53 protein-coding genes, 2 pseudogenes and 1 riboswitch (1 of these 56 running past the window's edge) are annotated in these 56858 nt (G+C 62.3%); of the genes and pseudogenes, 28 read left to right on the top strand and 27 right to left on the bottom strand.

Going from position 1 to position 56858, the window contains the following annotated elements; translation table 11 throughout:
- The 5 genes and pseudogenes from AAEZ08_RS20445 to AAEZ08_RS20425 all read right to left on the bottom strand — a co-directional run.
- Window positions 1–799, bottom strand: a pseudogene (locus AAEZ08_RS20445) (ISL3 family transposase) (its annotated part extends 12 nt beyond the left edge of the window); the annotation flags it as partial.
- Window positions 800–927: 128 nt separating this feature from the next.
- Window positions 928–1449, bottom strand: a complete 522-nt coding sequence (gene lspA, locus AAEZ08_RS20440) for a signal peptidase II (RefSeq protein WP_008930575.1) — start codon at window positions 1447–1449, stop codon at window positions 928–930.
- Window positions 1450–1502: 53 nt separating this feature from the next.
- Complete coding sequence (lnt, locus tag AAEZ08_RS20435; RefSeq protein ID WP_500125032.1) at window positions 1503–2942, bottom strand: apolipoprotein N-acyltransferase; 1440 nt, start codon at window positions 2940–2942, stop codon at window positions 1503–1505.
- 294 nt (window positions 2943–3236) lie between these two features.
- Entirely contained in the window at window positions 3237–3998 is a 762-nt protein-coding gene (locus AAEZ08_RS20430) for a ZIP family metal transporter (protein WP_009686175.1), read from the bottom strand.
- Window positions 3999–4140: 142 nt separating this feature from the next.
- Window positions 4141–5037 (bottom strand): cation efflux transmembrane domain-containing protein, encoded by an 897-nt coding sequence (locus tag AAEZ08_RS20425; protein ID WP_008928737.1) that lies wholly within the window; start codon window positions 5035–5037, stop codon window positions 4141–4143.
- 98 nt (window positions 5038–5135) lie between these two features.
- Here AAEZ08_RS20425 and cadR point away from each other — a divergent pair, with 98 nt between their 5' ends.
- The 3 genes from cadR to AAEZ08_RS20410 all read left to right on the top strand — a co-directional run bounded on the left by cadR (window position 5136) and on the right by AAEZ08_RS20410 (window position 9189).
- Window positions 5136–5570: a Cd(II)/Pb(II)-responsive transcriptional regulator gene (gene cadR, locus AAEZ08_RS20420; protein WP_008175821.1), complete on the top strand. Its 435-nt coding sequence runs from the start codon at window positions 5136–5138 to the stop codon at window positions 5568–5570.
- Window positions 5571–5789: 219 nt separating this feature from the next.
- Window positions 5790–7793: a DNA methyltransferase gene (locus AAEZ08_RS20415; RefSeq protein WP_500125035.1), complete on the top strand. Its 2004-nt coding sequence runs from the start codon at window positions 5790–5792 to the stop codon at window positions 7791–7793.
- A gap of 55 nt (window positions 7794–7848) precedes the next feature.
- The gene (locus AAEZ08_RS20410; protein WP_019183731.1) at window positions 7849–9189 is read left to right on the top strand and encodes an ISL3-like element ISStma11 family transposase; all 1341 of its coding nucleotides are present in this window, start codon (window positions 7849–7851) and stop codon (window positions 9187–9189) included.
- Window positions 9190–9271: 82 nt separating this feature from the next.
- Here the strand turns inward: AAEZ08_RS20410 and merA are convergent, their stop codons facing one another.
- From merA to merT, 3 genes are read right to left on the bottom strand one after another with little or no spacing between them, the layout of a single operon-like run.
- Window positions 9272–10966, bottom strand: coding sequence for a mercury(II) reductase (gene merA / locus AAEZ08_RS20405; protein WP_012480191.1), 1695 nt, complete (start codon window positions 10964–10966; stop codon window positions 9272–9274).
- 10 nt (window positions 10967–10976) lie between these two features.
- Window positions 10977–11255 (bottom strand): mercury resistance system periplasmic binding protein MerP, encoded by a 279-nt coding sequence (merP, locus tag AAEZ08_RS20400; RefSeq protein ID WP_012480190.1) that lies wholly within the window; start codon window positions 11253–11255, stop codon window positions 10977–10979.
- Window positions 11256–11267: 12 nt separating this feature from the next.
- On the bottom strand, window positions 11268–11618 hold the full coding sequence (gene merT, locus AAEZ08_RS20395; protein ID WP_019183730.1) for a mercuric ion transporter MerT: 351 nt from the start codon (window positions 11616–11618) through the stop codon (window positions 11268–11270).
- Between the two features lie 74 nt (window positions 11619–11692).
- Here merT and merR point away from each other — a divergent pair, with 74 nt between their 5' ends.
- Both merR and AAEZ08_RS20385 read left to right on the top strand, forming a co-directional pair.
- Window positions 11693–12100 (top strand): mercury resistance transcriptional regulator MerR, encoded by a 408-nt coding sequence (gene merR / locus AAEZ08_RS20390; protein ID WP_012480188.1) that lies wholly within the window; start codon window positions 11693–11695, stop codon window positions 12098–12100.
- A gap of 226 nt (window positions 12101–12326) precedes the next feature.
- A complete protein-coding gene (locus AAEZ08_RS20385; protein ID WP_500125031.1) occupies window positions 12327–13319 on the top strand; it encodes a type IIL restriction-modification enzyme MmeI in 993 nt (330 codons plus the stop codon).
- A 705-nt stretch (window positions 13320–14024) separates the two neighbouring features.
- On the opposite strand, the gene AAEZ08_RS20380 is transcribed toward AAEZ08_RS20385, so the two are convergent.
- Complete coding sequence (locus AAEZ08_RS20380; protein ID WP_312722402.1) at window positions 14025–14525, bottom strand: hypothetical protein; 501 nt, start codon at window positions 14523–14525, stop codon at window positions 14025–14027.
- Between the two features lie 820 nt (window positions 14526–15345).
- Window positions 15346–16461: a helix-turn-helix domain-containing protein gene (locus AAEZ08_RS20375; RefSeq protein WP_312722403.1), complete on the bottom strand. Its 1116-nt coding sequence runs from the start codon at window positions 16459–16461 to the stop codon at window positions 15346–15348.
- Between the two features lie 1209 nt (window positions 16462–17670).
- On the opposite strand from AAEZ08_RS20375, the gene AAEZ08_RS20370 reads away from it, so the two are divergent.
- From AAEZ08_RS20370 to AAEZ08_RS20300, 15 genes are all read left to right on the top strand, one after another.
- Window positions 17671–18450, top strand: coding sequence for a substrate-binding periplasmic protein (locus AAEZ08_RS20370; protein ID WP_003281427.1), 780 nt, complete (start codon window positions 17671–17673; stop codon window positions 18448–18450).
- Between the two features lie 333 nt (window positions 18451–18783).
- The gene (locus tag AAEZ08_RS20365; RefSeq protein ID WP_102820020.1) at window positions 18784–19260 is read left to right on the top strand and encodes a thermonuclease family protein; all 477 of its coding nucleotides are present in this window, start codon (window positions 18784–18786) and stop codon (window positions 19258–19260) included.
- A gap of 160 nt (window positions 19261–19420) precedes the next feature.
- Window positions 19421–21553, top strand: a complete 2133-nt coding sequence (locus tag AAEZ08_RS20360) for a TonB-dependent receptor (RefSeq protein WP_500125030.1) — start codon at window positions 19421–19423, stop codon at window positions 21551–21553.
- A gap of 15 nt (window positions 21554–21568) precedes the next feature.
- A complete protein-coding gene (locus AAEZ08_RS20355; RefSeq protein ID WP_152987374.1) occupies window positions 21569–21877 on the top strand; it encodes a hypothetical protein in 309 nt (102 codons plus the stop codon).
- Window positions 21877–23400, top strand: coding sequence for a PepSY-associated TM helix domain-containing protein (locus AAEZ08_RS20350; protein ID WP_058065367.1), 1524 nt, complete (start codon window positions 21877–21879; stop codon window positions 23398–23400). The genes AAEZ08_RS20355 and AAEZ08_RS20350 overlap by 1 nt, the downstream gene beginning before the upstream one ends.
- The gene (locus AAEZ08_RS20345) at window positions 23393–23695 is read left to right on the top strand and encodes a DUF3325 family protein (protein WP_058065368.1); all 303 of its coding nucleotides are present in this window, start codon (window positions 23393–23395) and stop codon (window positions 23693–23695) included. The genes AAEZ08_RS20350 and AAEZ08_RS20345 overlap by 8 nt, the downstream gene beginning before the upstream one ends.
- 103 nt (window positions 23696–23798) lie before the next feature.
- Complete coding sequence (locus AAEZ08_RS20340; protein WP_058065369.1) at window positions 23799–24575, top strand: substrate-binding periplasmic protein; 777 nt, start codon at window positions 23799–23801, stop codon at window positions 24573–24575.
- 154 nt (window positions 24576–24729) lie between these two features.
- A complete protein-coding gene (locus AAEZ08_RS20335; RefSeq protein WP_058065370.1) occupies window positions 24730–26787 on the top strand; it encodes a BCCT family transporter in 2058 nt (685 codons plus the stop codon).
- 286 nt (window positions 26788–27073) lie between these two features.
- The gene (locus tag AAEZ08_RS20330) at window positions 27074–27847 is read left to right on the top strand and encodes an ABC transporter ATP-binding protein (RefSeq protein ID WP_003281313.1); all 774 of its coding nucleotides are present in this window, start codon (window positions 27074–27076) and stop codon (window positions 27845–27847) included.
- Window positions 27848–27861: 14 nt separating this feature from the next.
- Window positions 27862–28617, top strand: coding sequence for an ABC transporter substrate-binding protein (locus AAEZ08_RS20325; protein WP_058065371.1), 756 nt, complete (start codon window positions 27862–27864; stop codon window positions 28615–28617).
- A gap of 64 nt (window positions 28618–28681) precedes the next feature.
- Window positions 28682–29377, top strand: a complete 696-nt coding sequence (locus tag AAEZ08_RS20320; protein ID WP_427702270.1) for an ABC transporter permease — start codon at window positions 28682–28684, stop codon at window positions 29375–29377.
- Window positions 29374–30063 (top strand): ABC transporter permease, encoded by a 690-nt coding sequence (locus AAEZ08_RS20315; protein ID WP_058065372.1) that lies wholly within the window; start codon window positions 29374–29376, stop codon window positions 30061–30063. Before AAEZ08_RS20320 ends, AAEZ08_RS20315 begins: the two co-directional genes overlap by 4 nt.
- A gap of 140 nt (window positions 30064–30203) precedes the next feature.
- The gene (locus AAEZ08_RS20310) at window positions 30204–31115 is read left to right on the top strand and encodes a D-hexose-6-phosphate mutarotase (RefSeq protein WP_500125029.1); all 912 of its coding nucleotides are present in this window, start codon (window positions 30204–30206) and stop codon (window positions 31113–31115) included.
- A 116-nt stretch (window positions 31116–31231) separates the two neighbouring features.
- A complete protein-coding gene (locus tag AAEZ08_RS20305; RefSeq protein WP_500125028.1) occupies window positions 31232–31438 on the top strand; it encodes a hypothetical protein in 207 nt (68 codons plus the stop codon).
- 79 nt (window positions 31439–31517) lie between these two features.
- Window positions 31518–32435: a LysR family transcriptional regulator gene (locus AAEZ08_RS20300; protein ID WP_500125027.1), complete on the top strand. Its 918-nt coding sequence runs from the start codon at window positions 31518–31520 to the stop codon at window positions 32433–32435.
- Window positions 32436–32534: 99 nt separating this feature from the next.
- Here the strand turns inward: AAEZ08_RS20300 and AAEZ08_RS20295 are convergent, their stop codons facing one another.
- From AAEZ08_RS20295 to AAEZ08_RS20245, 11 genes are all read right to left on the bottom strand, one after another.
- Window positions 32535–33794, bottom strand: coding sequence for a D-amino acid dehydrogenase (locus AAEZ08_RS20295; protein ID WP_500125026.1), 1260 nt, complete (start codon window positions 33792–33794; stop codon window positions 32535–32537).
- Between the two features lie 159 nt (window positions 33795–33953).
- Window positions 33954–34041: riboswitch (glycine riboswitch) on the bottom strand.
- Between the two features lie 190 nt (window positions 34042–34231).
- Window positions 34232–34996 (bottom strand): malonate transporter subunit MadM, encoded by a 765-nt coding sequence (gene madM / locus AAEZ08_RS20290; RefSeq protein WP_058065382.1) that lies wholly within the window; start codon window positions 34994–34996, stop codon window positions 34232–34234.
- 5 nt (window positions 34997–35001) lie between these two features.
- Complete coding sequence (madL, locus tag AAEZ08_RS20285) at window positions 35002–35424, bottom strand: malonate transporter subunit MadL (protein ID WP_102826838.1); 423 nt, start codon at window positions 35422–35424, stop codon at window positions 35002–35004.
- A 124-nt stretch (window positions 35425–35548) separates the two neighbouring features.
- Window positions 35549–36475 carry a malonate decarboxylase subunit epsilon gene (gene mdcH, locus AAEZ08_RS20280; protein WP_500125025.1) on the bottom strand — a complete coding sequence of 309 codons (927 nt, stop codon included), beginning with the start codon at window positions 36473–36475 and terminating at the stop codon, window positions 35549–35551.
- Window positions 36472–37089 carry a malonate decarboxylase holo-ACP synthase gene (locus tag AAEZ08_RS20275; protein WP_500125024.1) on the bottom strand — a complete coding sequence of 206 codons (618 nt, stop codon included), beginning with the start codon at window positions 37087–37089 and terminating at the stop codon, window positions 36472–36474. The genes mdcH and AAEZ08_RS20275 overlap by 4 nt, the downstream gene beginning before the upstream one ends.
- 71 nt (window positions 37090–37160) lie before the next feature.
- The gene (mdcE, locus tag AAEZ08_RS20270; protein ID WP_500125023.1) at window positions 37161–37946 is read right to left on the bottom strand and encodes a biotin-independent malonate decarboxylase subunit gamma; all 786 of its coding nucleotides are present in this window, start codon (window positions 37944–37946) and stop codon (window positions 37161–37163) included.
- A complete protein-coding gene (locus AAEZ08_RS20265; protein ID WP_049324722.1) occupies window positions 37943–38809 on the bottom strand; it encodes a biotin-independent malonate decarboxylase subunit beta in 867 nt (288 codons plus the stop codon). The genes mdcE and AAEZ08_RS20265 overlap by 4 nt, the downstream gene beginning before the upstream one ends.
- On the bottom strand, window positions 38802–39101 hold the full coding sequence (locus AAEZ08_RS20260; protein ID WP_003281886.1) for a malonate decarboxylase subunit delta: 300 nt from the start codon (window positions 39099–39101) through the stop codon (window positions 38802–38804). The genes AAEZ08_RS20265 and AAEZ08_RS20260 overlap by 8 nt, the downstream gene beginning before the upstream one ends.
- 2 nt (window positions 39102–39103) lie before the next feature.
- The gene (locus tag AAEZ08_RS20255) at window positions 39104–39976 is read right to left on the bottom strand and encodes a triphosphoribosyl-dephospho-CoA synthase (RefSeq protein WP_058065388.1); all 873 of its coding nucleotides are present in this window, start codon (window positions 39974–39976) and stop codon (window positions 39104–39106) included.
- The gene (gene mdcA / locus AAEZ08_RS20250) at window positions 39976–41643 is read right to left on the bottom strand and encodes a malonate decarboxylase subunit alpha (protein WP_058065389.1); all 1668 of its coding nucleotides are present in this window, start codon (window positions 41641–41643) and stop codon (window positions 39976–39978) included. The genes AAEZ08_RS20255 and mdcA overlap by 1 nt, the downstream gene beginning before the upstream one ends.
- Window positions 41644–41815: 172 nt before the next feature.
- Window positions 41816–42580, bottom strand: a complete 765-nt coding sequence (locus AAEZ08_RS20245) for an SDR family oxidoreductase (protein WP_427703591.1) — start codon at window positions 42578–42580, stop codon at window positions 41816–41818.
- Window positions 42581–42802: 222 nt separating this feature from the next.
- On the opposite strand from AAEZ08_RS20245, the gene phnN reads away from it, so the two are divergent.
- The gene (gene phnN / locus AAEZ08_RS20240) at window positions 42803–43357 is read left to right on the top strand and encodes a phosphonate metabolism protein/1,5-bisphosphokinase (PRPP-forming) PhnN (RefSeq protein WP_003281875.1); all 555 of its coding nucleotides are present in this window, start codon (window positions 42803–42805) and stop codon (window positions 43355–43357) included.
- 200 nt (window positions 43358–43557) lie between these two features.
- On the opposite strand, the gene AAEZ08_RS20235 is transcribed toward phnN, so the two are convergent.
- Window positions 43558–43800 (bottom strand): hypothetical protein, encoded by a 243-nt coding sequence (locus tag AAEZ08_RS20235; RefSeq protein WP_126190375.1) that lies wholly within the window; start codon window positions 43798–43800, stop codon window positions 43558–43560.
- Window positions 43801–43830: 30 nt separating this feature from the next.
- Window positions 43831–44301 carry a hypothetical protein gene (locus tag AAEZ08_RS20230; protein WP_003281872.1) on the bottom strand — a complete coding sequence of 157 codons (471 nt, stop codon included), beginning with the start codon at window positions 44299–44301 and terminating at the stop codon, window positions 43831–43833.
- Between the two features lie 356 nt (window positions 44302–44657).
- Between AAEZ08_RS20230 and AAEZ08_RS20225 the strand changes: the two genes are divergently transcribed.
- From AAEZ08_RS20225 to AAEZ08_RS20215, 3 genes are all read left to right on the top strand, one after another.
- Window positions 44658–45611, top strand: a complete 954-nt coding sequence (locus tag AAEZ08_RS20225; RefSeq protein ID WP_013984467.1) for a TAXI family TRAP transporter solute-binding subunit — start codon at window positions 44658–44660, stop codon at window positions 45609–45611.
- 136 nt (window positions 45612–45747) lie between these two features.
- Window positions 45748–47772 (top strand): TRAP transporter permease, encoded by a 2025-nt coding sequence (locus AAEZ08_RS20220; RefSeq protein ID WP_500125022.1) that lies wholly within the window; start codon window positions 45748–45750, stop codon window positions 47770–47772.
- Complete coding sequence (locus AAEZ08_RS20215) at window positions 47769–48176, top strand: DUF1850 domain-containing protein (protein WP_003281867.1); 408 nt, start codon at window positions 47769–47771, stop codon at window positions 48174–48176. The genes AAEZ08_RS20220 and AAEZ08_RS20215 overlap by 4 nt, the downstream gene beginning before the upstream one ends.
- A gap of 932 nt (window positions 48177–49108) precedes the next feature.
- Here the strand turns inward: AAEZ08_RS20215 and AAEZ08_RS20210 are convergent.
- The 3 genes from AAEZ08_RS20210 to AAEZ08_RS20200 form a co-directional block, all read right to left on the bottom strand.
- Window positions 49109–49831, bottom strand: coding sequence for a ferritin-like domain-containing protein (locus tag AAEZ08_RS20210; RefSeq protein WP_500125021.1), 723 nt, complete (start codon window positions 49829–49831; stop codon window positions 49109–49111).
- A gap of 10 nt (window positions 49832–49841) precedes the next feature.
- Complete coding sequence (locus AAEZ08_RS20205; protein WP_500125020.1) at window positions 49842–51011, bottom strand: hypothetical protein; 1170 nt, start codon at window positions 51009–51011, stop codon at window positions 49842–49844.
- A 217-nt stretch (window positions 51012–51228) separates the two neighbouring features.
- Window positions 51229–52287 (bottom strand): aminopeptidase, encoded by a 1059-nt coding sequence (locus AAEZ08_RS20200; protein ID WP_500125019.1) that lies wholly within the window; start codon window positions 52285–52287, stop codon window positions 51229–51231.
- A gap of 142 nt (window positions 52288–52429) precedes the next feature.
- Here AAEZ08_RS20200 and AAEZ08_RS20195 point away from each other — a divergent pair, with 142 nt between their 5' ends.
- The 4 genes and pseudogenes from AAEZ08_RS20195 (at window position 52430) to AAEZ08_RS20180 (ending at window position 55880) form a co-directional block, all read left to right on the top strand.
- The gene (locus AAEZ08_RS20195; protein WP_003284404.1) at window positions 52430–52855 is read left to right on the top strand and encodes a PA0061/PA0062 family lipoprotein; all 426 of its coding nucleotides are present in this window, start codon (window positions 52430–52432) and stop codon (window positions 52853–52855) included.
- A 94-nt stretch (window positions 52856–52949) separates the two neighbouring features.
- On the top strand, window positions 52950–53363 hold the full coding sequence (locus AAEZ08_RS20190; RefSeq protein ID WP_106156786.1) for a PA0061/PA0062 family lipoprotein: 414 nt from the start codon (window positions 52950–52952) through the stop codon (window positions 53361–53363).
- Between the two features lie 30 nt (window positions 53364–53393).
- Window positions 53394–54392, top strand: a complete 999-nt coding sequence (locus AAEZ08_RS20185) for an LLM class flavin-dependent oxidoreductase (RefSeq protein WP_500125018.1) — start codon at window positions 53394–53396, stop codon at window positions 54390–54392.
- A gap of 125 nt (window positions 54393–54517) precedes the next feature.
- A pseudogene (locus AAEZ08_RS20180) lies at window positions 54518–55880 on the top strand (cation:proton antiporter).
- 57 nt (window positions 55881–55937) lie between these two features.
- Here AAEZ08_RS20180 and AAEZ08_RS20175 read toward each other — a convergent pair.
- Window positions 55938–56153 carry a dodecin gene (locus AAEZ08_RS20175; protein WP_003284400.1) on the bottom strand — a complete coding sequence of 72 codons (216 nt, stop codon included), beginning with the start codon at window positions 56151–56153 and terminating at the stop codon, window positions 55938–55940.
- Window positions 56154–56858: the final 705 nt, after the last annotated feature.

Below are 56858 nucleotides of genomic sequence, written 5' to 3'. Positions count from 1 at the left end.
GAAGGTTGATAGATCGACACCGAAGTTCTTCTCAGGCTCGGGGAGTCCCATGTTGTAGGTCATGGTGGCTCTGCCCAGAAACGGGGATTCCTTGACTTGTGGCGCCTTCTTCTTGTGCTTGGTGGTATAGAGCATCCGGGCTCGCATTACCTCGAACGAATAGCCCCGGCCATCACGGTTTTTGTCCTTGGCTAGGCGGTTTATCGACTACGTGAAAGCGTTGGTGATCGGGATGTCGGTCTCAAAGTAGGTCAGCATCTCTTCACGCCAGCCACTGACGGCGCTGACGAGATCCTTCCAAACCTCCTTCTGCCCCTGAGGGATGTTGTCAATCCAGGTGGCGAGAGCCTGTTCGGCACCACGCCGATTGGTACAGTCCCAGATATGGTAGAAGCGCTCCTTGTGCTCGTAAGCCGCCAAGAGCTGGGGGGAATGCTCCTGTCCAGGTCTCCATGATGAGCCGTTCGCGGTCTGAAACGTCGTGAGCGCGCTTCAGCAGGATTTTCCGGTCACCTTTGAGGGTCCGGCGCTGATTGGGCTTCAACTCCTTCCTTAGGCCTTTGCGGATCTTCTCTAAGGCCTCGTTGGCCATGCGCACGACGTGGAACTTATCGACCACGATACGGGCCTGTGGCAGCACCGTCTGGAAGGCGCGGCGGTAGGGCTTCCACATGTCCATGCTGACGATCTCGACCTGGTGGCGGTTGGCCATGCTCATGAGGCGTCTTGTCACCCTCTCTTGCTGACGACCGGGTAGCAGGTCCAGCAGGGTGCGCTCTTCCAGATTGGTTAGGATGCAGCAGAGCCCTTGGCAGCAGTCGTGCATCAGGAACGTACAGCTGGCTCATGAAGGCGTGCCGCCTTATCAAGGCCCAGGACGCGCCTATTCCGGAAGTCAAGCATGCGATAGCGAAGACGCTAGGCGATTCAGCGGCGGCGGCTGCCTGGTTGATGTCGTATTTCCGCCCAAATAAAGAGGGCGACACCGAGGAAGATCCATACGTCCGCTAGGTTGAACGATGGCCAGTGCCACTGGGCATAGTGAAAATCGAGAAAATCCTCTACGTAGCCTAACCGCAAGCGATCTGCGACATTGCCCAACGCGCCGCCGAGGATCGCACTGAGGGCGAGCCGATAACTCAGTACGCGTGGTGAACGCCAAAGCCAGTACACCAGTAATATCGAGATAACCAGGGCCAGTCCGATGAAAAGCGGCTGCTGCCAACCGCCGACATCCGCGAGAAAGCTGAAGGCCGCCCCCGTATTGTGGCGGTGGACCCAATTGAAGAAGGGTGCGGCAGGCACGCTTTCACCATGCGCTAGCATGGTGCTGGCAAGGTACTTGCTCGCCTGATCGACAAACAGTAACAGGAGCGAGAGCCACAGCCAGCGCATCGCCTTTCCCGGCTCGTGGGCTTTCTCTGCGAGCCGACTGCCATAAGTAGACATATCCCCTTCCTCCTGACCCAATCTAGAATTTGCTCGCTGCTAAATAACAAGCGTCATGTACCCAACCGATGATGCCGACGAATTCGACGGAGCAGGAGCAGGCCGAGTCCGAGTGCGGTCAGGCCAAGGACAGGCCAATCCCGCCAGCGCACATAAGGGGGCGCGCCAGTTCGCGGTGTCACTTCGGCGCTGAGGGTGGCCACTTCGAACTGCGGAGCACGCTTGAGCACTTTGCCCTCATGATTGATGGCTGCTGTGATACCGGTGTTCGTGGCTCGAAGAAGGTCACGTCCGGTTTCGATGGCACGCATGCGTGCCATCTGGAAATGCTGGAGGGGGCCGAGCGAGCTGCCGAACCAGGCATCGTTGCTGACATTCACCAGTAACTGCGCTTCGGGCAGAAGCTCAGTGACTTCGGCACCAAAGACCGCCTCGTAGCAGATGAGTGCCCCTACGGGCACCCCTGCTGCATTCAGGACGTGCGCTTCCCGTCCCGGTGTGAAGTCGGACATGGGCGCCCCGAGCACGTCGAGGGCCGACCCCAAAAGATCCCGAAACGGAACATATTCACCGAAGGGCACCAGGTGGCGTTTGTAGTAGAAGCCTGAGGGATCGGAGAGGCTTACCACGGCGTTGTAGGTACGGCCCTCCGCCTCGCGTACCGGGACGCCAATCATTAACGATGTGCCTGCCTGATCGGCTAACGCCTCAAGCTCAGCAAGATATGCTTTGGCCTGGTCATGCCACATCGGGATTGCCGCTTCTGGCCAGATCACGATATCGGCTCCGAGATGCTGCGCGGTAAGCGCCTGATAGCGCTCAAGTGTGATGTCCCGGTATCTCGGGTCCCATTTCTTGTCTTGCGCGATGTTTCCTTGCAAGAGGACGACATCGATCGGGTCAGCGGCTGGCTGCGTCCATTCACGATCCAGCAGTTGCAAGCCGGCGAGGGTAGCGACTAACACGGCACCGACTACCGCAGCACGGCGCAGGCTTGGCCCCTGGACAACCCAGGCAAGCCCGCCAGCGAGAAGTGCCACCAGTAAACTCACGCCAAGCACGCCAAAGACGGGAGCGATAGTGGCAAGTGTGGTGTCGGTCTGGCTGTAGCCAATGAAGAGCCAGGGAAAGCCGGTCAAGAACCAGGTGCGCATCCATTCACTCAGCACCCATGCCGCAGGTAGCCCTAGCCAGAGTGCCATTGCATCCATCTCAGGGCGCAGGCAGCGCACGAGGTACGCGACGCCCCATGGAAAGAGGGCGAGCAGCGAGGCAAAGGCCGCCGTGACTAACACCGCCACCACGGGGCCATTGCCGTACTGGCTAATGCTGATAAAGACCCAGGAGACACCCACGCCGAAGTAGCCAAGGCCAAAGAGGTAGGCCGACCACAGCGCCTGACGCCTTGAAGACTGCGCGGTCAGGACAAAAAATGTTGCCAGAGCGATCACCGCAAGCCATGCCCAGCCCACAGGGGCAAAGGCAAGCGGCATGGCGCCTCCAGCAAGTAGAGCCATCCCCCCTGTCAGAAGCGGCTTATAGCGCACGCCCGTGTATAGGCTAGAGGGTAGCGCGCACTTATCACCCAATGCTCTCTCGCCTCCGAATCCAGGATCAACCCTGTGGCTCATGCTTTCTTGCTCCGCTTAATCAAGCTGCGTCAATTCATTCGGCCGGCTGGCCAGGGTGGCAAAGTGAATGTTTCTGGACTCGACTAGGTGCGCCGTAAGCTGGGAGCTGCTTCGTATTCGGCCAGCACGACAGTGGCTGTGTTGGGGAGCAGTACGTTAGCTTTGCGATACCACCCCTTCCAAGCCCGCTGATACCAGAACGAACAGGACGAAGCCGCCTATGAAAGCCAGCGGTGAGATGTGCGTATCGTCACCGCTCTCGTGAGCCTCGGAGACCATATCTTCGATGGCAGCGACCGTGAGAAGGCCTGCCGTGAACGTCAGTGCCGCTAGCTTAAATGCCTCCGGCTGGTTCCTGAGTACGAAGTAAGCAAAGACGGCTGCCGAGAGCACAGGAATCGCGAAGGAAGCAGAGAGCAGTATCCGCTTGCTACGAGGGATTCCTTTATCTTTCATGGTGGCGATCGTCGCAAAGCCCTCAGGAACATCGGCGAGAACCTGACCCGCCGCCAGGATTATCGCGACCGACGGTGAGACCGCCGACCCCGCCCCGATCAGGAGGCCATCGCTGAACAGGTCGATGGATACGGCGATATAGATCATCCAGACACTCGTCTGACCGCCTTCTCCCTGCTGGCCTTGTCGCTTCTGGAGACTCTCAACGAGCTTCTCGATACCTACGTAAGCAATGCCGCCCAGCGCGAAAGCGAGGGCGATTACCCAGGCTGAGAGGTTCTCTAGCACGCGCGGCATGATTTCAACCGCCACCACCGCAATGACGAGGCCGGCAGCGCCGTGAAGGGCGTAATTGAGACGGCGCCCGGTAGTTCGGGAGGCCTCCGCAGCGAGCCCACCACTAAAATTGCCTAAGGCGGGCAACAGCGCCAGGCCGAGTACCAGCCAGATACTATCCATCATCTTCCTTCCTTGGTTGATTCCTAGATACGCTACCTTGCTGGCTCCGAGCCTTCGCGCTATATGCTGTCGTTCAGGCCTAGCGCGCTTGTACAGCCACTTCGATCAAGTGTCCCAGGCATCGATAGCTGCGTACCGTGCAGCCTCACCCCTTGAGCGCCAGGATGCGCCGAGCGCCGTTGAGGACGATCAGGCCCACGATGGTACCGATAATCAGGTCAGGGTAGCTGGACCCCGTCCAGGCGACCAAGGCACCGGCGGCGATGACGCCCATGTTGATCACCACATCATTGGCCGAGAATATCCAGCTTGCCTTCATATGCGCGCCGCCTTCGCGGTGCTTGGATATCAACAGCAGGCAACCGGTATTGGCGATCAACGCGACGAAGGCGATCGCCATCATCATCAGCGATTCAGGCTCACTACCGAAAACAAAGCGTCGCACCACCTCGACGAGTACGCCGATAGCCAAAATCAGTTGCAGTACCCCTGCCAGATGCGCGGCACGTACCTGCATTTTCGCACTGCGCCCTACGGCATAGAGAGCCAGGCCATAGACGGCTGCATCGGCAAACATATCCAGGGAATCAGCGATCAGGCCGGTAGACTGGGCGATCAGGCCAGCAGTCATTTCCACCACGAACATGATCGCATTGATACCGAGCAACACGCGCAGAGTGCCTGACTCCTGCGTAGCAGAGACTGCCGAGCTCTCAGCGGCCTTGATCGTCTCTGGGTCGGCAATGACGGTTTCCTGAAGAGAGGCGCCTAGCCCCAAGGTCGCCAGTTTCGCGGTAATGGGCTCAGCCTCGCCGTCATGCACGACCTCCAATCGGCGGTTCGACAAGTCGAAGGACAGCGTTCGAATCTCATCAAAGCCGTTCAGCGCCAAGCGGATCATCCGTTCTTCTGAGGGACAATCCATCTTCGGCACAGCATACACGCTGACCCATTCCCCTGACGCTTCGGAGGAGACCGGCATATCGGTATCCGCTGCAGGCGTTGCATCGCAGCTACATGGGCCACCACAGGCTTTACTCACGATACGGCTCCAGTTAACCAACATAGATTGCTAGTATTAAAAACTATATAGCTACTATAAGGTCAATGGGACAGATGATCCGTTGAGGAGTAAGCCTGATGCGCATTGGTCAGTTAGCCCAGATAGCGGGTATCGACACGCAGACGATCCGCTTCTATGAGCAGCAGGGCCTGTTGCCGCCGCCAGAACGGCAGGAGAATGGTTACCGTGTCTATACCGAGAAGCATGGCGAGTGGCTTGCCTTTATCCGCCGCTGCCGAATTCTGGACCTGTCACTGACAGAGATTCGCGAGCTACAGAGCTATCAGGACGACCCTCGCCAGCCTTGTACCGCCGTCAACGCCATGCTCGATGACCACATCTCTCATGTGCGGTCGCAGATAACTGCTCTGCAAGCGCTTGAGCAACAACTCGTTTCACTGAGGGCGAGTTGCAACGAGGGTCGGGAGATCAATGCCTGCGGCATCCTGACGGGGATCAGCGAGGAGAGCAAACAACAGCTGTATAGGGCTAGCTCAGGCCGTAAGGACTGAGCAGAGACATGCCGGACCTTGCAGTGACATTGTGAATGCATGGTGTGTTGATCGCGAAGCCTCACTGCGTATCTCGGCATGCGAACCTGGGCGTTGCTGCAAACTTGCAGGGGCCGTGAAGAAGAGTCGTCATCAACCAGGTAATCCGCTGAGCTGATGGTTGGTTCCGTCATCATGATATGAGCCAATCAACCAAAAAATCCGGATACCCAGAAGTTTATCGCCACCTGGAAAAACAACTCCCTATCAGAAAAGGGTGGCGCGCAGCCCCATTTTGAAGACCTTTGCCGGTTGCTCAGCGTTGATCCACCGCGTCAGCAAGGTGACTACTGCTATGAGCAGGGACTCCAGAAAACGCTTGGCGGTGCGGGCTTTGCCGACGTGTGGAAGCGCGGCTGCTTTGCTTGGGAGAACAAGGGACCGGACAAGGATCTAGGCCCGGCGCTCATGCAGCTGAAGAACTATGCCGGCGCCCTCGACAACCCGCCCGTGCTGGTCGTCTGCAACCGCGAGCGCATCGAGATCCACCCCTGCTTCACCGGCTACCCAAGCACGCCGCGCATCATCCAGCTGGATGACATCGGTCAGCTAGAAAATCTGCAAGCCCTGCGCTGGCTGTTCTCGCCCGAGGACATCCACAAGCTGCGCCCGCTCAAGTCCAACGCTGCCATCACCGCTGAGGCCGCCGGCGAGTTCGCCAAAGTCGCCATGGCCATGCGTGGGCGTGGCCTGGATAGCCAGCAGGTCGCCCACTTCTTGATTCAATGCATTTTCTGCATGTACGCCGAGGACGAAGGGCTGCTGCATGAGGGCATCAGCGACGATCCGCAAATCTTCACCGCCATCCTGAAAAGCGCCCGGGATGACGCCGAACGGGCCACCAAGCGCATCGCTAACCTCTTCACTGCCATGCGGAACGGCGGCGCCTACGGCAATGACGACATCGCCTGGTTCAACGGCGGGCTGTTCACGATTATCGACGTGCCCCCGCTGGTGGCCGACGACCTTGCAGCCCTGCGCGATGCAGCGCAGAAGCTAGATTGGCGGGCCATCGACCCAACCATATTCGGCACACTATTCGAACGCGGCCTCGACCCAAGCGCCCGCGCCCCGCTTGGTGCGCATTACACCGACGTCGAAACCATCGCCAAGCTGATTCGCCCACTTATCGTTGAACCGCTGGCCGCCGAGTGGGAAGCAGCCAAGTCGCTACTTATCAAGGCTCAGGGCAAGGGGCCGCGCTCCGCCCCTCACAAGGCCGCCATGACGGCATTCCAAGGCTACTTGGAGCGTCTGAAGAGCTTCCGCGTGCTTGATCCCGCCTGCGGCTCCGGCAATTTCCTTTATCTGTCCATGCATGCGCTCAAAGATCTTGAGCATGCCGCCCAGGTAGATGCCGAACTGCTCGGATTCGGCCGGCAGATCGGCATCGAGACTGGCCCTGCCAACATTCTTGGTTTGGAAATCAACGAGTACGCCGCTGAACTGGCACGCGTCACCGTATGGATCGGCGATATCCAGTGGAGCCAGCGCAACGGCCAGTCGATCGCGCGCAACCCCATTCTGCGCACCCTCGACGGCATCCAGCACCGTGACGCTCTGATGAATGCGGATGGTAGCGAAACGGAGTGGCCGACCGCCGATGTGATCGTCGGTAATCCGCCCTTCCTGGGTGACAAGAAGATGCGCGGAGAGCTGGGCGCCGAGTACACCGAACGCCTGCGCAAGCTGTACGCCGGCAAGGTGCCAGGCGGTGCCGATCTGGTCTGCTACTGGTTCCACAAGGCTCGCGAACAGATCCTGTGCGGCCAGGCGCAGCGCTCCGGGCTGGTCTCCACCAACAGCATCCGTGGCGGCGCCAACCGCAAGGTGCTGGATGCAATTGCCGAGCATCTGGTCATCTTCAACGCCTGGGGCGACGAGGATTGGATCAACGACGGTGCGGCGGTGCGCGTTTCGCTCGTGGCCTTCGCTGCTACCGTGCCGGAAGGCGGGGCGTGGCTGAATGGACATCAGGTCGGGCGAATCAACCCGGATCTCACGGCCACCGCAACCACAGAAAACAGCCTCGACCTCACCAAGGCAGCGAGGCTATTGCTGAACGCCGGCTGCGCTTTCATCGGCGGGATGAAAAAGGGTATCCGGAATCTGGTGTGGGTTCTGGCTCCTTGGGTCTTTGTAGCTATCACTTTCAAAGAATGGATTTTGGTGTTGGACGGCTGAGCGGATGTGCTAGAGTAAAAGTCGGATTTCAGTGTGGGTTCGCCCAAGGTGCTGAGTGACGGACTTTCTCCAGCTGCGAAGCCTGAAGACGCTTGAAATCCTGACCAGCGAGGACAGTTACGTCGTCAAGGCCGAAGGCGTCAATCAGTGGGTGACCTGCCCGCTGTGCAAGACCGGACGCCTGCATGGTCACGGCTCACAGGAACAGTCGTTTCAGGACACACCGACGCACGGCAAACCCGTCGTGATCTTCATCCAGCGCCGTCGCTATCGCTGTACAAGCTGCACCAAGACCTTGTTTGAGCCTGTGGCGGACCTTGATGGAAAACGCCAAGCCACGGCGCGTCTGGTGCGTTATATCCGCGACCAGTCCTTCTCCAAGACCTTTGCGGCCCTTGCCCGGGAAGTAGCCGTGGACGAAAAGACGGTCCGCCACGTCTTCGACGATTTCATCGAGGAGGTCGAGGCCAAGACCCAGTTCCGGACGCCGCGGGTGCTGGGTATCGACGAGCTCAAGATCATCGGCCAGTACCGGGCCATGATCACCAACGTCGAGCGCAAGACCGTGTTCGATATCCGCCCCAGCCGGGCCAAAGCCGAGTTGATGCCCTATTTCCGCGACCTGCGGGACAAGGACTCGGTCGAGTGGGTGGCGATGGACATGTACCACGTTTATCGGCAGGTGGTGCGCGCCACGCTGCCACAGGCCCGGATCGTGGTCGATCGATTCCATATCCAGCGCATGGCGAACGACGCGCTGGAGAAGCTGCGCAAGCGCATTCGCAAGGATTTGTCCACCCGGCAGCGCCTCAAACTCAAGGACGAGCGGTTCCTGCTGCTCAAGCGGCAGCACGACCTGACAGGGAGAGATATGGACCGGATGCGGGAATGGTTCCAACAGTTCCCGCTCCTAAGCGAAGCCCACGCGCTCAAGGAAGGATTTCTGTCGATCTGGGATCAGAAGACCCGCCCAGCAGCAGAAGCCGCCTGCGCGAAGTGGCAGGCCAATATTCCGACCGAATTGGCGGCCACGTTCAAGGACCTGACCACCGCCGTGCACAACTGGCACGACGAAATCTTCGCCTACTTCGAGCAGCCGATTACCAATGCCTATACTGAGTCAGTCAACCGAGTGGCCAAAGACATGAACCGCATGGGCAGGGGTTACAGCTTCGAGGTGCTTCGGGCGCGCATGCTCTACGACAAGAAGGCGCGCAAGGATGGCTCGGTTATCGAAACCGTGTTGGTCGATGACGACGACCCAATGACCACGGACTTCGTGTTCCAGCGGATGACCACGGCGGCAACGCGCAAGAAGAAGATCACGCGCGTGGTCGAGTACGGCCCCTATCTCCCGACGCTGGCGCGGCTACTCGAAGAGGGGTATTTCGAATAGTCCTCAGCCCATTGTGCAAGAGGCGGCGCTTCAGCCTGAATTTGTGATTCAGCCGATGAAGCATAGGTAAGAGGCCCAGCCACTACCCCGCGCAACAGGACAGTTGCTTTACGTCCTTGGTGAAGGTTTGTGCCGCGAGTTTCAGCCCCTCGACCATCGTCAGGTAGGGGAATAACTGGTCGGCCAACTCTCGCACCGTCATGCGGTTGCGAATCGCCAGTACTGCGGTTTGGATCAGCTCGCCTGCTTCCGGGGCTACCGCTTGCACGCCGATCAGTCGTCCCGAACCGGCCTCCGAAACCAGCTTGATGAAACCGCGCGTGTCGAAGTTGACCAGCGCCCGGGGCACGTTGTCGAGCGTCAGCGTGCGGCTGTCGGTCTCGATACCGTCGTGGTGCGCTTCGGCTTCGCTGTAGCCCACGGTGGCGACCTGCGGGTCGGTGAACACCACCGCCGGCATCGCCGTCAGATCCAGCGTCGCGTTGCCACCCGTCATGTTGATTGCAGCGCGGGTGCCGGCCGCCGCCGCGACGTAGACGAACTGCGGCTGGTCAGTGCAGTCGCCGGCGGCATAGATGTGCGGCACGGTAGTGCGCATCGCGTGGTCGATGGTGATGGCGCCTTGCGCATTGACCACCACACCGGCCGCGTCGAGGTTGAGCGTGCGGGTGTTTGGGGTGCGGCCGGTGGCGAACAACAGCCGGTCGGCATGCAGTTCGCCGCGTTCGGTGGTGAGCACGAATTCCCCATCCTCATAGGCGACCTGGCTGGCCTGGGTGTGGTCCAGCACTTCGATGCCTTCGGCGCGGAACACGGCCGTGATGGCCTCGCCAATGGCGGGGTCTTCGCGAAAGAACAGTGTGCTGCGCGCCAGCATGGTCACCTTGCTGCCCAGCCGGGCAAAGGCCTGCGCGAGTTCGACGGCCACCACCGACGAGCCGATCACGGCCAGCCGATCGGGGATCGTGTCGCTGGCCAGCGCTTCGGTCGACGTCCAGAAGGGCGTGTCTTTCAAGCCCGGGATCGGTGGAATCGCCGGACTGGCCCCGGTGGCGATGAGGCAGCGGTCGAAACTCACCTCGCGCATCCCGTCGTCAGCGGTTGCCACGGTCAGCGTGTGCGCATCCTTGAATCGGGCATCGCCGCGCAGCACGGTGATGGTCGGGGTGCTCGTCAGGATGCCTTCGTACTTGGCGTGGCGCAGTTCATCGACGCGCCCCTGCTGCTGAGCCAGCAAGCGCTTACGCAGAATCTTCGGCGAGGCGGCGGCAATGCCGTCATCGAACGGACTCTCGCGACGCAGATGCGCAATGTGGGCAGCGCGGATCATGATCTTGGACGGCACACATCCGACGTTGACGCAGGTGCCGCCGAGAGTGCTGCGCTCGATCAGCGTCACACGCGCCCCTTGCTCGACGGCCTTCAACGCCGCCGCCATCGCCGCGCCGCCGCTGCCGATCACGGCCACGTGCAGTGCAGCCTCATCGTCCTCGCGCTTTGGTTCGCCGCCCAGCCGCTCTTGTGCATTGTTCAGCAGGTCGCTGGGTTGCCCCGGCGCATCGGCAAGCTGCGCTCGGTAACCGAGTGCGGATACCGCCGCGACCAGCGAGGTCACGTCCGCGGCGGTACCTACGCTGGCCTCAATCTCGGCCCGGCGCTGTGGGTAGGACACTGAGGCCGAACGCACGCCGGGCACCTTTTCCAAGGTCTGCTTGACGTGCTCGGCGCACGACCCGCAGGTCATGCCATCGATGTGCAGCGTGATCGCCTCGGTCATGAGCGTGTGCTCACTTCTTGACGGTAGACGGGTAGCCGGCGTTCTCGGTGGCTTTGGTCAACGCGGCCGGAGTGGTCTTGGCATCGTCGTAGGTTACCACCGCCTCCTTGGGCTCCCAGGTCACCTTGGCCTCGATGACGCCTTCGACCTTGGTCAGCGCCTTCTTGACCGTGATCGGACAGGTGGCGCAGGTCATGCTCGGCACCGACAGCGTGACGGTTTTGGTGGCGGCCCAGGCGGGAGCGCTGAGGGCAACGGTCAGAGCGAGCAATGCGACGAGTTTCTTCATGGCAATCTCCTTTCAGTAGAACAGGGGCATGAGGTAGGGGAACACGAGCGCGATCAGCACCAGGGCGGTGACGATCCAGAAGATCACCTTGTAGGCCGTCCGCACCTGGGGCACGGCGCATGCGTCGTCCGGCGCGCAGGCGCGAGCCGGCCGGAAGATGCGACGCCACGCGAAGAACAGCGCCACGAGCGCCACGCCAATGAAGATCGGCCGGTACGGTTCCAGCGCGGTCAAGTTGCCGATCCAGGCGCCGGAGAAACCCAGCGTGATCAGCACCAGCGGACCGAGGCAGCAGGTCGAGGCGAGGATGGCGGCGAGGCCACCGGCGGCCAGTGCACCGCGGCCGTTGCTGGGGTCTGCCATGTGAGGGATCTCCTTCCGAGACGTTGCGTGATGCGCTAAGGTTACTTCCGTAGTCAAGTACGGAGTCAAGCGCGATGGTGAACGATCCGCAAACACTGACCATCGGGGCTTTCGCCAAGGCCGCTGGGGTCAACGTGGAGACCATCCGGTTCTATCAGCGCAAGGGGTTATTGCCAGAACCAGGTCGGCCCGTCGGCAGTATTCGCCGCTACGGATCGGCGGACGTGGCGCGGGTGCGTTTCGTGAAATCCGCCCAGCGGCTGGGGTTCAACCTGGACGAAGTCGGCCAACTCCTACAGCTTGAGGACGGCACTCACTGCAGCGAAGCCGCCGAGCTGGCTGCGCTCCAGCTCACCGACGTGCGCACCAAGATGGCGGACCTGACGCGAATCGAAGCGGTGCTGTCACGGTTGGTCAACGAGTGCCATGCGCAGCGAGGCACTGTGTCGTGCCCGCTGATCGATTCTCTACACGGGAGCTAGGCGCGTGGCTTAACCCGGTTTTCCGTTCCACTGCGCCTCAAACCCCAGTTCGAGCCGGGGGCAAGGTGACCTGCCACTGATTGTTTCCTTGCACCGACATGCGCCAGACAAAGCCCACACTGAAGGCTAAAAGCGCGTAAGCCTTGCGATACCAGAAACCTACCGAACGAGAGCTGTCAGACAAGAAGGGCTAGTGCGGTCTTCCCACACTAAAATCCGGATACCCATGAAAAAACGCCAGTTCGATGTCGCTGGGGATCTGGCTCGCTCTTGGCTGCCTCTGCCGAACCCGAATGGTAAATCGAATTCGCATGTGCTGTTCCCCTGGGTAAATGGCCTGGACATTACTCGCCGGCCTTCCGATACCTGGATTGTCGACTTCGGTCTGGACATGCCGGAGGACGATGCATCGCTCTTTGAGCTACCTTTCGCCCATGTACTCGCAGCAGTCAAACCGGCACGGGATCAGGTCAGCAATGCGAATGAGCGCAGGAAGTGGTGGCTGCATGCTCGGCCCGCGCCCGATTTACGCTCAGCTGTGGCTGGGCTGCCGCGCTTTATTGCAACACCGCGCGTCGCCAAGCATCGGTTGTTCGTATGGATCAAACCGCCAGTCATCTGCGACGGGCAGTTGGTCATCAGTGCCCGTGCCGACGACACCACCTTCGGCATCCTGCATTCGCGCTTCCACGAGCTATGGTCGCTGCGCCTTGGCACAGCTTTGGAAGATCGCCCTCGCTATACCCCCAGCAGCACCTTCGAGACCTTCCCCTTCCCGGAGGGGCTGACGCTAACTGACACCAAGGGTCAGCCAGTAGCTGAGGGTGACCTGCTGTTTCCGCCGGTCACTGCCGAACATTTGCCGGCAGCGGTGAAGATCGCCAGCGCCGCCCAACGCTTGGTCACCCTGCGCGACAACTGGCTGAATCCAGCCGAGTGGGTTGAGCGTGTGCCGGAAGTGGCCGAAGGCTACCCGGAGCGCATCGTCGCCAAGCCCGAGCACGCCGCCGAGTTGAAGAAGCGCACCCTGACCAACCTCTACAACGCCCGCCCGGCCTGGCTCGACAACGCCCACAAGGCGCTCGACAAGGCCGTCGCAGAAGCCTACGGCTGGGGTGATTACGATACCGATATGAGTGACGACGAAGTGCTACGGCGGCTGCTCGCGCTGAACGTCGAACGCAGCGTGGCAATCAGCAAGGGAGACGTGGCGAGGTAACTTCCCAAGCGGAACCGGCGCTGGCCCGCCGGTTCGCAGCCTACGACCTGCCGAACATGCGACGCAGCCATGACCAGATGGTCCTTTGCTCCCTTTTCCTTTCGGAGAAGGGTTTCCGCCTAGTGATCATGGTAGTGAGGTGATAGTCGTACAACGAAGGATCGACCGGTTCCGCCTCGTGACCGTCTTTATCTTTTTTCAAAACTCGTCTCCCGAAAATTGCGTGTATCGCGCTACTCGCTTATGAGCGAAGCCGGCCGAGCGCATTGTCGCCTAGTAACGGAGCGCTCGATTCCCCGGTGCCGTGAGCTGGTGCGCAAAGAGCGGTACGCAACGTGGTACGCACGGAAACGATAAGTTTTTTTTGCGCACCATTCCTACCTTCGCTTCTGGAGCAATGCCGTGCCCGCCGGCATCAACAGGCATAGTTCAGCAAACTCAAAACTGGTTCAAGGGCAGCGCTCTGATTGGACATATGCCGGTATCCACGCATTGGTATCCATGAAAACGCCGCATGCTGAGCAGCTTTCAAAAAATGCGCTGCACCGCGAACAATGGGTAACCGGAGCGATATACGGAACCAGTCATAGGTGAATCGATAGTGCAATGACCCGCAGAGGAGAAAAGGAGTCCTAGCGGAACGGCTGCGGCATGCACTCATCGCCACGACAATGACGCTGACTCAGATCGGTTCTCGCTGACCTATTATGCTGCACGTTTAACCCCTCTATTCGCGCCGGAAAAGGTATTTGCAGGCGAGAAGAAACCAGACCCATCGTCGACTGCAAATATGAACGAGTGCTCCCTAAGGGCGCTAAGAAGCGGCAGTAGCTCCCAAGGCGCTGGCGGAGTCGAGATCATTATCGAGATCACCTGGTCGTCCATCTCACAGTGGCTGACTCGTTGCCACTGTGCTCCGGCAAGCTTTGCTTTTAGAGCTGCCCAAGGATCTGCCCGAAATGGCCTATTTAAAAGGCAATCGCGCCCAAGCACGAAGGCGATCAGGAAGGCAGGCCTTACTGCGAGGTCCTCCTCAATTTCCTCGGGCGACCGGAATGCTGGGCGGGTTTCATATAACGATTGGCTGACGTTCACGACTTCTTTGTAGGCCTCAATACCCAAAGTCAGTGCTGCAGTCCCTTCGGCGGACGCACCGGCAATAGCCATGGCCAACATTGCCGCCTTGAAAATTGATGCAGCCCCCATCGTGATGCCTCGCTAGAAAGAATGTTGGATCGCATATAGAACGCATGCGGACTTACCGGCAGGCTACCGCGCCCAGATCGTATGCGATTGCTTTATCGATCAAACAGCTCGAGATTCCAATGATCGACATCGGCCGCCGTCAAAATGGCATCACTCTCAGCGGTATGACGGGCTCACCGGAGAGCGTGATGACTGCAACAGAATGAGTTGGATTACTTCAGCGCGCATTTAAATCAATAGATGATCGTCTCGGTCAGGTTGTCCTGCTAAGCAGGTGTCGCGAGCACTGGATTCAGGCTGAAATAAGCCTTTACGCCTAGTATTACAAGCGTATCGAGATCTGGACTGACCATGGCTATGGACAGCGCAGAAAAGGCCGATCTGTACTCGGAAACAGTCGACGGTAAGCCAGTGATGGTCGAGGTGAAGTGCTTAAGCGACTGGCGCAGCAGGCTTAATGCTTAGATGGCGAGCGGTCCGTGCACAGCGGCATAGAGCGGCTTCAAGAATTGACTGCCCCTGCCAGGGTCTTCGTGCTGGGTGATCCAGCAGGAAATGTCGAGAACCGGACTCGGGTCGGTCAACTCCTCAGGAAAAAGGACTGGGCACCCAGCAGCATTGACCTTTCGCTGGATCAGCAGGGTTGTAATCTGAACGCGGCGCGGGGCGATCGCCCGGCGCCTGCACAGCGTGCATGTTGATGATGGGCCATAACCTTGCATATTTAACTGCAAAGCTGAGAGCTTCGATCGCCCAGCAGCAGCGAGAGGCGTGGTAATGATGAAAAGCCGCACTAAGTGCGGGGCCTTGGATGAATCGGTCAGCTCTGATCTGCGTCAGCAAATCTAAAGCTTGCTTTTAAGTCATTCATCCACGAGACATCAATCAGGCCGTCATGCTGGAGTCGGCCTACAACAATACCAGGATGGATATCGATCCGGCGCGCAAAGTCGCGCACGGCATCTTTGGTTTTCAGGCTACCCAGTGCGGCCGCGTACTGATCTGGCACCAAAAAGTTACCGGCCCAATCGTTCGCCTCTATTTCCTTTGGATCCCTGCTGCCCTGCTTGCTTGGATCGTCCAAGTACACTGATTTCTTCTCGTCCGCATGGAGGAGAATATGTGCCGACTCATGAAAGAGGGTGAACCAGAACTTATCGTTGGTCTTGCCGTAGAGCGACATTTGGATCAACGGACGATGCGCGTTGAGCCATCTAGCGACACCGCTCACATGAGCTCGCGGGATTGCTGGAACCAGAACAAACGCCACCCCCGCCTCAGCGAACAGCCGCCGAATTCTGGGTTCGAAGTCAGCCGGAGAGGCCGTTGTAAGACCCCGAATTTCAGTAAGCGCACGTTCAAACTTTTCTTTGTTGTACTTTGGCCCGGAAAACTGTTCGGCTTCGATCTCGCCCATCCGCAGCCAGCTTGAGATCGCGGCGACGTCGCTTTGATCTTCTCTACTTCGCCTGAAAGACACTTGCATGCCGGAGTAATGGCTCTCCCACTCATCCGGTGACGCTACACCGAAAAACTTTAGACACTGCTCGACCAGGCCGGGCTTATTCTTTTGTACGACCCGGCACTTCTCAAGAGCTCCGGAAGCCATCAGGTCTTTAATGGGCAGGCAGTCTAGCCAAGTCGTCCATTCCGCTAGCTTTTCTTTCGCTTGGGCGCGAGCTAGCTGCTCCCTATATAAAGCTTCTCGTGAAATCCAAAATGCAGAGGTTCCGCCCAATACGCGCTCCAGCTTTAGAGCGACCTCCTGGCTTAGGCTCGCCTTTCCTTTAATCAGCTGGTTAACGTGCTTTGCTGATACCCCAAGCCGCGTTGCGAGTTCGTCCTGGGTCCAATCCTTTTCTTCAAGTAGGTCGAGAATGGTATCGCCAGGCGGGGATACCCAATCTGGCCTAAACGAAACAGCCAAATCATTCATGGTAATCTCCGATAAATACAATTATGACTCGATGTACTTTTGACCAATCCAGCGATTTATCATCGCGCAATGGATACGGATCGTAGTCTGGCTCAAATGCGATTCTGCAGCCGCCAGACAAGCTCACAGAGTATTGATTTTTCCTGTCGCCTTTTAGCGGGTGAGGGTTCCCGAACGGGAGATCAAAAACCGTACTCGCTGCCCACAAATCCGAAAGGCGAGCTCTTAGTTTTCGAGCAGAGTCAGCTCCTAGCCTTCTCTCAGCAACACGTGGCTTTTCGCACATTTCGCGAAGCTTACGGTCCTTGAAATCAAGCTCCAAACCACGCCCCCTAAGACTATAGCTCTTTACCAAATGGGTAAAGAACTAACGGTTAAATAACGACGAGATGCCGTCTTTGAATTTGCATTTGCGGGCCCGTTCTCGCCAAACGGCAACCCGGCGCAGCGCCGGTAGCACGCATCGCTCTTCCAGCTCGCCCGCGAGAATTTGTAGATCCCGCGGCGCCTCGCCTACCTTTACCTGCCCGCCACCCCTCTGCCCAACGCGGATCGTGATCCCATCCAGAAGCAGCTACGCAAGTAGATCGTCGGAATCGGTGCCAGGCTGTACACGAAGAGTGATGTGCTTGCCTTCCTTGAGGCTAGGACTATGAGGCCTATGGTTGCCAGCTTTCACTAACTGCTTGGGTGATCACCCACTAAGCAGTGCGTAGGCGTTAATTCGGCGATGCCGAACAGAACCCTAACATCCGAATGCTCGCCTGTTGCTTCATTGTGCCATTACTGTTGCCGGTTTTGCTTGGCATTGGTCAGGAAGATAGTAGCCAGAAGCGGAGCGCTTTTCTTTTTGGGGGTATTTTTGGGGGCATTGCAGCAACGCAAAACCTTACACAGCCAGAGATTCGGATACCTGTAGCGAACAGTTCGATTCCGTCCCTGCACCACTAATACCGAGAAACCCCAAGCGAATTTAACCTCCTTGGGGTTTTTTATTGCCTGCAATTTGGCAAAAAGCCTGGTTCAGTCGCTCGCCGCACGAGATAGCCGCCATCCAAGCATGCGGGCCAGCGAAGCGTATGCCTCATTCACTTCATCGCTCCGACTTCATTCTGCGCTAGGCTGGTGCTAACAGAGCGGGCCCGAGCAGGGTGTTGCTCAACTGCGTCGAGCTGCCAAGGAATGCCGCGCATAGCAAGGAGCCGAACGATGCACAGGAATCTCTCGATTCTGCTGTTATGGCTGTTGTCGACCGCTGCCACGGCCAGCAGCGTGCAGTGGCGCTTCGTAACCGAAGACTTCCCTCCTTTCACCTATCCTGCTGACGCCTCAGTCAGCAACACAGCGGGCGTTGGCGCGGCGGGCCCGTTTGTGGAAGTGGTGAGCGCGATCTGCGCGCGTTTGCAGTACCAATGCACGATCACCCTGTATCCCTGGCAGCGAGCATTCCGCCTCGCCGAGCAGGGCCAGGTGGATGGCATCTTCACCTTGGCACGCTCACCGCAGCGCGAGCAGATATTCCACATCAGCCGGATGCTGGTCACTTCCCGCTACAGCGTGTTCGCCCAGGCCGACAGCAGCTTCGTCTTCAATCAGCCCACCGATATGGCTGGCCGTCTGGTTGGCGTTTACGGCCCTTCCGGAACCTCTTACGTACTGTCCGAACGCCTCAAGTCGGTACCTGACGTACGCCTGCACCTGACTACCGACAATCGCCGGCTCTTGCGCATGCTGCAGTCCGGACGCTTCGGCGTGGACGGCCTGGCGGTGCTCAATCAGGATGTCGCCTGGCACCTGATCGAGGAAGAGCGCCTCTCCGGAGTGCGCGAGGCCGGCGAGATGGGCCCGATCAGCTATGGCATTGGCCTTTCGCGCAGGACAGTGAGCACGGCGCAGTTCGAAGCGTTCGAGCAGGCGCTGGACGCGGCAATTGCCGATGGCACGGTGCCGGCGATTCTGCGCCGGCACCAACTCGAAGCCGCGTACTGAGCGGACTAAAAGACGGCAACCACTGAAACCCAATGGTGGCCTAACGGGTGTCGGCAAACACCATCCCTTTGAATATCCGCGCAAACCGTGAGCGCTCTGCATCGACGGTCCAGTCAAAGAAGCCCTGGTGCATTGCCTCGCGATAGCCCTTCGCGGTGCGAGCCTCAGCGCGCACTTAGCCCCCTCTACACGGCAGAGCATGCCGACAGGGAGCTGTGCGGCGGCAGCGCCCCCCAATTTGCCCAAGCAAGGCGGACCATCTGAGACCTGGCTCAGATTCGGTCGACGGCCAGCCTGTTACCCTCGCCCGCCCCTAAACGCATGGATGCCGTCATGCTGCGCTATCTACTTGCCGTCCTGCTCGTTATCGCCTTCCCCGTCTGTGCCGAATCGATCGACTGCCGGGTGATCGGTATCGCGGATGGCAACACCTTCAGCTGCCGTACCGCCGAAGGCAACCGACTGAGGGTCCGGCTGGCCGAGATCGACACACCAGAGCTCAAGCAGCCTTACGGCAGTCAAGCTCGACAAGCACTCTCCAGCTATATCTTCGGCAAGGACGTCGCACTCGCAATCATGGGCCGCGACGACCTTGGAAGGACGCTGGCGCGGGTCAAGGTCGGTAATGTCGACGTCAACTCAGAGATGGTCAGGACTGGGACCGCTTGGGCGTACCGCGGCCACTTGAAGGACCGCAAGCTGCTCGACCTGGAAGCCGTCGCACGCGAATTCAAACGCGGCATATGGTCGTTGCAGAAATCCGAACAGCAGCCCCCATGGGAATGGCGCAAGGAAATGCGTGGCCGCTAGTCGGTTCTGCCTGCTGGGCGCCTCGCTTTACTAGCCTGACCTAGGCAGTAAAGACGTGAAGTGTGCAGCGATCTGTACGCCCCAACAATCTTAATGAAAGTAATTTGCATTTAGTTTACCTTCACGCTCCCCTCTATAAATCCAAATCCGGGAGCTCCACGTGTTTCGCAAAACCTGCCTGTGCCTATCCATTTCGCTCGCCTCCCTTTCACTCTCGTCTTCGCCGGTCGCAGCAGCGAATGAGGCGGCGGAGCTTGAAGCGGTCACCATCAGCGCGACCCGGGCCAGGAGTGAAGCGGGCAAGACCCCACAAAAAATCACCGTGATCGACCGCGAGCAGATCGAGCAGCAACTGGCGATCACTGGTGACCATGGCGCGATCCTGAGCAATCTGATCCCCTCCTATTCGCCAAGCAGGCAGAAGATGAGCAGCGCTGGTGAGACGTTCCGTGGCCGCTCGGCGCTGATCCTGATCGATGGCGTACCGCAGTCGACACCGCTACGCGACAGCCAGCGTGACGGCTACGTAATCGACCTATCGATGGTCGAGCGTATCGAGGTCATTCACGGCGCCAGCGCCGAGCATGGCTTGGGAGCGACCGGCGGCATCATTAACTACGTCACGCGCCGCCCTGCCAGCGGAGCTTTACGCCAGCACGCAGGGATCAGCTTCACTGCGCCCACACGCTTTGAGTCCGAAGGACTTGGCTACAAGCTGGACTACCGCATCGAAGGCACTCAAGGCGATTTCGACTACCTAGCCGCCGCCAGCTGGCAGACTCAGGGCATGTTCTACGACGCCAATGGTGATCTGATTGGCGTAGACGATACCCAGGGCGATGTAATGGATTCGACCAGCACCGATCTAATGCTCAAGCTCGGATACTGGCTAGACGACGATCAAAACATCGGCCTGATGGTCAATCGCTACCAGGTGGAGGGCGAGCACGAGTACGTCAACGTACCCGGCGATGCCGACGCAGAGATACCCGCGACTTCACGCAAAGGTAGCCCGCTGGGCAAGGCGCCACAGAACGAGGTGCTGGCGACCAGCCTGTCGTACAAGCACGCAGACCTGTACGGCAACGAACTGGGTCTGCAGCTGTATACACAACGCTTTCGCGGTCGCTTTGGCGGCGGCACCAACGCTACCTTTCAGGACCCCAGCATCGCACCCGTGGGTACGCTTTTCGATCAATCGCAGAACGAGTCGGACAAGATCGGCGGCAAGCTGACGATCAGCCGTGATCGTTTGCTCGACAACCACCTGATGCTCACCGGTGGCATCGACGTGCTGCAGGACACCACCAGCCAGCAGCTGATCCTCACGGATCGGGAGTGGGTGCCGGAAACAGTGTTTCTCAACTACGCCCCGTTCCTCCAGGCAGAGATCCGCGTGCTCGAACAGCTGACACTGCACGCCGGGGTGCGCCATGAATTTGCAGACCTGGAGATCGACAGCTTTCGTACTATCGCCTCGACCAAGCCCGTGGGCAGTGTCGCTGTCGAGGGCGGCAATCCGACCTTCGAGGAAACGCTCTACAACGCCGGTTTGGTGTGGCAGATGAATGACTGGGCGCAGCTGTTCGCCAACTACTCGGAGGGTTTCGGCATGCCCGATGTCGGACGCGTGTTGCGTGGCATCGGCACACCGGGAACGCGTGTCGACGACTTCCTGGACCTGCAGCCAGTGGTCACCGAAAACCGCGAAATTGGCTTTCGGTTAAACCACGGACCATTCGACGCTGAAATCAGTTACTACCAATCCGACGCAGATCTTGGCTCACGCCTGGATGGAGTGGGCGGGGTTTATCAGGTTCGTCGCGAACGTACCGAAATTGACGGCATCGAGTTCGCTGGCGGCTGGCAGGTCAACAAGGCACATCGCCTGAAGCTGGTGTATGCCCAGGTCAACGGCCAGTCCGATACCAACGGCGACGGCAAGGTCGACACCGATCTCGATGGCGCAAACATCTCACCGGATCGCTATGGCATCAGCTGGCAAGCGAACTGGGGCGAAAAGCTGCACAGTCTGCTGCAAGCCAACCACTACGCCAGCCGCAGCTTCGACACCGAAGGGCTGGACTTCGACGGCTACACCCTGGTGGACGCCTCCCTGCGCTACAGCTTGCCGCTCGGCGAGGCCAGCCTCGGCATCGAAAACCTGTTTAACGAGGACTATCTGACCTACTACTCCCAGGCGGCCAATACCGGCACGCAGGAAACCCGTAATGGCCGCGTTTTCAACGGTCGCGGGCGGACGTTCACACTCGGATACCAAGCCAGCTTTTAACCCATGTGCGAGCCGGTGAGGCACTGGCCGTTCGACCGGCCCTGGCAAAGGCATACCGCTCTCACGCTGCGAGTGGTCACGGCCGTCGCTGGCGGCTACGCCTGCACGGTTGCCCTGAGCTCGACTGTAGCCCTGTCATTGGTGCTGCTCGCTGACATGGCGCGCAGCGATGCGGTGCTGCTTGCATCCATGCTCGGGTTCATCATCTACCTGGCATTGCTGCTGTGGTGCTTTGCTGAACCCAGGCTATGGCGCGTCGGCCTGCTTATACCGCTGAGCATGGCGTTAGATGCGGGCTTGCAGTTCGGGCTGACGCACATCTGATGGCGCCTGGTAGCGGCTTGCGCTCCTCCATGGGCTGGCTGCACACCTGGGCCGGGGTGGTGCTCGGCAGCCTACTGCTGACTGTATTCTGGTCCGGCAGCCTGGTAGTTTTCGACCGTGAGATTGACCGCTGGATGCAGCCTGCAACTCGCCTCGCCGCCGCTCCTGCGGAAATTTCGCTGGACCGCCTGGTAGTCACCCACGCCCAGCGCCTTGCGGGAGCAGCCCCACGCTGGAGCATCACCCTTCCAGATCGGCGCACGCCGATCATTCAGCTGGAATATCAGGATGCGCAGGGTGTATCGACACGCCGCTTCATCGACCCTTACAGCGGCGAACTTCTACCTGACGAGGGCAGTTGGGCGGCCACAGGGTTTCTTTTCCCGTTTCACTACAGCTTGCACCTACGCTGGCGCGACCTCGGCTACTGGCTAGTCGGAATAGCCGGCATGGGCATGCTGACATTGCTGGCTTCGGGCGTGGTGATCCACCGCAAACTGATTCGCGAGTTCTTTACCTTTCGCCGGCACAAGAGCACACAGCGCGCCACACTGGATCTGCACAACCTCACCGGCATCGTCGCATTGCCATTCCATTTTCTGATCAGCCTATCGGGGCTGATCATTTTCTTCGCCATCTACTTTCCCGCTGTCATCGAACGCCTCTACCCCAACGGCAGCAGCCAATTCACTGCGCAAGCGTTCGGCAGCTACACGCGACCCGCTGCGGGTGAGCCAGCAGCGCTGGCCTCGCTGGACGCCATGCGCAGCCGCGCGCGTAAAGCCTGGCAGGGAGACGAGCCATACATGCTGAGGGTCTGGTATCCGGGAGATAGCCAAGGGTATGTGGAAGTCCGTCGTACATTTGCTCGGCAAATCAGCATGAATGTCGACCGCATGACCTTCGACTCCAGCAACGCTGCGCTGCTGCTCGATCATCGCACCGCGCCGATAGCGGGTATCCAGCGCTTTTTCAGCGGCTTGCATTTTGTCCAGTTCGAGCACTGGACGCTGCGTTGGCTGTATTTTCTGGGCGGGCTTTGCGGCTGCGTAATGATCGCCACCGGCATGCTGTTCTGGGCCGGCGCACGACGCAACAGACACCTGAACCAGGGCATGCGAGGCGTGAACCTGGTTGATGCAATCTGCGTCTGCAGCTGCACCGGTCTGATACTAGCGACGCTCGGCTTCTTCATTGCTAACCGCGTGCTGCCCGCAGAAGCCAGCTGGCTTGGCAACAAGCGAGCGGCGCTGGAAGGCTGGACGTTCTTCCTCGCATGGGCGGCAGCACTCCTGCACGCCCTGCGATACGGTACACGGGCATGGAGTGGTCAGCTGATGGCCATCTACATAGCAGCACCCATGGCGGTACTGTTGAACTGGCTCAGCACCGGCGACCACCTGCTGCGGAGTCTGCAGCAGGGCCTTTATGCCGTCGCAGGCATGGACCTGATGCTCCTGCTGCTTGCGCTGCTCGCACTCGCTACCGCGCGCCGGCTCGCTCGAGGCGTGGCGCATGCCTGAGTTCGTGCAGCTGATGGCCGCTGGGCTGTGCTACCTGGCACTAGCCCAGTTGGCTCTGTTGCAGCTACCTCATCGCAAGGCGGTCTGGCGTGTGACCGCACTCCCGCTGCCTTTAGAGCAAAAGCTGCGGCGCGTAGCCGCTGGGTTAATGCTCACTATCGCGCTGGGGCTCCTGCTCATGGTCGATGGGCCAGGTTTTGCACTGCTGCTCTGGCTCTGGCTGCTGGCGCTCATGGCAGCAGCCGTCGCGTTCACGCTCAGCTGGAAGCCGAGCCTATTGCGCTGGCTACCTTGATACGTACGGTCACGACTCAGATAGCGCGGATACCGACGACGCGCTAGCCTGAAGCGATGGCAGAGCGCTTGCAGCTGTAGCCAATCGCCTTGGAGCTACAACCATGCCCCTACGCTGGATTGCGATGTCGATGCTACTGAGCCTGAGCCTGGCAGCCAACGAAGGCCACGCAGAAGCACTGAGCTTCGTCACTGAAGACTTCCCGCCCTTCTCCTACGCGCAGACTGATGCGGCAGCCAACGACATCGCTGCCGGCCCCTTCGTCGATATCGTCACGGCCACCTGTGCACAGCTGAGCATCGACTGCCCTGTCCAGCTGCATCCTTGGCGCCGTGCACTGGCCTTGGCGGAGGCCGGCGAGGCGCAGGGCATCTTTACGGTCATCCGTTCGCCGGAACGGGAGCACGCGTTTCATCTAACTCGCATGCTGGTGACCTCGCGCTACGGCGTATACGCACGCACCGCCAGCCGCTTCGTATTCCACCGGCCGCAGGACCTTGCCGGCCGCACAGTCGCCGTATACGGCCCATCCGGCACCTCGTTCGTGCTCGGCAAACACCTGACCAGGGTTGCTGACGTGCAGTTGATCCTCAAAGCGGATAACCGCCGCCTTCTGCGCATGCTGGAGGCCGGGCGCTTCGGGGAAAACGGCGTGGCCGTGGTCAATCAGGACGTCGCCTGGCACCTAATCGATCAGGAAGCGCTAACAGACATCCACCAGGCAGGTGAATTGCAGGCCGTTTCCTACGCCATCGGGCTTTCCCGTACCGCGGTCAGTGAAGCCGAGTTTCAGCGTTTCAACCAAGCGCTGGAGGCGCTGATCGCCGACGGCAGCGTCACACGCATTCTGCGGCGCTACGGGCTGGACCCTGCGTTTTAGCTGCTGCCGCACAACCAATTGAGCAATCAGGACAATTTTCGCTGAATCATTCGGCGCTTCGGGCCGTCTATCCAGAAGGCAGCGTTCGGCCACTCCGGAAGTTTCGCCGCGTACATCCCGCTCATCACCCAGTCATAAGGGAGGCTGACCGCCCATGGACGCCGCTAAAAAATTGCCCAAAGCCGTCATTCTGTTCCCCGTATTCATCCCCGCCGTGGTCGTCACCCTGCTGCTGGTGATCGGCACGATCAGCAATCCGGAACTGGCTGGTGAGGTGTTCAGCTCGACGCTGGCGTTCATTACAACCAACTTCGGCTGGTTCTACATGCTGTCGGTGGCGTTCTTTCTGGTATTCATCGTCGGCATCGCGATGACGCCCTGGGGCAATATCAAACTGGGCCCCGACCACGCCGAGCCGCAGTACAGCTTCCCAGCCTGGTTCGCCATGCTGTTTTCCGCCGGCTACGGTATCGCCCTGCTGTTTTTCGGCGTGGCCGAGCCCGTGTTGCACTACGCCTCGCCGCCGGCCGGTGCTGGGGAAACCGTGGACGCCGCCAAGCAAGCCATGCAGATCGCCTTCTTCCACTGGGGCTTTCACATCTGGGCGATCTACGGTCTGACCGGGCTGGTGCTGGCTTATTTCTCGTTCCGCCATGGTTTGCCGCTGTCGATGCGCTCGGCGCTGTACCCCATCATCGGCGAACGCATCTATGGGCCGATCGGTCATGTGGTGGATATCTTCGCGATTCTCGGCACCCTGTTCGGCATCGCCACCACGCTTGGTTTGTCCGTCACCCAAATCAATGCGGGCATCAATTACCTGTGGCCGACGATACCGATCAGCATCAATGTGCAGATCATCGCCATCGCCATCATCACCGGCCTGGCGATCTGCTCGGTGGTCGCCGGCCTCGACAAGGGCGTGAAGAACCTGTCGCTACTGAACATGATCCTCGCGATCGGCCTGATGCTGTTCGTGTTCGTGGTCGGTCCGACCATCTTCATCCTCGAGACCTTTCTGCAGAACACCGGCAGCTACCTGAACAACATCATCGAGCGCACCTTCAACCTGCAGGCGTACAGCCGCAGCGACTGGATCGGCAACTGGACGCTGTTCATCTTCGGCTGGACCATCGCCTGGTCGCCCTTCGTCGGCCTGTTTATCGCCAAGATCAGCCGTGGTCGGACCATCCGCCAGTTCGTCTTCGGCGTGATGTTCGTGCCGACCATGTTCACCTTTCTCTGGTTCTCTGTGTTCGGCGACACCGCACTGCACATGATCATGGTCGAGGGCTATACATCACTGATTGGCGACGTGCAGGCGGACAACGCCATCGCGCTGTTCAAACTGTTCGAACTGCTGCCGATGACGTCCATCGCCTCGTTCCTGGCGGTGGTGCTGATTATCACCTTCTTCGTCACCTCGTCGGACTCCGGCTCCCTGGTGATCGACTCGCTGGCAGCCGGCGGGGCGCTGCATACGCCGGTGTGGCAGCGGGTGTTCTGGGCCAGTATCGAGGGCGTGGTCGCGTCCGCACTACTCCTGGCCGGCGGGCTCAGCGCATTGCAGACCATGACCATCGCCAGCGCGCTGCCCTTCGCGATCATCATGATGATCGCTGCGCTGGGCATGTGGCGCGCACTGGTGATCGAAGGCCATCACGAAACCAGTTTGCAGAGTCATATGCAGGGCAGCCGGCTGGCGAGCAATGCAGGGCCCGGTCTGTGGAAGAAGCGCCTTGCGGGCATGGTCAGCTTCCCCAGCCGAGACGACGTCGACGGTTTCATGAACACCACAGTGCTCAAGGCCATGCGCCGCGTGCAGCGCGAGCTCAGTGGCCAGGAATGGGCAGCCGAAGTGCACACAGACGAAGCCCATTCGCGGCTCTACCTGGAGGTCATCAAGGACGACCAGGTCGATTTTATCTACGAGATCCGTGCGGTCGGCTACGCCATGCCGGCATTCGCCCTGACCGAAAGTCCGGAGACTGACGAGCAGTACTACCGCGCCGAGGTATTCCTGCGTCGCGGCGGCCAGCACTACGACATCTACGGTTACGATCAGGCGGACATCATCAGCGACATACTTGATCAGTTCGAGAAGTACCTGCACTTCCTGCACATCTCGCCGGGCAGCCTGCCGTGGAAGATGGCCGAACATGACGAAATGCTCACTGACGACCCCGAACTACCCAAACCGAACCCGTCCTAGAGCCCCCGGCAGGGTAGGCAGCAGACGCCCCGCCGCTGCCGCCAAACCCTGCCACCGGCGAGGCCCACGCGGGTGGTATCGATTTCATCTATATAGATAAAGGCACTAAAGCGTACCGGCAAAATATGACCAGCCAGTCACGTTGCTCGACACCGCATCGCGCTTGGCGCATGCCGCATCGCATGCTAGGTTTGCGCCTCGCCAGGATGGCGAGCAGTTCGCGCGGAGCGCACCAACAGAATATCTAGACCATGGCGGCCTTCGCCGGTCTGTAAGAGGACCCCTCATGGCCGAGGCCATCCCTGCACTGGAAATCCGCAACCTGCACAAGCGCTACGGCGATCTGGAAGTTCTCAAAGGCATTTCGCTGACCGCCCGCGATGGCGACGTGATTTCCATCCTTGGCTCTTCAGGCTCTGGTAAGTCCACGTTCCTGCGCTGCATCAACCTGCTGGAGAACCCCCACGAGGGCGAGATTCTGGTAGCCGGCGAGCAGCTAAAGCTCAAGCGCGACAAGCAGGGCGACCTGGTAGCCGCCGATGGCAAGCAGCTCAATCGGATTCGCAGTGAGCTGGGTTTCGTGTTCCAGAACTTCAACCTCTGGCCGCATATGACCATCCTCGACAACATCATCGAGGCACCGCGCCGAGTGCTCGGCCAGAGCAAGGCCGAAGCCACCGAAGTCGCCGAGGCACTGCTGGCAAAAGTCGGTATTGCCGACAAGCGCCACGTCTACCCCAATCAGCTCTCCGGTGGTCAGCAGCAGCGCGCGGCGATCGCCCGCACGCTGGCAATGCAGCCCAAGGTGATTCTGTTCGACGAACCCACATCGGCGCTGGACCCGGAAATGGTACAAGAAGTGCTTGCAGTGATTCGGTCGCTCGCCGAAGAAGGCCGCACCATGCTGCTCGTCACCCATGAGATGAATTTCGCCAAGCAGGTTTCCAGCGAAGTGGTATTCCTCCACCAGGGTCTGGTCGAGGAACAGGGAACGCCCGAGCAGGTATTTGACAATCCTCAATCGGCGCGCTGTAAACAATTCATGTCCAGCCATCGCTAATGGAGCAACACCGCATGAAGAGCTATAAGAAGATCCTGCTGACCGCTGCTGCCTCGCTGATCATCGGCACCCAGGCATTCGCCGCGGAAAAACTACGGATTGGTACCGAAGGCGCCTACCCACCCTTCAACCTGATCGACGCCAGCGGCAAGGTGGTCGGCTTCGACCTGGATATCTCCCACGCGCTGTGCGCCAAGATGAAGGTCGAATGCGAGGTGGTGACCTCTGATTGGGATGGCATCATCCCTGCGCTGAACGCCGGCAAGTTCGACTTCCTCGCCGCTTCCATGTCGGTCACAGAAGAGCGCAAGAACGCCGTCGACTTCACCGATCACTACTACACCAACAAGCTGCAGTTCGTCGCGCCCAAGTCCACCGACTTCAAGACCGACGAGGGCTACCTGAAAGGCAAAGTCATCGGTGCGCAGCGCGCGACCATCGCCGGTACCTGGCTGGAAGACAACCTGGATCGCGTCGTCGACATCAAGCTCTACGACACCCAGGAAAACGCCTATCTGGACCTGGCCTCCGGCCGTGTCGATGGCATCCTCGCTGATACCTTCGTGCAGTGGGAATGGCTCAAGAGCGACGCCGGCAAGAACTTCGAGTTCAAGGGCGAGCCGGTATTCGATGACGACAAGATCGCCATCGCCGTACGCAAGGGCAACGATGAACTGCGCGAGCGGCTGAACAAGGCGCTGGCGGAAATCATCGCCGACGGCACCTACAAGCAGATCAACGACAAGTACTTCCCGTTCAGCATTTACTGATCCAACCGAACCGAAGCCCGATCGCCAGTCTGCTGGCCGATCGGGCTTCGGTGTTTGAGTTCCTATGATTCCTGACCTTCACGGATTCGGTCCGGCCTTGATCGCCGGCACCTGGATGACCATCCAACTGGCACTCGCCTCCCTGGCGCTGGGGCTGGTGCTCGGCCTGCTCGGCGCACTCGCCAAGACCTCACCCTACAGCGCATTGCGCTGGCTCGGGGGCACCTATTCGACCATCGTGCGCGGCGTACCCGAGCTGCTCTGGGTGTTGCTGATCTATTTCGGCACCATCAGCATGATTCGCGGCATCGGCGAGCTGTTCGGCATCGCGAATCTGGCACTCAGCCCGTTCGCCGCCGGCACCATCGCCCTTGGCCTGTGCTTTGGTGCCTACGCCACCGAGGTATTCCGCGGTGCACTGCTGGCGATTCCCAAGGGGCATCGTGAAGCCGGCTTGGCACTGGGCCTGGGCAAACGGCGCATCTTCACGCGCCTGATCCTGCCACAGATGTGGCGCCTGGCGCTGCCGGGCCTTGGCAACCTGTTCATGATTCTGATGAAGGACACCGCGCTGGTTTCGGTGATCGGCCTCGAGGAAATCATGCGTCGCTCGCAGATCGCGGTGACCGCCAGCAAGGAACCCTTCACCTTCTTCCTGGTGGCGGCCTTCATCTACCTGTGCCTGACCATCGTTGCCATGGTCGGCATGCACTTCCTTGAAAAACGTGCCGGCCGCGGCTTCGTGCGGAGCGCAGCATGACCTGGGAAACCTTAATCAAGTGGCTGCCGAGCTTTGCCGATGGCGCCTGGCTGACCCTACAACTGGTAGGCGTCTCGGTGATCGCCGGGCTGATCCTCGCCGTACCTTTGGGCATTGCCCGTTCGTCCAGGCATCTGGCCGTTCGCGTATTGCCCTACGGCTACATCTTTTTCTTCCGCGGCACGCCACTGCTGGTCCAACTGTTCCTGGTCTACTACGGCATGGCGCAATTCGAAATCGTGCGCCAGAGTGCGCTCTGGGTCTACCTGCGTGACCCTTACTGGTGCGCAATCATCACCATGACATTGCACACCGCCGCCTATATCGCCGAGATCATCCGCGGGGCGATTCAGAACGTGCCACCCGGCGAAATTGAAGCCGCACGGGCGCTGGGCATGTCGCGTGCGCAGGCGTTGCTGCACATCATCCTGCCGCGCGCCACACGCATCGGCCTGCCGGCGTACAGCAACGAAGTGATCCTGATGCTCAAGGCCAGCGCGCTGGCCAGTACGATCACGCTGTTGGAGCTGACCGGCATGGCGCGCAAGATCGCTGCGCGCACCTATCAGCATGAGGAGATGTTCCTCACCGCCGGCCTGATCTATCTGCTGATCGCCTTCGTATTGATGCAGGGCTTCAAGCTGCTGGAACGCTGGCTGCGTGTCGACGCCTGCCAGGGCCGTTGATTCCGTAAAAGGCCTCCTCGACCGCGGCGAGGGGGCAACAGCACCAGCAGCGCTGCCGACCACCCATGTCGGCCCTATCGGCTGAATCCCGCCGCAGCCCTGCGGTCAGACGCAAACCCGAACCCATCACGAGATTGCCCATGCCTGTCGATATTCAACGCATCGAAATGGACCAACTCGCCTGCTGGCGAGTCCGCCGCGGCGAAGACGAACTGTTGATCACCGAACAAGGCGCGCAGATCCTCAGCTATCGCAAGGGCGACGCGCCGCCGATCATCTGGCTCAGCGAAGAGGCCACCTTCCAGCAGGGCCAGTCGGTACGCGGCGGGGTACCGATCTGCTGGCCCTGGTTCGGCGACCTGGCGCGCAACCCGCAGACGGTGCAGGCAAGCTACCAGGGCGAACAGCCAGCGCCCTTCCACGGGCTGGTGCGCACCCTGCCCTGGCAACTGCACGAACAGCGCAGCGAAGGCGACGTTGCCATTCTCGAATTCCATTGCCCCCAAGCAATCGGCGAACTACCCGGCTGGCCTCATCAGGTCGAACTGGCTCTGCATGTGCGCCTCGCCGACGATCTCCAACTGACACTCAGCAGCCGCAACAACGGCAGCGTAGCCGTCAGCATCAGCCAAGCGCTGCACACCTACTTTGCCATCAGCGACATCCAGCAGGTCCGGGTGGAAGGCCTCGCCGGTCGCCCCTTCATCGATACCCTGCAGAACTGGGAAGAACACCAGCAACAGGGCGACCTGCAGTTCGGCAGCGAGACCGACCGTATCTATCAGAACCTGCCCACGGTCCTCACGCTCGTCGACTCGGGCTGGAACCGGCGTATCCAGCTGACCACCCGCGGCTCGACGTCCGCCGTGCTGTGGAATCCCTGGATAGACAAGGCAAGACGTCTGTCCAGCTTTGCCGACGACGCTTGGCAGCGGATGCTGTGTATCGAAACGGCGAACGTGATGGCAGACGTTGTGGTGCTCGAACCGGGGCAGTGCCATACCCTGAACACTTCAATTAGACCTCTGAGAGAGAACCCTAAGGCAACGTGACCGTTCGGCGGGGATCTACCTGATAGCGATGAACGGCCAGGGATTAATCCACGTGAAGTGACAAAATGACATCACAGCTGCAGGTGCAGCGCTTCCGATGATCAGAGTCACTTTTCATGTCCGCCAATCGCCGCTACTCCATCATCCTCGAACACACCGGCCAGGTCCTGCTGGAGCATGCCTCGCTTGAGCAGGTCGAGGCGTTCTGGGACGCCAATGATGCCCTTTACTTCGGCCTGCGCATCGAAGACGCGCAAGGCGATCACTCTTGGGTGTTCGTCACCGACGTGATTCCGGAAGACGAGGAAGCGATCTTCTCCTGAGTCGGCAAAACCCGCGCCTTTCCCGCCCGGCCCGCTGTGAGTTCGGCATAATCGTCGACCCGCCCGCGGAGCCAAAGCCATGCAGATCGACGAAGAACTGACCCTGAAGAAGCTGGAAGTGTTTCTGGCCTTCATGCGCAGCGGCAATCTGGGCAAGGCCGCGGTGGAGCTGAACACCAGCAACGTCAGCGTGCACCGCGCCATCCACTCCCTGGAAAGCGCGCTGCGCTGCCCGCTGTTCAAGCACGAGGGGCGCAACCTGATCCCGCTGGAAAGCGCCTACGTGCTGGAAGAGCGCGCCCAGCAGCTGGTCAAGGACGTGCTCGAGACGGTGCGCCAGACCCGCGAGGCCGCCGGTTTCTCGGCCGAGCGCTTCAAGCTCGGTGCGCTCTATTCGCTGACGGTGAAAACCGTGCCGCAGCTGATCATGGGCCTGAAGCTGCGCCGCAGCGAACTCAACATCGACCTCATCCTCGGCTCCAACGTCGACCTGCTCTACAAGCTGAAGAACATGGAGCTGGACGCCATTCTGGTGTCGCTCAACGAAAGCGTGGCCGACCCGGACTGCGCCCAGGTGCAGCTGTTTTCCGACGACATTTTCCTCGCCGCGCCGGCCGACTCGCCCTTCGCCAACCAGAGCGAGGTGGACCTCAGCGATCTGCGTGACGCCACTTTCATCACCCTGTCCCAGGGCTTCGCCACCCACCAGGACGGCAACCGGGTGTTCCAGCTGGCGGGCTTCGAGCCAAAGGTGGCGATGCAGGTGAACGATATCTTCACCCTGCTCAGCATGGTCAATTCCGGGGTCGGTTACGCGCTGCTGCCGGGGCGGGTGGGCATGGTCTACGAATCGCGGGTGCGGCTGATCCCGCTGCAGGCGCGCTACCGGCTGCAGCAGCATATCGGCGTGGTGTTCCTCAAGGCCAAGGAACGCGACCCCAACCTGCTCGCGCTGCTCGCCGAATGCCGGATGTACAGCCTGAAACACCCGAGCTGAAGCGGCGTCCGCAAGCGGCCGAGCGGGACGGGAAGATGATTAGATGGCGCCGCAGTGGTGGAAGAGGCTTCGCCGTCTTCCACCCTACGGCCGACTGCGTTATGCGACGGCTGTCTGCCCGGACGCGACCGGAGTCGGGCGGCCCAGACTTTGCGCCACGACGTCACCGACCATGTCCGCGGTGATCGCGCTCAGCGTCCAGCCCAGGTGCCCGTGGCCGGTGTTGTAGAACACGCAGGGCGAACTGCCACGGCCGACCTTGGGCATCATGTTCGGCATCATCGGCCGCAGGCCGGCCCAGGGCACCACGCTGCGGGTGTTGACGCCGGGGAAGCACTGGTTGACCCAGTCCACCAGCGGGCGGATGCGATCGGCACGGATGTCGCGGTTGTAGCCGTTGAACTCGGCGGTGCCGGCGACGCGGAAACGATCATCACCGAGGCGGCTGCTGACCAGCTTGGTCTCGTCGTCGAGCAGGCTGACGATGGGTGCCGAGGCGCGGCTGACTTCGTCGGCCAGGTTGACGGTGATCGAGTAGCCCTTGACCGGATAGATATTTACCCGGTCGCCGAGTTGCGCGGCCAGTCCACGGCTGGCAGTGCCGGCGCAGATCACCAGGCCATCGAACTCCAGGCGCTCGCCACCGGCAACGCCACCTAGCGTCACGGTCGCGCGCTTACCATCGGTGGCCACCGCCTGCACGTCCTCGCCATAGAGGCAGCGCACGCCGAGTCGCTCGATCGCGGTGGCCAAGCCATGGGTGAACTTGTGGATGTCGCCAGTGGAGTCGCACTCGGTGAAATAGCCGCCGTAGTAGGTGCCGGCCAGAGTCGGCTCAATGGCGCGCATCTCTTCTGGCGTCACGCTACGCCGCGGCAGACCGCCTTCGGCAAGCAGACGCGAGACCAGCCCGGCATGCTCGAAGCCAGCCTTGTCACGGTAGATGTGCAGGATGCCTTTCTTTTTCAGGTCGAAGTCGATGCCTTCCTCGTCAGCCCAGGCGAACAGATGCTCGCGCGCAGCCATGGCCAAGCGTGCGGTCTCAACGGTGTTCTGCCGGTAGTTGGGAATCGAGCCGATGAACTCGGCGAACCAGGAGAGCTTGTGCCAGCTTGGCTTGGGATTGACCAGCAGCGGCGCGTCGCTCTTGAGCATCCACTTGATGCCCTTGACGATGGTCGACCAGTGGTTCCAGACCTCGGCATTGGAGGCCGATAGTTGGCCACCGTTGGCGAACGAGGTTTCCATCGCCGCGTAGCGGTGCTTTTCCAGCAGGGTGACCGAGAAGCCGCGCTTGGCCAGGGCATAGGCGGTGGTGACGCCGGTGATGCCGCCACCGATGACTGCGATTGTTTTCATTGTTGTCGCTCCAGAACGTCGAGGGGTCATAGCCCGTGCGCCCAACGCGCGGCGGGCGCCCCCTCTGTTCTGGACCTGAGAGATTCACGAGCGCATGACGGCTCGCTTGCTCCTTCGGTGCGCCCGGCGACGAAAACCGGGCGGCTCTTCAGAGTGTCAGCAGTGATAGCGGTCCTTTTGCCTGAGAGTTTCCGGGGCGGTTGCTCCTTCGGCGCTGCCATGCGGCAGTCTCTCCCGCAATCACATCGATTCGTGTCAGCGCCAGTTGCGGCATTCTGTCGCGATTCGAAGCCTACCCTGCCAGAAAACGCGACCGCTGTAACCCCCACATTCGGATGACGCGGACGGGAGGCTCTCGCCGCCCGTGAAGCACTCCGCTGAACAGGGGGCTTGCCTTGAGCGGCCGGATCGGGCCCGACCGCTCATGAGCGCAGCGGTCAGCCGAGCAGCCCGCGCATGACGAAGAACAGCAGTGATGGCCCGAGCAGGCAGCCCAGTGCGGTGTAGAACGCCGCAGTCAGGCAGCCGTAGGGCACCAGCTTCGGATCGGTCGCCGCCAGGCCGCCGGCCACGCCGCTGGAGGTGCCGATCAGGCCGCCGAAGATCACCGCCGAGCGCGGGTTGTTCAGCCCGATGTAAGGCGCGACGAAGGGCGTGGCGACCATCACCACGATCGCCTTGACTAGCCCCGCGGCGATGGACAGCGCCATCACTTCCGAGCTGGCGCCGATCGCTGCGCCGGTGACCGGGCCGACGATGTAGGTCACAGCGCCCGTGCCGATGGTGGTCAGGCTGACCGCATCGGTGTAGCCGAACGCAAACGCAACTGCCACGCCCGCCACGAACGAGGCGAGCACGCCGATGAACAGCGCGAGCACGCCGACCATCCCGGCCCGCTTGAGCTCGTCGACACTGACGCCGAAGCCGGTAGCGACGATGGCAAAGTCACGCAGCATGGCGCCGCCAAGCAGGCCGATGCCGGAGAACAGGGCGATATCCACCAGGCCCTTCTGCCCGCCGGTTACCACGCCGCCGATGTACGACAGCAGAAGGCCGATCAGGATGGCCACCGCCGAGCCATGCAGGCGACCCTTGGTGAGCTTGTCCGACAGCCAGTAGGAGATCCACATGGTCGCGCCGATGATGGCGAAGCCGCTGATCAGGCCGTAGCCGGTGATCACTTTCATGAGCGATTCGTACATGGCCGTTACCCCCGTCCACTGCTGGTGAGCGGCTTGGCTGGATCAGCCGGCAGTGTCGGGTCGGCCTCAAGCTTTTTCCGACCGATCCGGTCCAGTACCGGAACCAGCATGAAGGCCAGCGCGACGGCAGCGACGCCGGCGAGGATCGCCATCGGGCCGCCAGCCAGGGCGCCGTAGACGTTCTGCTGCGCGGCCATGGCGACCACGATCGGGATGTACACGGCGCTCCAGAACTTGATGCCCTGCTCGGACTCCGGATTGAACAGGCCGCGTTTTTTCAGATAGCTGCCGATGAGGATCAGCAGCACCATGGCGATACCCACGCCGCCGACGTTGGCCGGCACGCCGATCGCCTTGCCGAGCAGCTCACCGACAAAGATGCCGGTGAGGGTACACAAGGCCAGAAAGGCCACACCAAAGATGATCATTGTTCTTGTCCTTTTGGTTGCGCTGCAGCTTGCAGAGGGCTGAGCGCGTGTTGTCGAGGTAGTTGTTTTTATCCATCGATCAGCCGGCGAGGTAAGGCTTGCTCGCGCTGAGTGTGCACGCGGTCTATCGGCTCTGGCTGCCCTCCTGACGCAGCAAGGCGTCCAGTGTGTCCAGCCGGGCACCGTCGAAAGCGACCAGCGTACCCTGTTCGAAAACCCGCCGTGCCAGGCCGGTCAGCACCTGGCCCGGCGGCAGTTCGATATGCAAACGCACGCCACGTTCGTAGGCGGTGCGCAGGGTGCCGTGCCAGTCGACGACGCGGCACATGTTGAAGGCCAGGTCGTCGCGCAGACGCTCGGCGTCGAATAGCGGACGCGCCGAGGAGCCGCTGAGGTAGCGAATCCGCGGTGCACGCACCTCCACCTCGGCGAAGGCATCCGCCAGCCGCTGTGCCGGCTGCTCAAGCAACGCGCAATGCGAGGGCACGCTCATCGCCAGGCGCCGCGCGCAGGATGCACCGAGCGCTTTGGCCTGGGCTGCGACTGCAGTCATGGCGGCATCGCTGCCGGCGATGACGATCTGGCTGTCGGCGTTGATGTTGCCCAGGTAGACCGGACCCTCGGCTTCGGCCAGCAGCGACTCGACCGTGCCCAGCGACAGGCCGAGGATGGCAGTCATGCCGTAGTCCTCGGGATAGGCTTGCTGCATCAGCTCGCCGCGCAGGGCGACCAGGCGCAAGGCGTCGGCGAACGTCAGAGACTCGGCGACAACCGCCGCGGCATAGGCACCGATGGACAGCCCGGCGACGTAGTCTGGCCGCTGGCCATCGCGCATCAGTAGGCGCGCCCCGGCGACCCCGGCGATCAACAGGCAGAGCTGCACCGCGCGGGTCGATTGCAGCGCCTCGGCCGAATCGAGCAGCAGCGCATCCTCGCCGAGCACGGCACCGGCCTCGGCCAGAGTCGCGGCGACTTCCGGCGCCTCGGGCAGCCGTTGCAACATGCCGGGCTTCTGCGCGCCCTGGCCGGGAAAGGCGAATAGGCTGCTCATGCGGCCCGCTCCGTAGCCCAGGGATCGCTCATCAGACGCGGTCCTTCGGCGGTCTTGACCAGCACCCGTGCGGCGCCACCGGCCCATTCGCCGAGCGCCACACCGCCCAGCGGGGTTTCCAGTTGCAGGTCGACGCGGCAGGCGCGGCGTTCCAGCAGCTGCAGCAACGGGCGCGCTTCGCTGCGTGGCAGCGGCCGTTCGGCTCTGAGCAGCAGATCGAGATCGCTGTCTGGATGCGCCGTCGGCAGCCCGGTGGCGAGCTGGAAGCCGGCCGAGCCAGTGACGCCCCAGGCGTAGCCCAGCGCATCGAGCAAGGGGCGTAGCTCGGCCAGCACGCGGAACACCGGCAGATCCTCGCTGGCCTGACGAGCCAGCAGTGCTTCCGGCGCGATCCGATGGCTGATCGCGGCGATCGGCATCAGCGCGGCCAGACGCTGGTCTCGCGTAGCCCCACGCAGGCCGACCGCCACCTGCCCTGGCGCGACGACGGCACGACGCACCACCACCGGCTGGCCAGCGGCGAGCACGGCCACCGCCCAGGCCGGGGCATCGGCCGGCAACTGCTCGGGACGCATACCCCAGAGCAGGTCGTGGGGGCGAGGTGTGTCGTGCATCTACAGCCTCCTCGTTATTGTTGTTGTCGAGTCGCTGATGGGTTTGGCGGATGCCGCCGCTCAGGTGTTCGCTACCACTGCGCGCGCAACAGCTCTCGCACCCGCGACGACGCCTCGCGGTTCGGCGCGCCGAGGCGGCCGCGCAGGTCGCTGCTGCCGCCGATGTCCGCGACGGCCTTGGCGAGACAGTCGCGCACACGCGCCAGATCATCCGCCGAGGGCTGCTGGATGCTGTCCACGGCGAGGGTTTCCCAGAGCAGGCCGAGGGTCGCGTAGTTGTCGATGTCGTAGGCCATCGGCGGCACCGATTCGGCCAGGGCTTCCAGCTCCTCGACGCTGCGCAGGGTGATGCGCGCCGCGGCGGCCTTGCCCATGGCATGCACCATCACGCCCGGATCGCGCAGGGCGATGATCCGCTGGGCCTGGTAGCCATGGGCGAGAAAGGCACCGGACATGGCCTTGCCGACCAGCAGCGCGATCACCGGGTGCCCGGCCAGCCGTGCGCGGGCATAGCCGTCCACCGCACCGGCCAGCGCCTGGTGAATGCCCAACGCCTCCTCGCGGCGGCCATAGGCCTGGCTCGGCACGTCGACCACGGCGACCACCACGCGCTTGTCCGCCTTGTCGCGATCGGCGGCGATCACCTCGTCCAGCGCCTGGCCCAGGGCCCAGCCTTCGAGCAGACCGACCTCGCCATTGCGCGCGCGCGGAAAGGGATTCTCGGCGTCCGGCACCACGGCGATATAGCGGGCGGCGCGCTCACCGAGCGTGCCGTCGACCACTTTTACCGAGGCCGGATAGCCCGCCAGTACCTGACCGCCGGCCAGGGCTTGCAACCAGTTCAGTCCACGGCTCATTGGGCATCTCCTTCGTAGAGGGCACGCACGGCGGCGGCGTCGAGCTGCGTGCGGGTGTCGACATCGGCCAGGCGCTGGAGGAACCAGGCGTGGCGGCGGCTGCGCGGCTGCAGCGGCTTGCCGAGGGCGAACAGTTCGTGCAGTTGCGCGCGGATGGCGTCGGTGTCGTCGGCGACATAGGCGTCCACCAGCCCCGAGGCGTAGCGTTGCTCGCCACCGGTCAGGCTCCAGATGAACGGCCGGTCGCGGGAGTCGTACTCGTCGAGCCCGGCTTCCTGCTCGATCACCTGCGGGCCATTGAGGCCGACGCGGGCTTCGCGGGTCACGACCAGGTAGCTGCACAGCCCGGCGGCGATGGACATGCCGCCGAAGCAGCCGACGGAACCGGCGACCACGCCGATCACCGGCTGGTAGTCGCGCAGCTCGACGATGGCCGCCTGGATTTCGGCGATGGCAGCCAGGCCCAGGTTGGCTTCCTGCAGTCGCACGCCGCCGGTTTCCAGCAGGAGCACGGCGCGGGTCGGGATGCCGTTGCGGTTGTCTTCGGCAGCCAGCTCCAGCGCGCCTGCGATCTTCGCGCCGCCGACTTCGCCCATGCTGCCGCCCTGGAAGGCGCCTTCGATAGCGGCGATCACCGCCGGCTGGCCGTCAATGGTGCCCTTGGCAACCACCACGCCGTCGTCGGCCTGGGTGACGATGCCCTGCTTCGGCAGCCAGGGCGAGGTGACGCGATCGAACGGATCGAGCAGTTCGCGGAAGCTGCCCTCGTCCAGCAGTGCGCGGGCACGCTGGCGGGCACCGAGTTCGACGAAGCTGCGCGACTCGAGTAAACGGGCCACGGTGTTAGCGGACACATCAGTCATGGCCGACCTCCTCCAGTCCCTGCTCCAGGCGCAGACGCACTACGCCGGGCGTGGCCCCAAAATCGTGAATATCGATGTTCAATGCCGGTGGCGTCTGCTCGCGGAACATCCGCTCGAACAGGCTCTTCCAGCGTTGCTCGGCACCATTGACCGAGGTGACTACCTGGATCGCCAGCTTGCCGGCCTGGCCGGGCTCCAGCAGCACTTCCAGATCGCCCGAGCCGACCACGCCGACCAGGGCCTTGCCACGGGCGGGTTGCCCGGCGGCGAATTCGAAAGACAGGGTTTCCATGTTCAGTTGCTCCCAGTCGGCGCCAGCGCATGCGGCGCCAGGCGGTCGAGGAAAAGGGTGGCGGCCAGGAGGTCGGCGGCGCCGCCCGGCGAGGCGTTGAGGACGAGCATGTCGCGATCGAGCAGGCGCAGCTGGCGACGACCGGCGAGGCTGGCGGCACCACCGGCTTCGAGCACGGCGCGGGCACCGGCCTGCATGCGGGTCAGCCCTTCAAGACCTGCGCGATGCAGCACGCAGGTGTCGGTCAGGCTGCTCATGATCGCCAGCAGTGCATCGAGCCTGGCGTTCTGCTCGCCGGCGCCGGCGCGGCGGCTGGCCAGGAGCTGCGGCAAGCCGTGCTCGATGACTGCGGGAAAGCCGTATTGGGCCTGTTCGCGGGCGCCGAGCACGCCGTAGCGACGGCAGACCCGCGCGCCATGGCTGTCCGGGTTATGCGGCGCAGCCGGATCGTTCAGCCGCGCCAGGGCGGCCGCGCTGGAGGCGATCCCGCCAGCCGAAGCGCCGCTTTCCAGCATCGCCGCAGCGCTGAGCAGCCCCAGCGCCCAGATCGCGCCGCGATGGGTATTGACCCCGGCGGTGACGCGCAGCATCTCCGCTTCACCGTCGCGGCCCAGTTGGCCGAGGGTTTCACGCAGCGCCTGGCTGACCCGACCTTCGCTCCGCGCCGCATCGGCCATAGCGGCGAAGGCCGGCCACAGCGACTGCGCCGAGGCGTGCATCAGCCCCAGATGCAGATCGCTGTGCGCGCCACTGCCGCGCCGGTCGACCAGCCCCGGCTTGGGCGACAGATCGGCCTCGTCGACCAGTGCCTGCACCGCCAGATCGGCCAGGCGCTCGGCCGCGGACGGCGCCTGTCGTGCAATGAGTGCGCTCATCACCAGCTCCTGAACTTGGCAGGCGGGTTGTAGAGGCCGCCGGACCAGTCGACCAGCTCGGCGATGCTCTTGGCCGCCAGCAGCTCGCGGCTGGCGTCGTTGCGGCGGATGCCGAGGTCTTCCGGCAAGGCGATCAACCCTTCGCGGCGCATGCGCTCGGTGTCCTTCGGGTTGTGGCGCAGGCCGATGCTGGTGACGCCGGCGACCGCGGCGATCATCGCCTGGCGCTCCTCCAGCGAGCGGGCCTTGTACAGGTAGGCGATGCCTTCCTCGGTGAGCAGGTGGGTGACGTCGTCGCCGTAGATCATGATCGGCGCCAGCGGCATGCCGCTCTTCTTCGCCACCTCCACCGCGTCGAGCTGCTCGACGAAGGTGGGTTTGCCGCCTTCCTGGAAGGTCTCGACCATCTGCACCACGAGCTTCTTGCCGCGCTCGAGCATGGTCACCGGGGCTTCGCCGCCGGGCATGGCCATGTCCAACCAGGCGGGCGTCGGATGGCGACGGCCGCGCGGATCGTGGCCCATGTTCGGCGCACCGCCGAAACCGGCCAGGCGGCCACGGGTGACAGTGGAGGAATGCCCGTCGCCATCGACCTGCAGCGTTGCACCGATGAACAGGTCCACCGCGTACTGCCCGGCCAGCTGGCACATCATGCGGTTGGAGCGCATCGAGCCGTCGCGGCCGGTGAAGAACACGTCCGGGCGCTGGGCGATGTAGTTCTCCATGCCCAGCTCGGTGCCGAAGCAATGCACGCTCTGGACCCAGCCGGTCTCGATCGCCGGGATCAGCGTCGGGTGCGGGTTGAGCGTCCAGTTGCGGCAGATCTTGCCCTTCAGGCCGAGGGATTCGCCGTAGGTCGGCAGGATCAGCTCGATGGCCGCGGTGTTGAAACCGATGCCGTGGTTGAGCGACTGCACGTTGTGTTTTTCGTAGATGCCGCGGATCGCCATCATCGCCATCAGCACGTGCACCGGCTTGATGTGGCGCGGGTCGCGGGTGAACAGCGGCTCGATGTAGAACGGCTTGTCGGCGACCACCACGAAATCGACCCAGCTGGCCGGGATGTCCACGCGCGGCAGTTCGTCGACGATTTCGTTGACCTGGAAGATCACGATGCCGTCGCTGAAGGCGGTCGGCTCGACCAGCGCCGGGGTGTCTTCGGTGCTCGGGCCGGTGTAGATGTTGCCGTGACGGTCGGCCTGGAAGCCGGCGACCAGCGCGACGTTGGGGATCAGGTCCACCAGCAGGCGCGAATAGAGTTCGATGTAAGTGTGGATGGCGCCGACTTCCAGCAGCCCGTCTTCAAGGAGCTGGCTGATGCGCAGGCTCTGCGGGCCGGCAAAGGAGAAGTCGAGCTTGCGCGCGATCTGCCGCTCGAACAGGTCCAGGTGCTCGGCGCGGCTGACGCTCGGCATGATCATGTGCAGGTCGTGCAGCTTGCCGGGGTCGGCCTTGGCCAGCGAGCGGGAGAGGAAATCCGCCTGCTTCTGGTTGTTGCCCTCGAGCACCACCCGGTCGCCAGGGGCGATCAAGAGTTCCAGGGCCTCGACGATCCGCTCGCTGGGCAGCACCACGCCATCGGCGAGGCTCTGCACCTGGTCGAGACGACGGGCTTTCTCAGCGCGACGACGCGACCACTGCGGCGGTGGGGAGATTGTTGTTGTCATGGCGACTCCACAGTTTTTCCGCTTGTGGAGCGCACAGTAGGGACGTGACCGAAAGGTCATCAATCAAGCAGCGGGCGTGACCGTTACGCTTGGGTTAACGATATGTCTGAACGGCCTGTTTGCGAGGCATGCAGCAGGCGCGGCGCATTGCACGCCACGCCTTTTGGAGCGATTACTTGTCGCGATCGATATTGAACGGCGACCAGGCCTGACGCGTCGGCATCACTTCCAGGCGGTTGATGTTGATGTGATCCGGCAGGGTGGCGACGTAGAAGATCTGCTCGGCGATGTCCTCGGCGGTCAGCGGCGTGGTGCCGCGGTAGAGCCGGTCGCTGGCGTCCTGATCGCCCTTGGTGCGGACCAGGGTGAATTCGGTTTCGGCCATGCCCGGCGCGATGTCGGTGACGCGCACGCCGGTGCCAAGCAGGTCGCAGCGCAGGTTGTAGCCGAACTGCTCGACGAAGGCCTTGGTTGCGCCGTAGACGTGTCCGCCCGGGTACGGCCAGTGGCCGGCCACCGAGCCGATGTTGACGATGCTGGCACCCTTGCCGGTGGCGATCAGCGTCGGCAGCAAGGCATGGGTGACGTTGACCAGGCCGGTGATGTTGGTGTCGATCATGGTGTGCCAATCGGCTAGATCGACCTGCTGCGCCGGCTGCGGCGCCAGCGCCAGGCCGGCGTTGTTGACCAGGCAATCGATCTGGCGGAATTCGGCCGGCAGCTGCTCGACCACCTCCTTCACCCCGCCGGCGTGGCGCACGTCGAGGGTAGCGATGTGCACCGGCACCTTCGCCGACAGCTGGCTCTGCAGCTCTTCCAGGCGCTCGCTGCGCCGGCCGGTCAGCACCAGCGCCCAGCCGGCCTCGGCGAAGCGGCGGGCGGTGGCACGGCCGAAGCCGGAGGTGGCGCCGGTGATGAATACGATCTTCTGTTTCATGCTTTTCCTCTTTCTCTAATGTCGGGCCGTCGTGTAGGCGACGCGGCAGCACGGGGCGCGGTGAAGACGCTCAGCTTAGGGGGCAGCGCCTTCGAGGCAAAGTGTCGCGTGCACGGGCCGAACCCCGAATGTTTGCCATACGGACGAACGCCAGCATGTTCGGCAACGAGCTCGTCTTATACTGGCCCCCCCCGCTCGCCCACGACAATTCGGGAGCTCTTCATGCAAGGCCGCTTGATCTACCTGATCGGGCCGTCCGGCGCCGGCAAAGACAGCCTGCTCGACGCCGCCCGGCCGGCGCTAGCCGAACGCCACGTTCGCGTTGCGCGGCGAGTGATCACCCGCTCGGCAGAAGCCACCGGCGAAGCCGCGCAGCCGGTCACACCAAGTGAATTCGAGCGTCTCGAAGCGCAGCACGCCTTTGCCCTGAGCTGGCGCGCCAACGGTCTGGCCTATGGCATACCGGCACAGATCGACGAATGGCTGGCGGCCGGCGAGCACGTACTGGTCAATGGCTCGCGCGGTTATCTTCCGCAGGCCCGCGAGCGTTACCCGAACCTGCTCGCCGTGCTGCTCAGCGTCGAGCAGGACGTGCTGCGCCAGCGTCTGCAGGCGCGTGGGCGCGAGACCGATGAGCAGATCGACTCACGCTTGGCGCGCAACGCGCTATTCGCCGGTGAGCTGGACGACTACATCAGTCTGGATAACTCCACGCCGCTGGAGGAGAGTGTGGGTCGTCTGTTGGCGTTGATCGATGAGCATCTGCCTGCGGACTGAGCGGGGGGGCGGTGGGCTGAAGCCCACTCTACGGGCGGAGGCGCGCAGCACCGCCCGGCCAGCCTGGGGGACGATGGTGGGTGCGTTGTAGGGTGGGCTTCAGCCCGCCGATTTACAGTGCCAAGGACGCAATCGCCGGCAGGCGTCTATGTGAAGCGGCGTCAGCGTTCGATATGCAGGCCCGGAAAGTGCCGGCCAACTCAGCGTCCCGGCTGCGGACGGAACCCCGGCACGCTGCTCGGGCGGTCGATGCGCGCAGCGGGCATGGTGCAGTTGAGATCACGGAAGGGTCGGCCGTCGAGTTGCTCCCAGCCTTCGCCCGGGGAGGTCTGGCGGCAGATGATGGTGCCGTCGAGCTTGCTCTGCCATTGGTAATAGGGCGCCGGCGCGGCGCTGGCCGCGATGGGCAGGAGCAGACTGAAGGCGAGCAGGAAAATGCGCATGGCGGACTTCGGCAGTGCAATGGCGCCACTCTAACCGTTCGGTTGGCCTTGGCAAGCGCCGTCCGGCGCGCTCACAAACCAGACCCGCGCCGCCTCACGCATGAAGATCTCGACGGTCTTCGGTCCCACTCCTTCGAATTCCTGCAGACGCCTTTCCACCCCGCTGCGTGTCTCACCAAGCTCGCGCAGGCGACTCAGGCTGCCTGAATACTCGCTTTCCAGCTTTTCGCATAGTTTCAGCAGCCGCGCTGCAGTGGATTCGTCGTAACGCACGTAGCGAGCCTGGCCGAGCAGCTGCACCAGCCTGCGATGTCCGCAACCAAGCAGCTTGCTCGGCGTATCGAGATGATTGCGCTCGACAAGCACCCGATGCGCCTCGGCTGCAATGCCGCGCTGGATACGCTTGCCAAACAAGAAACTGGCAATGAACCATTTGAACAGCTCGACTTCGCCCTGAGCCACGTCGATGCCCAGATCTTCTGCCGCGACTTCACCTGCCATGCACCCTCCCATCCCGTCAGGCATTCGAAGGCCGGGTGGCGGCAAGGTTCGCCAGTACATGAGCGAGAACCCGCCTATCAATGGCTAGCTATAGGCGGATTTCCGCCGATAGCGGCCTGGAGGTGAGCCATAACCCGCAGTCTAGAGCCTTCACGCCAGCTGGCACGGCTTCTGCTAATGGCAATGTGCTCGATGCGATTCCAACGACAAGAAGAGCTGCCAGCGATATCACACGTCCGGGTCCTGCCCCGGAGCCATCGCCCCTCCGCTTGCTCGTCTGGCGCGTTCCCGAACGCGGCATCGTCTATCGTCATCCATGCTGCGTAAGCCAATAACAACGAAACGGAGATCCACCCATGAGACTGACCAAACGCCTGGGCCTGCTTGCTGCCGCTGCAGCCTTCACCGCCAGCACTGCAGCCGTCGCTGCGCCGACCTTCATCAACATCCTCACCGGCGGCACCAGCGGTGTGTACTACCCGATCGGCGTGGCCCTGTCGCAGCAGTACAACAAGATCGACGGCGCCAAGACTTCGGTGCAGGCCACCAAGGCCTCGGTAGAAAACCTCAACCTGCTGCAGGCCGGTCGCGGCGAGCTGGCCTTCTCCCTGGGTGACTCGGTGGAAGATGCCTGGAACGGTGTCGAGGACGCCGGCTTCAAGGCCCCGCTCAAGCGCCTGCGCGCCATTGCCGGCACCTACAACAACTACATCCAGATCGTCGCCAGCGCCGAATCCGGCATCAAGACCCTGGAAGACCTAAAGGGCAAGCGCATCTCCGTCGGCGCGCCGAAGTCCGGCACCGAGCTCAACGCCCGCGCGATCTTCAAGGCCGCCGGCCTGGACTACAAGGACATGGGCCGCGTCGAGTTCCTGCCCTACGCCGAGTCGGTCGAGCTGATCAAAAACCGCCAGCTTGACGCCACCCTGCAGTCCTCGGGCCTGGGCATGGCCGCCATCCGCGACCTGGCCAGCACCATGCCGGTGACCTTCGTCGAAATCCCGGCCGCCGTGGTCGAGAAGATCGAGAGCGACGCCTACCTGGCGGGCGTGATTCCGGCCGGCACCTATGACGGTCAGGACGCCGACGTCCCCACCGTGGCCATCACCAACATTCTGGTGACCCACGAGAAGGTCTCCGATGAGGTGGCTTACCAGATGACCAAACTGATGTTCGACAACCTGGCCGCCCTGGGTAACGCCCACTCCGCCGCCAAGGACATCAAGCTGGAAAACGCCACCAAGAACCTGCCGATCCCGCTGCACCCGGGCGCCGAGCGATTCTACAAGGAAGCCGGGGTTCTCAAGTAACCCAGCGCTGAACGACGGGCTGAGCAGGCCGTAGCTCCTGCTCCAGCCCGCTCCTTGTAGCAGCAGGCTTGCCCGCGTCGCCTCGTTGGCAAGCCTGCTTCTACAGGCATCCCCTTGCAGTGAGAGAGTGATACCCATGAGCGAAAGCCAAGGGCTGCATGCCAGCCCCAGCGAATGGCCGAGGGCGCTGTTCTACGTCGCCCTGCTGTTCTCCATCTATCAGATCGTCACCGCCGCCTTCCACCCGGTGTCCAGCCAGGTGCTGCGCGCCGGTCACGTCGGTTTCCTGCTGCTGCTGGTGTTTCTCTGCTACCCGGCGCGCGGCACCGGCAAGCCGTTCCAGCCAGTGGCCTGGGTGCTCGGCCTGGCCGGTTTCGCCACCTTCTTCTACCAGTGGTATTTCGAGGCGGACCTGATCCAGCGCTCCGGCGACATGACCACCACCGACATGGTGGTCGGCCTGACGCTGATCGTGCTGGTGTTCGAGGCCGCACGCCGCGTCATGGGCATTGCGCTGCCGATCATCTGCGGGCTGTTCCTCGCCTACGGCCTGTTCGGCGAGTACCTGCCCGGTGATCTCGCGCACCGCGGCTATTACCTGGATCAGATCGTCAACCAGCTGTCGTTCGGCACCGAAGGCCTGTACGGCACGCCGACCTACGTTTCGGCGACCTACATCTTCCTGTTCATCCTGTTCGGCTCGTTCCTCGAGCAGGCGGGCATGATCAAGCTGTTCACCGACTTCGCCATGGGCCTGTTCGGCCACAAGCTGGGCGGCCCGGCCAAGGTGTCGGTGGTGTCCTCGGCATTGATGGGCACCATCACCGGTTCCGGCGTGGCCAACGTGGTCACCACCGGCCAGTTCACCATCCCGCTGATGAAGCGCTTCGGCTATCGCCCGGCCTTCGCCGGCGGCGTCGAGGCCACGTCCTCGATGGGCAGCCAGATCATGCCGCCGGTGATGGGTGCGGTGGCCTTCATCATGGCCGAGACCATCAACGTGCCCTTCGTCGAGATCGCCAAGGCCGCGCTGATTCCGGCGCTGCTGTACTTCGGCTCGGTGTTCTGGATGGTCCACCTGGAAGCCAAGCGCGCCGGTCTCAAGGGCCTGCCGAAAGACGAGTGCCCGAGTGCCTGGGCCGCAGTGAAGGAGCGCTGGTACCTGCTGATCCCGCTGCTGGTGCTGGTCTGGCTGCTGTTCTCCGGGCGCACCCCGATGTTCGCCGGCACCATTGGCCTGTCGCTGACAGCCATCGTCATCCTCGGCTCGGCGATCATCCTCAAGGTCTCTTCGTTCGGCCTGCGCATTGCCTTCTGGATCGCCCTCGGCCTGCTCTGCGCCGGGTTCTTCCAGCTCGGCATCGGGGTGATCTTCGGCGTCATCGCCGCGCTGGTGGTGGTGTGCTGGTTCATCAAGGGCGGTCGCGACACCCTGGTCATCTGTCTGCACGCGCTGGTCGAAGGCGCGCGCCATGCGGTGCCGGTGGGTATCGCCTGCGCCCTGGTCGGCGTGATCATCGGCGTGGTTTCGCTGACCGGCGTGGCTTCGACCTTTGCCGGTTACATCCTGGCCGTCGGCGAGAACAACCTGTTCCTCTCGCTGCTGCTGACCATGCTGACCTGCCTGGTGTTGGGCATGGGCATCCCGACGATCCCCAACTACATCATCACCAGTTCGATCGCCGCGCCCGCGCTGCTCGACCTGGGTGTGCCGCTGATCGTCTCGCACATGTTCGTCTTCTACTTCGGCATCATGGCCGACCTGACCCCGCCGGTGGCGCTGGCCTGCTTTGCCGCCGCGCCGATCGCCAAGGAAAAGGGCCTGAAGATCAGCATGTGGGCCATCCGTATCGCCATTGCCGGATTCATCGTGCCGTTCATGGCGGTGTACAACCCGGCGCTGATGATGCAGGGCGGCGACTGGGGCGCCACGCTGTACATGCTGTTCAAGGCGGCCTTCGCCGTCGGCCTGTGGGGCGCCGTGTTCACCGGTTACCTGCAGCGGCCCATGGCGCTGTGGGAGAAGATCCTCGCCTTCGCCGCAGCCGCCTCGATGGTGCTGGCGATGCCGATCAGCGATGAAATCGGCTTTGGCCTGGGCGCGCTGTTCCTTATCCAGCACTTCTGGCGCGCCCGTCGCGCCGAGCCGGCGGCGGCGTGATCGGTCTATGCCTGGGGCTGGCAGGCGTGGTGTGGGCCGAAGTGCCCGCCCCCGCCTTCACCCTGGCGTGGAACCACACCATCGAGAAGATCCGCTGGGAAGAGGATTACCGTGTGACGCCGGACGGGCTGCTGCTCGGCGAAGCGCGGGTCAAGGGTTCTGGTGCCGGGATGGAAATCCCGGATGACGCCGAACTGCGCGACGGGGCCTGGCACTACCAGCGCCAGATGCCTGCGTTGCCACTCCTGCGCCTGGGGCGAACCCCCGAGGCAGGGGATTACCAACTGTGTTTTGACCAGCGTTGCCACGCCATGAGCGAATGGCTAGGCCCGCCACAAGCGGACCAGCCGGCGCTGGAAGTCTGGGGCTGTACCGTGCAAACGGCGAGTGTCGGGAACGATTGACCGGCTCGCCGGTGATCGTTGAGGAGGGGTGTTCGCGCAGGCGGCACCCCTTTTTCTTTGCTTCTTTTCCGGCCAGGCAAGGCTGGGTGCGTTGGATGAACGGTTTGTTTGATAGCGCTTGGCGAGTCGCCTGAAAGTCTGGTTTCGCCCTGCTGGGCGAGTTTCTTTTGGCAGTCGCCCCAAAAGAAACCAAAAGGTCTTGCCCCTGCCATCCGGCCCCGCGCTTCGCGCGGGGTACGTTCGCTCCATCGCTGCTCCAGGGGTCGGCTTACAAGGGCCATCCATGGCCCTTTAAGCCTTTCGCCGCATCCCTGCGGCTCAACCCCTTACACAGCGATTCCACTCACCCTCCTGATGGGGCGCTTGCGTATCGCCTGATACTCCGTGCGAACAAAAGCAAGAACACGACAATCCCAGTAGCCCGGGAGCCGCTGCTGCAATCCTATGGCAGACGCGTTTAGCGGCGAGGTGGCGCCGGGAGCGGCTATCTACTCAAAAGCATGGGGACAATTAACGAATTCTTGGCTTGGCTTTAATAACGCTTTTTGCGCACAGGGCCTCAGGCGACTCCAAATGCCCCTTCAGGAGGGTGAACGAAGCCGTCGTGGAGAGGGGCGAGCCGCAGGGATGCGGCGAGAGCCGTATAGGGCCATGGATGGCCCTTGTACGGCGACCCTCGGAGCGGCGGCGTAGTGAACGAACCCGGAGCGAAGCGCAGGGCCGGATGCAGGGGCAAAGCGTTTTTGGTTACTTTTTCCGCGCCTGGAAAAAGTGACTCGCCCAGCAGGGCGAAACCAAGCTCCCAAGCAGCTCGGAAATCGGCCGCTACAAAAGCCGATAACGCCCCTAACGCCGCATCACCTTTCCCCGCCCATAAAAAAGACGCACACCCCTTTCGGTGGTGTGCGCCAAAGCGTCCCGCTCGCACGCTGTTACTTGGTCTGCATGATCAGATCCCGTCGCATCAACGTCTTGATCTTCACCAGATGATCGTCTTCCTGGGTCTTAGCCTTGACGAAGCTGTCGGCGATGTTCGGATGGCCCGCCGCCTGCGCCAGCTCGATCAGCAATTCCCAGGCGGCGTTATCCGCCAGCTCCACCGTCAACAGTGCGTTGAGGCATTGATCGACATTGGTTCGCGGATCGGTCAGTACGTTGACGATGCCCAGCGCCATGGCCCCAACCACATCGGCGCAAGGCGTCTGCGACGTCGGGTCGGCGCCGAGGGTTTCGATGGCCTGATGCACCAGCATCATGTGCTCGTGCTCCTCGTCGCGGATATGCATCAGCATGTCGATCAGCGCCGAATCCGGCGTATCGAGGCCCTTGACCTTGGCGATCATCGCCTCATACAACCGCACGCCATTACGTTCGTAGGCCAGGCGCTCGCCGAGCTTGTCGAGGAACACCTCAGGGCTCTTGCCTCGCATCATGTCGAAGCCGGTCTTGAGCATGCCCTTCGCCGAACCTGGTACCGGCACCGAGCCGACACGGTCGGCCTCGGCGGCGCGCTCGGCGCGTTCGACCAACATGCCGCGCTCATCGCCCGGCACGTCCGGATGAATCTCGTTGACCGCCTCGAGCAGGCGCTTGGTGTCCTTCGGGGACATCTGCACGCCGGTGAAGTTGGAACCCACTTTCGCTGCTGTAGCCATATTCGTCTCCTCAGGAAGCCTTGCGCATCAGTTCGCCACCCGGCGCCCACTGGTAACCCGCCGAGACGATGTCCGAGGCGAGCCCTTCCGAGGCGAGGTGGTTGCGGTAATCGAGGGAAGATTGCGGTTCCTTGGCCTTGTCGACGTACACGGGACCGGCCGTGCGCAGATCGACCTCGGCAGCCAGCACCTGGCGGACGAAATCGCGCTGGCTCTTGAACTCGACCATCTTCGGCAGCGGGCCGGCGAGGATCTCGGCCGGATCGCGGCCCTCGAGCTTCTTGAACCATTCGCAGGCAACGTTGAGGTGGCCCAGCTCGTAGTCGAGGAAGCGCTCCCACATGGCCTTGATGCGCGGGTTGGTCTCCTGCTCGGCGCAACTGGCGTACATGTAGACCTCCATCGCCTCGTGCACCAGCCACTTCTCCATATGGCTTTCGCTCGGGTCGGACAGTGCGCCGTACTGGGTCACGTGCTGCTCTTCCACCGAAGCGATCTCGGCATACAGCTGCCGCACCAGAGGATCGGCGAACAGCGGGCCGATATTCATGTAGTAGTCGTGGGTCTGGTATTCCGCGCCGGTGATCAGCGCCGCGTGGATCTTGGTGATCAGCGCGGCGGAGTTCTTCTCGTAGTTGTCGCGGATGTCGTTCTCTGGGTGCCGGTGATGCTCGGACGTCTTGCGACCGGGGACGATGTCGGTATAGCCCTGCAGGATGTTGTTGGCATCCTTGCCCTCAAGGCGATCGAGCATCGCCGAGTAGCGGTACAGGTGGTCGAAATCCTCCAGCAGGCCGAAGCGATAGGTCTGCGCCTGGTAGGGGTCAGGCTCGTTCTGCGCCACGGCGGCGGTCACCTCGATGGCGACCTGCTCGTAGGCGACGGTGGTTTCCAGCGGCGAGTGGTCGGCGCCGATCAGCCAGTTGATCATGGTCGCCTGGTGCTGCTCGGTGCGGCGGATCTGCGCCAGCGGCAGGCGCAGATCCTTGTTGAAGCGGGCGATGCCGTGGCTCAGGCGCAAAGCATCGGTTTCGACGCCGTTCATGAGGATGATGCGCACACGGGTAAACGCATCATCATCCAGCTTGCTGATCGGCTTGCCGGCCATTTCCTTCCATGTGAACTTCTGCTTCTCCAGTGGCGTGCCTTTGTTGTCGAGAATTCCGGAAATGGTCTCCATGGAGCCTCCGTTGTTATGCGTGGGGTATCAGGCGCAGGGCGATCGCCGCCGGTTAAATCGGCGACCTAGTAAAGAGGACCGAAGGGTTCGGAAAACGATTCGCACCGTTCAGCGGACAGGCGTATCGCGGCCGATGAACGGCAGATCGGAGATTTTCGACGCATGAGGCATAACGGTGCGTAACGCCCAAGGCAACAGGGCGCGCCGTTTCGCTTGATCAGTCGGCCAGTTTCAAAAGCTCGGGTTCCCGCTCGTCGGCCGGCAGTTTGGCGAGCGCCGCGACCGCCTGGTGAAAGCGTGCCCAGTCGCGGCCGTTCTGTTCGAAAAGCACGGCAAAAGCCGGCACCCAGCGGTCGTACAGACCGAACGGCAACAACGTGGCGTTGTTCAACGGCTGGGCGAACCAGCGATCGAACCGTGCGTCGCCATTCCACTGGCTGTCACGCAGGTGTCGATAGCGCTGGCGCAGCGCAGCGAACTCAGCCTGTTTGAGCGCACGCAACTCAGGCGCCGGACGACCCGACGCATACAGCCCGTCCAGACGCTCACGGGCGTCGAGCAACAACTCAACCAGCTGCCGATAGCGCGCCCGACCCTGCTCGCCCTGCTCCGGCAGCCCACGGCTGACACGCCATTGCCGCAGTCCCTCGCGCTCGACGAAGGTGGCGTAGGACTCATTGAAGGCCGTGTCACCGGGCAGGTAGAGCTGCTGATGGGCCAGCTCATGGAAGATCAGCGCCGCCAGCTGCTCGTCGTTGCGCCGCAGCATCGAGCTGAGCAGCGGGTCGGCGAACCAGCCCAGGGTCGAATAGGCCTCGACGCCCGCCACATGGGTATCCAGCCCGCGCAACCGCAGCCGCGCTGCCTCGCCGCGTGCTGCGCCCTGGCGAAAGTAGCCGCGATAGGCAACGCAGCCGGCAATGGGAAAGCAGTGCTCCAGCGGCTTGACCGAAAACTCCTCGGTGGCGAACAGATTCCACACCACATAGGGTCGGTCGAGCTCGGCGTAGAGGCGATAGCTGCGATTGTCCGGCAGGCTCAGCGCCTGGCTGGCGAACGTGCGCGCCTGCAACACCTCGGCCAGGCGTTGTCGCAGCGCCGGGTCGCCCGTGTCGTCGGCGATCAACGCTTCGATGGGTTGGCGTTGGCGCAGCAGATCGAGCTGACCAACCGCGAGCTGGCTGTAATAGCTGCAACCATTCAGACAGACGGCAAGCAACAGGGGAACCCAGCGCAGGCTGCGGTTGTCGATCAAGGCGGCGTTGGGCTTGGGCATCGGATAAACCGGTCAGTGGTCGGAGCTGGCGCCAGCGCGCGTAGCGCACCCTACAAAGGCCATGCTGCCGATTGCAACCCGCGGCAGCCCAAAGGCTTTTCTCAATCGATCCCTTGCCAGGCCCATGGCTGGAGCTTTGTACATGCGCGGTCTTCTTCTCGTCCCATTCCTCGCCAGCCTGGCCGGCTGCTCTGCCTTGATGCCCAAGCCCGACCCCGAGCAGGCCTGGGTCGATCTCAACCCGAATGGCGAAACCCAGCTGCAGGCGGTGGCCGTGGATGGCAAGACACTGGAAGACGATCGCTATTTCCAGGTCCCGCCCGGCAGTCGCAAGCTGGAGATGCGCTACCGCTTCGAGGTCAATGGCGCCAACGTCGGTCCGGGTAGCAGCGCGCTTGCCCGCGACTGCAAGCTGACCCTGGAATACGACAAGTTCACTGCGGGTGCGCGCTATCGTCTGGTCGCGGGCGGCTATGGCTTCCGGCCCTGGGCCAAGCTCTACGACCAGCACCAGTATGTGCTGGCCCGTGCCGAGGAAAAGGGCTGCGGCGACCTCGCCGGCCGCTGAGCCCGCGTTGAAATGCGCCGCTTTCTGGCGCACCCTCGGCGGCATCGGATAGGCGCCAGCGCGTCCTGCCCAGCCATTCGCCGAGGATCCAGCCATGCGTCGCTCACTCTCCCTCGCCATTCTTGCCCTGCTGCTGGCCGGCTGCGCAGGGCCCTTGCCGCAACCCGATCCGAACATGGCCTGGGTCGACATGACCGCGCAGACCAGCGACATCTTCATGTCCGACCAGCTGGACGGCAAGCGCACACCCGACGGCCGCTATTTCCAGGTCCCGCCGGGCGCCCATGAACTCGAAGCGCGCTATGAATTCGAAGTGACAGGGGGCGCCTTCGGCCTGTTTGGCGAAACCCACACCATTCGCTGCACCCTGGTGATCCGCTACGACGATTTCCAGCCCGGCCAGCGCTACCTGTTCCAGGCCCGCTCGCTGGGCTTTACCCCGCAAGGCTGGTTGCGCGACGAACAGCGCAACGTGGTGGCCGAGGCCCAGGCCGAACACTGCCGCTGAGCCGCCCGCATTCTTCGCACGAGGTTACCGATGTCCCGCATTGCCCAGACCCGTTTTTCCGCCCTCGACCTGGCCCCCATTCGTGACGACGGCACGCCGGCCCAGGCGCTGCACAATGCCCTGGCCCTCGCCCAGCATGTGGAAGGGCTCGACTTCCAGCGCTTCTGGGTCGCCGAACACCACAATATGGACGGCATCGCCAGCGCCGCCACCGCCGTGCTGATCGGCTACCTGGCCGCCAACACCACGCGCATCCGTCTCGGTGCCGGCGGGGTGATGCTGCCGAACCACGCACCACTGGTGATCGCCGAACAGTTCGGCACGCTGGAAGCGCTGTATCCCGGGCGCATCGACCTCGGGCTCGGTCGCGCCCCCGGCGCCGACCAGTTCACCGCGCATGCCCTGCGTCGCGACCGCATGGGCAGCGCCGACGACTTTCCCAAAGACGTCGAGGAGCTGGAGCTGCTGCTCGGTCCACGGCAACCCAATCAGCGCGTGATCGCCATGCCCGGAGTCAATAGCAATGTGCCGATCTGGCTGCTCGGCTCCAGCCTGTTCAGCGCGCAGCTGGCCGCGGCCAAGGGCCTGCCCTATGCTTTCGCCTCGCATTTCGCACCGCGCTACATGCACCAGGCGATCAAGCTCTACCGCGACAACTTCAAGCCCTCGGCGGTGCTCGACAAGCCCTACGTGATGCTCGGCGTGCCGCTGGTCGCGGCGGACAGCGACGAGCGCGCCGAACATCTGGTGACCAGTGTCTACCTGCGCATCCTTTCGCTCATTCGTGGCCAGAGCCTGGTGCTACGCCCACCCGCGGAGAGCATGCAGGGCCTGTGGCTACCGCATGAACAGCAGGCGGTGGGCGACTTCCTCGGCCTGGCGCTGATCGGCGGCCCGGAGAAGGTTCGCGCGCGCCTCGACGTACTGCTCGAGCAAACCCAGGCCGACGAGCTGATCTTCACCTGCGATCTCTACGAAACCGCGGACCGTCACCGCGCCTTCGAGATCGTCGCTGGGCTGCGACAGTAATGCCCATGCCGCTGCCCTGACCGGCGGCGGCTTACCTCGGCACCGGCGGCGAACCCTGCCGTCGCCATCCGCTCCAATGGCACACACCCTCGGGCGCACGTCGCGCCTCGCCATCGGACGACCTGATGAATTTTCTCGAATGGATGGCCATTCTCGGCGTCCTGTTGCTCATTCTCGCTCTGGCCTCGGCTTACCTGCGCTGGCTGCCGGTGACCACCTCGCTGATCTACCTCGGCTTCGGTCTGCTCATCGGTCAGCTCGGCGTGGGCCTGTGGGAGATGGAATTCCTGCATATCGCCGGCTGGATGGAACACCTCACCGAGGTCGCCGTGCTGGTCTCGCTGTTCGTCAGCGGGCTGAAACTGCGCATGCCGATGCGCCACCCGGCCTGGAAAAGCGCCTACATCCTCGCTGGCCCGGTGATGCTCGCCTGTATCGCGGGTGTGGCAGCGTTCTGTCATTACGCTGGGGTTGCATTGGGGCATCGCCGTGTTGATCGGTGCGATCCTCGCGCCTACCGACCCGGTGCTGGCCAGCCTGGTGCAGGTCAACAACTCACGCGACAGCGATCACGTGCGCTACGGGCTGTCCGGCGAAGCAGGCTTCAACGACGGCACGGCCTTTCCTTTCGTGGTGTTCGGCCTGCTGCTGATTGAGCAAGGCAGCATTAGCTCCGGCTGGGTCGGCGAGTGGGCCTTACACCGTGTGCTCTGGGCCATACCGGCCGGGCTGGCGCTGGGTTACCTGCTGGGACGGTTGATCGGCAAGCTGGCGATTTCCCTGCGGGCGCGGCATGCCGATACGTCCATGTCGCCCAACGACTCACTGGCGTTGGCGCTGATTGCGCTGGCCTATGTCGGCGCTGAACTGATCGGCGCCTGGGGCTTTCTTGCGGTGTTCGCCGCCGGGCTCGGCCTTCGCCATGCGGAAAAGGACGCCGCCAATGAATCGGAAACGCCTTCCGAAGAGCTGATTGCTCATGCTGTGCCGCACCTGGCCGAAGGCGGGCTGACGCCACGGGATTTGCCGCTGCAGGGGCAGAAGGTCGGCGAACCGAAAGTCGCCGCCGGGGTGATGATGGGCGACATCCTGACCTTTGGCGGGCAGCTGGAGCGCAGCCTGGAAGTGCTGCTGGTGACCATGCTCGGCGTGTTGGTCTCGGTGCACTGGGATTGGCGTGCAGTGCCATTGGCGCTGGCGCTGTTCGTGGTCATTCGGCCGCTCAGCGTGTGGCTGCTGATGCCACGCCGCTATCTGGATGGCGCGCAGTGCCTGACGGTGGGCTGGTTCGGCATTCGCGGCATCGGCAGCCTCTACTACCTGAGCTACGCGGTGACCCACGGCCTGCTGCCCTCCGAGACGGAAGCACTCATTTCGCTGGTGATCTCGGTGGTGGTGTTGAGCATCGTCGTGCACGGCCTGAGTACTCAGCCGCTGTTGCGACGCTACGAACGCAGCCGTGGCGATGCGCCCGCCGGCCACGTTTGAAGCGGGCATCCCGGGCAGCCGACCGACTAGCCGCTGCCGGGTGACCTGAAACGCAGATCAGCTATTGGTAAGACGGAAGCCGACCTTCATGGTGACCTGAAAATGGCCAACTTTGCCGTTTTCGACATGGCCACGAATCTCGCCAACTTCGAACCATTCGACGTTCTGCAGCGAGCTGCTGGCCTCGGCGATGCCATTCTGAATCGCCTCGTCGACGCTGTTGCGCGAGGAACCGACGATTTCAACCTTCTTGTACGTGTGATGATCCGACATTGAAACAATCCCCTTCTGATCTGGAGAGCCTCCGCTCGGTGATGACGCGTCCTGTTGATTGAGGCCCGCAGAGCGGCCCGGAAGTTCAGCGGAGCGGGTGAACGGCACGCGGGCGAATGAGACTGGATTCATCAAAGGCGCCCCGCTCCTACGTTGGCAGCTTCCAAGGAGGACACTCCAGCGTCCCATCGATGCGTAGGATGGGCTTCAGTCCACAGCTAACTGCTCGTTGGTGGGCTAAAGCCCACCCTACCGGTCACACTCGCACCTGATGCATCGATAGCGGGTGCAGCTCGCCAACCATCAAGGTCAACTGCGCGGCATTCTGCTCGGAGCTCGTAGGCTGCGAACTGCTCAGCGCTCTGCACGCACTCGTAGGGTGGGCTTTAGCCCACCGGCAACTGCTCATTGGTAGGCTGAAGCCCACCCTACCGGTCACGCTCGCACCTGATGCATCGATAGCGGGTGCAGCTCGCCAACCATCAAGGTCAACTGCGCGGCACTCTGCTCGGAGCTCGTAGGCTGCGAACTGCTCAGCGCTCTGCACGCACTTCGTAGGGTGGGCTTCAGCCCGCCGGTAACCATGGCCCCGTTGGTGGGCTGAAGCCCACCCTACCGGTCACACTCGCACCTGATGGATCGATAGCGCTGGTGCAGCTCACCAACCATCAAGGTCAACTGCGCGGCACTCTGCTCGGGCTCGTA

It is taken from the genome of Pseudomonas sp. E45-MNA-CIBAN-0222 (genome assembly GCF_040310405.1).
Taxonomy (GTDB): domain Bacteria; phylum Pseudomonadota; class Gammaproteobacteria; order Pseudomonadales; family Pseudomonadaceae; genus Stutzerimonas; species Stutzerimonas stutzeri_AC.
This window is presented reverse-complemented; position numbering and strand designations above follow the sequence as displayed.

Coding starts and splice junctions, on each gene's coding strand:
- lspA (WP_008930575.1), bottom strand. CDS start 1,449: ATGTCTACTTATGGCAGTCGGCTCGCAGAGAAAGCCCACGAGCCGGGA.
- lnt (WP_500125032.1), bottom strand. CDS start 2,942: ATGCCGCTTGCCTTTGCCCCTGTGGGCTGGGCATGGCTTGCGGTGATC.
- AAEZ08_RS20430 (WP_009686175.1), bottom strand. CDS start 3,998: ATGATGGATAGTATCTGGCTGGTACTCGGCCTGGCGCTGTTGCCCGCC.
- cadR (WP_008175821.1), top strand. CDS start 5,136: ATGCGCATTGGTCAGTTAGCCCAGATAGCGGGTATCGACACGCAGACG.
- merA (WP_012480191.1), bottom strand. CDS start 10,966: ATGACCGAGGCGATCACGCTGCACATCGATGGCATGACCTGCGGGTCG.
- merP (WP_012480190.1), bottom strand. CDS start 11,255: ATGAAGAAACTCGTCGCATTGCTCGCTCTGACCGTTGCCCTCAGCGCT.
- merT (WP_019183730.1), bottom strand. CDS start 11,618: ATGGCAGACCCCAGCAACGGCCGCGGTGCACTGGCCGCCGGTGGCCTC.
- merR (WP_012480188.1), top strand. CDS start 11,693: ATGGTGAACGATCCGCAAACACTGACCATCGGGGCTTTCGCCAAGGCC.
- AAEZ08_RS20385 (WP_500125031.1), top strand. CDS start 12,327: ATGAAAAAACGCCAGTTCGATGTCGCTGGGGATCTGGCTCGCTCTTGG.
- AAEZ08_RS20380 (WP_312722402.1), bottom strand. CDS start 14,525: ATGGGGGCTGCATCAATTTTCAAGGCGGCAATGTTGGCCATGGCTATT.
- AAEZ08_RS20375 (WP_312722403.1), bottom strand. CDS start 16,461: ATGAATGATTTGGCTGTTTCGTTTAGGCCAGATTGGGTATCCCCGCCT.
- AAEZ08_RS20370 (WP_003281427.1), top strand. CDS start 17,671: ATGCACAGGAATCTCTCGATTCTGCTGTTATGGCTGTTGTCGACCGCT.
- AAEZ08_RS20365 (WP_102820020.1), top strand. CDS start 18,784: ATGCTGCGCTATCTACTTGCCGTCCTGCTCGTTATCGCCTTCCCCGTC.
- AAEZ08_RS20350 (WP_058065367.1), top strand. CDS start 21,877: ATGGCGCCTGGTAGCGGCTTGCGCTCCTCCATGGGCTGGCTGCACACC.
- AAEZ08_RS20345 (WP_058065368.1), top strand. CDS start 23,393: ATGCCTGAGTTCGTGCAGCTGATGGCCGCTGGGCTGTGCTACCTGGCA.
- AAEZ08_RS20340 (WP_058065369.1), top strand. CDS start 23,799: ATGCCCCTACGCTGGATTGCGATGTCGATGCTACTGAGCCTGAGCCTG.
- AAEZ08_RS20335 (WP_058065370.1), top strand. CDS start 24,730: ATGGACGCCGCTAAAAAATTGCCCAAAGCCGTCATTCTGTTCCCCGTA.
- AAEZ08_RS20330 (WP_003281313.1), top strand. CDS start 27,074: ATGGCCGAGGCCATCCCTGCACTGGAAATCCGCAACCTGCACAAGCGC.
- AAEZ08_RS20325 (WP_058065371.1), top strand. CDS start 27,862: ATGAAGAGCTATAAGAAGATCCTGCTGACCGCTGCTGCCTCGCTGATC.
- AAEZ08_RS20320 (WP_427702270.1), top strand. CDS start 28,682: ATGATTCCTGACCTTCACGGATTCGGTCCGGCCTTGATCGCCGGCACC.
- AAEZ08_RS20315 (WP_058065372.1), top strand. CDS start 29,374: ATGACCTGGGAAACCTTAATCAAGTGGCTGCCGAGCTTTGCCGATGGC.
- AAEZ08_RS20310 (WP_500125029.1), top strand. CDS start 30,204: ATGCCTGTCGATATTCAACGCATCGAAATGGACCAACTCGCCTGCTGG.
- AAEZ08_RS20305 (WP_500125028.1), top strand. CDS start 31,232: ATGTCCGCCAATCGCCGCTACTCCATCATCCTCGAACACACCGGCCAG.
- AAEZ08_RS20300 (WP_500125027.1), top strand. CDS start 31,518: ATGCAGATCGACGAAGAACTGACCCTGAAGAAGCTGGAAGTGTTTCTG.
- AAEZ08_RS20295 (WP_500125026.1), bottom strand. CDS start 33,794: ATGAAAACAATCGCAGTCATCGGTGGCGGCATCACCGGCGTCACCACC.
- madM (WP_058065382.1), bottom strand. CDS start 34,996: ATGTACGAATCGCTCATGAAAGTGATCACCGGCTACGGCCTGATCAGC.
- madL (WP_102826838.1), bottom strand. CDS start 35,424: ATGATCATCTTTGGTGTGGCCTTTCTGGCCTTGTGTACCCTCACCGGC.
- mdcH (WP_500125025.1), bottom strand. CDS start 36,475: ATGAGCAGCCTATTCGCCTTTCCCGGCCAGGGCGCGCAGAAGCCCGGC.
- AAEZ08_RS20275 (WP_500125024.1), bottom strand. CDS start 37,089: ATGCACGACACACCTCGCCCCCACGACCTGCTCTGGGGTATGCGTCCC.
- mdcE (WP_500125023.1), bottom strand. CDS start 37,946: ATGAGCCGTGGACTGAACTGGTTGCAAGCCCTGGCCGGCGGTCAGGTA.
- AAEZ08_RS20265 (WP_049324722.1), bottom strand. CDS start 38,809: ATGACTGATGTGTCCGCTAACACCGTGGCCCGTTTACTCGAGTCGCGC.
- AAEZ08_RS20260 (WP_003281886.1), bottom strand. CDS start 39,101: ATGGAAACCCTGTCTTTCGAATTCGCCGCCGGGCAACCCGCCCGTGGC.
- AAEZ08_RS20255 (WP_058065388.1), bottom strand. CDS start 39,976: ATGAGCGCACTCATTGCACGACAGGCGCCGTCCGCGGCCGAGCGCCTG.
- mdcA (WP_058065389.1), bottom strand. CDS start 41,643: ATGACAACAACAATCTCCCCACCGCCGCAGTGGTCGCGTCGTCGCGCT.
- AAEZ08_RS20245 (WP_427703591.1), bottom strand. CDS start 42,580: ATGAAACAGAAGATCGTATTCATCACCGGCGCCACCTCCGGCTTCGGC.
- phnN (WP_003281875.1), top strand. CDS start 42,803: ATGCAAGGCCGCTTGATCTACCTGATCGGGCCGTCCGGCGCCGGCAAA.
- AAEZ08_RS20235 (WP_126190375.1), bottom strand. CDS start 43,800: ATGCGCATTTTCCTGCTCGCCTTCAGTCTGCTCCTGCCCATCGCGGCC.
- AAEZ08_RS20230 (WP_003281872.1), bottom strand. CDS start 44,301: ATGGCAGGTGAAGTCGCGGCAGAAGATCTGGGCATCGACGTGGCTCAG.
- AAEZ08_RS20225 (WP_013984467.1), top strand. CDS start 44,658: ATGAGACTGACCAAACGCCTGGGCCTGCTTGCTGCCGCTGCAGCCTTC.
- AAEZ08_RS20220 (WP_500125022.1), top strand. CDS start 45,748: ATGAGCGAAAGCCAAGGGCTGCATGCCAGCCCCAGCGAATGGCCGAGG.
- AAEZ08_RS20210 (WP_500125021.1), bottom strand. CDS start 49,831: ATGGCTACAGCAGCGAAAGTGGGTTCCAACTTCACCGGCGTGCAGATG.
- AAEZ08_RS20205 (WP_500125020.1), bottom strand. CDS start 51,011: ATGGAGACCATTTCCGGAATTCTCGACAACAAAGGCACGCCACTGGAG.
- AAEZ08_RS20200 (WP_500125019.1), bottom strand. CDS start 52,287: ATGCCCAAGCCCAACGCCGCCTTGATCGACAACCGCAGCCTGCGCTGG.
- AAEZ08_RS20195 (WP_003284404.1), top strand. CDS start 52,430: ATGCGCGGTCTTCTTCTCGTCCCATTCCTCGCCAGCCTGGCCGGCTGC.
- AAEZ08_RS20190 (WP_106156786.1), top strand. CDS start 52,950: ATGCGTCGCTCACTCTCCCTCGCCATTCTTGCCCTGCTGCTGGCCGGC.
- AAEZ08_RS20185 (WP_500125018.1), top strand. CDS start 53,394: ATGTCCCGCATTGCCCAGACCCGTTTTTCCGCCCTCGACCTGGCCCCC.
- AAEZ08_RS20175 (WP_003284400.1), bottom strand. CDS start 56,153: ATGTCGGATCATCACACGTACAAGAAGGTTGAAATCGTCGGTTCCTCG.